Below are 57,296 nucleotides of genomic sequence, written 5' to 3'. Positions count from 1 at the left end.
AGTCGTAACGCTGCCGCGGCGCGATGCGACGACCGAGGATGAGGATCGCTTCGCCGCCATCGATGCTTTTGCGGCGCCTGGAACGCCGCTCAACGAATCGCTGCGTGCGCTGAACAAGGCCGATCCCGCTTTCAGCCCGAAGGAGTTTCTGAACGGCGCCCGCATGGCTTACGAGATGATCGTCATGGCCTATGCCGATGGCGACCGGAAAACACTCAAGAACTTGCTGTCCCGTGAAGTCTATGACGGTTTCGATGCGGCAATCGGCGAACGCGAAGCCCGCGGTGAGAAGGTGAAGTCCACCTTCGTCGGCATCGACAAGGCCGAAATCACCCATGCGGAGACGAAGGGCAGCGAAGCGCAGATCACCGTGCGCATCATCAGCCAGCTCATTTCGGCCACCTACGACAAGGCGGATGTGCTGATCGAAGGCGACGCCGAAAACGTCGCCGAGGTCAACGACCTCTGGACCTTTGCCCGCGACACCCGCTCGCGCGACCCGAACTGGAAACTCGTGGCGACCGAATCGGAACATGAGTGACCACGCAGCGGACTTCGTCCTGCAGGCCATAAGCTTCGACACTCTGGAAGGCTGGAAGGATGATGATCCTTCCGGCCTTTTTGAAGTCATGCGACGCTGCCGGCGGCAAATCAGCGATGTCAAACCGTACCGCACCGGATCGCTTGGCCTGAGTTCGGAAGACCTGCTCCCGCTTCTGGTCGCCGCCGAAGATGTCAGTCCGTCATCTCCGGCATCGGCGCGCGCCTTTTTCGAGACGCACTGTCGACCCTTTCTGATCCGCCGCAAGGACGGCAATTCCGGCTTCGTCACCGCCTTCTACGAGCCTGACATCGAGGTGTCGGAGCGGCCGGACGAAATATTCCGTTTCCCTTTCTACAGGCGCCCGGATGATCTGATCGATCTCGACGACGCCAATCGCCCCGCCGAGCTCGACAGCGCCTATGCTTTCGGCCGTCTGCATGACGGCCGCATCGGTGCCTATCCGGACCGCCGCGCCATCGATCAGGGTTTTCTCGAAGGCCGAGGCCTCGAAATCGCCTGGGCGAAGTCGAAGGTCGATGTCTTCTTCGTGCATGTGCAGGGCGCTGCCCGCCTGCGTTATCGGGATGGCCATATCGGCCGCATCACCTATGCCGCGAAGGCCGGCCATGCTTTTTCGGCGATCGGCAAGTTGCTGATCGAGAGGGGCGAGATCGATCGGGCGGAGATTTCGATGCAGGCGATCCGCGCCTGGCTGGCGCGCAATCCCGAGCGCGTCGACGAGGTGCTGTGGCATAACCACTCTTATATTTTCTTCCGGGAAGCGCCCTCGCAGGCTTTCAGCCTGCGAACCGCCGATCCTGGGGCCGGTCCGATCGCCGCCGCCAAGGTGCCGCTTCTCGCCGGGCGCTCGCTTGCGGTCGACCGGATGATCCATACGTTCGGTTTTCCCTTTTTCATTCGCGCCGAAAGCCTCACCCATCTCGATCACGGTCGACCGTTCCGCCGGCTGATGCTGGCGCTCGACACCGGCTCGGCGATCGTCGGGCCGGCGCGCGGTGACATCTTCACCGGCTCGGGGGATATGGCTGGGGAAAGTGCCGGCACGGTCCGCAACGATGCCGATTTTGCCATCCTCATCCCCAATGCCGCCGCCGGAAGATTCGACTGATGGCCAGGGATCGCAAGCTCAGCGCAGATGAGAGGATCCTCTGGGGCAAGGTCGCCCGCAGCACGCGGCCGATGCCCGGCAAGGCGGGCGCGCTGACCGAACTCGACGCCTTTCTTGCCGAAGCCGAAGCGGCGGCCGAACGGGAACAGGAAAAACAGACACCCGCCGCGCCCATGCCGCTGCAGCCGACGCTACCATCGGCGGCGAAACCGTCGGCGGGGGTGCATCATCCGCTGGAAAAGCCGGTCAAACGCAAGATCGCCAAGGGCCGGCTGGCGCTCGAAGCGCGGATCGACCTGCATGGGCTGGTGCAGAGCGAGGCCCATTCCATCCTTCTCGACTTCCTGATCCGGGCGCATGAGCGCGGCATGCGCCATGTGCTTGTCATCACCGGCAAGGGCAGCTCGATGGGCAGCGAAGGCGCGCTGAAGCGGGCCGTGCCGCTCTGGTTCTCCAAGCCCGAATTCCGCTACCTGATCTCGTCATATGAACCTGCCGCGCAGCATCATGGCGGCGAGGGCGCGCTCTATATTCGCCTGTCGCGGCGGCATGGGGAAAGACCATGACACCCTTCGGAGAGGCGGTTCGCCGGCTGAGAGCGCGCAAGGGCGTCTCGCAGAAGGAGATGGCGCAAGCGCTGAACGTCTCTCCCGCCTATCTCTCGGCGCTCGAACATGGAAAGCGTGGCCTGCCGACATTCGACCTGCTGCAGCGCATCGCCGGCTATTTCAACATCATCTGGGATGAGGCCGAGGAACTGTTCCTGCTCGCCCGCTCATCCGACCCGCGTGTCGTCATCGACACGTCAGGCCTGCCTCCCGAATATACCGAATTTGCCAACCGGCTGGCGCGGCGGATTCGCAGCCTTGACAGTGCGGAGATAGGCCGGCTATCGGCTCTTCTCGAAAATGGCGGCAAAGGCGACGGAAAAGCGTCATAATCCCCTGTTTTATGCCCTGTTTTAGGGGCGTGCCATGGGAACTGGGTTCAAAAAACCTATATACAAGAGGGAAGAAAGCCGGTGATTCGCAAGGCGCGCCGCAGCTTTACGACAACAGGGAAAATCTCAACAGAATGAGCGATACATCCGCGACGGAAAACGGCGTAAGCACCGAATATGGCGCAGATTCCATCAAGGTTCTGAAGGGCCTCGATGCCGTGCGCAAGCGCCCCGGCATGTATATCGGCGATACCGACGATGGCTCCGGCCTTCATCACATGGTCTATGAAGTCGTCGACAACGCAATCGACGAAGCGCTTGCCGGTCATGCCGACATCGTCACCGTCACGCTCAATCCGGATGGCTCGGTGACGGTCACCGATAACGGCCGCGGCATCCCGACGGATATCCATACCGGCGAAGGCGTCTCGGCCGCCGAAGTCATCATGACGCAGCTCCATGCCGGCGGTAAGTTCGACCAGAATTCCTACAAGGTCTCCGGCGGCCTGCACGGCGTCGGCGTCTCCGTCGTCAATGCGCTTTCCGTCTGGCTGAAACTGAAGATCCGCCGCCAGGGCAAGATCCATGAAATGAGCTTCAGCCATGGCGTGGCCGATGCGCCGCTGAAGGTCACGGGCGAAGCACCGAATGAGACCGGCACCGAAGTGAGCTTCATGCCGAGCACCGACACCTTCACGATGACGGAGTTCGATTACGGCACGCTAGAGCATCGCCTTCGCGAACTCGCCTTCCTGAACTCAGGCGTGCGCATCCTGCTGACCGACAAGCGCCATTCCGATATCAAGCAGGAAGAACTGCGTTACGATGGCGGCCTCGAGGCCTTCGTCGCCTATCTCGACCGTGCCAAGAAGTCGCTCGTCGACAAGCCGGTTGCCATCCGCGGCGAAAAGGACGGCATCACCGTCGAAGTGGCGATGTGGTGGAACGACAGCTATCACGAGAACGTGCTCTGCTTCACCAACAACATTCCCCAGCGCGATGGCGGCACGCATATGGCCGGTTTCCGCGCCGCGCTGACGCGCCAGGTGGTTTCCTATGCCGACAGTTCCGGCATCACCAAAAAGGAAAAGGTAACGCTGCAGGGCGAAGACTGCCGCGAAGGCCTGACGGCGGTTCTGTCGGTCAAGGTGCCCGATCCGAAATTCTCCTCGCAGACCAAGGATAAGCTCGTTTCCTCGGAAGTCCGTCCTGTTGTCGAAAGTCTGGTCAACGAGGCGCTGAGCACCTGGTTCGAAGAACATCCAAGCGAAGCCAAGATCCTCGTTGGCAAGGTCGTCGAGGCCGCCGCCGCCCGCGAAGCGGCCCGCAAGGCGCGCGAGTTGACCCGCCGCAAGGGCGCACTCGATATCGCTTCGCTACCGGGCAAGCTCGCCGACTGCTCCGAGCGCGATCCGACAAAATCCGAAGTCTTCCTCGTCGAGGGCGATTCTGCCGGCGGTTCGGCCAAGCAGGGCCGTTCGCGCGAAAACCAGGCAATCCTGCCGCTGCGCGGCAAGATCCTGAATGTTGAACGTGCTCGTTTCGACAAGATGCTGTCGAGCCAGGAAATCGGCACGTTGATCACAGCACTTGGCACCGGCATCGGCAAGGACGAGTTCAATGTCGAAAAGCTGCGCTACCACAAGATCATCATCATGACGGATGCCGATGTCGACGGCGCCCATATCCGCACCCTGCTGCTGACCTTCTTCTTCCGCCAGATGCCGGAACTGATCGAACGCGGCCATCTCTACATCGCCCAGCCACCGCTCTATAAGGTCGCGCGCGGCAAATCGGTGCAGTATCTGAAGGATGAGAAGGCGCTCGAAGAATATTTGATCGGCCAGGGTCTGGAAGATGCCGCACTGCGGCTCGGCAGCGGCGAGGTCCGCACCGGTCAAGACCTGCGCGAGGTCATCCTGGATGCGCTGCGCATGCGCGCTTTGCTCGACAATCTCCACTCGCGCTACAATCGTTCCGTCGTCGAACAGGCTGCCATCGCCGGCGCGCTCAACGCCGACCTCGTCAGCGACCAGGCAAGGGCGCTGGCGCTGGCAAACGAAGTGGCAGGCCGCCTCGATATCATTGCCGAGGAAACCGAGCGCGGCTGGCAGGGCGATCTGACCAGCGATGGCGGCCTGCGCCTCGAACGCATGGTCCGCGGCGTCAAGGAAATCGTCGTGCTCGACATGGCGTTGATCGGCTCTTCGGATGCCCGTCACATCGACCAGCTGACCGCACGTCTCAAGGAAATCTATCAGACGCCGCCGTCGTTGCATCGGCGCGAAGGCGATGTCGAGATCTCAGGCCCGCGTGCCTTGCTCGACGCGGTCTTCGCCAGCGGCCGCAAGGGCCTGACCATGCAGCGCTACAAGGGCCTCGGCGAGATGAATGCCGAGCAGCTCTGGGAAACGACTCTCGATCCGAATGTCCGCTCGTTGCTGCAGGTCAAGGTCAACGACGCCACCGATGCCGACGGCCTCTTCGCCCGTCTGATGGGCGACGAAGTCGAGCCGCGGCGCGAATTCATCCAGGACAATGCGCTGAGCGTCGCTAACCTCGATATCTGATTGATATTTCAGGAATTAGAAGCCCCGCTATCCCTGGATGGCGGGGCTTTCGTTTATCCGGATATCTGCTTGGTCCCTGGCTTCGCCTCAGTTCGCAGCGAAGCGGCCGTTGAAGGCGACGTCGGAGAGCGGCTTGCGCTGGCTGGGGAATTCGCGCGCCTGATTGCGTTCGGAAAGAACGCTCTTGTCGGCGAGCTTGCCGACGGCGACGCCTGCCTCGACCCGGTACCCCTCGGGAATGGCGAAAGCCTGCCTGATCTCCTCGTGTTTGATGCCGCCCATGCCATGGGCGTAGAAACCGGAGAGCCGCGCCTGGATCGCCAGATGCCCCCAGGCCGCACCGGCATCGAAGGAATGGGTGTAGCTCGGCTTCTCCTCGCCGGAGCCGGCAACGCCGGTGAAGGCGCGCGACACGACGAAGATCAAGGCCGACGCATTCCTCGCCCATTCCTGGTTGGCGTCGACGAGCAATGCGACGAATTTCTCCCAATGCTCCGAACCTTTGAGCGCATAGATGAAGCGCCAGGGCTGATGGTTGGCTGAGGACGGAGCCCAATGGGCGGCTTCGAGCAGGCTGAGCAGCTGCGCTTCCTCGATGATTTCGCCGGTGAAGGCGCGGGGCGACCAGCGATCGAGAAACATCGGATCGATCGGATATTCGGATTCGCGGTGATTGCTCTTCGTCATGCTTGTTCCAGGGTTCGGGGCCGAAAATTTGGATCGGGGGCCGGGCTCAGTTGGTCCAAACGATGTCGAGCTCCTCGCGGAAGGCGAAGCGCTTCAGGTGATCGTCGATGACATCATGCATTCTTTGCTGTTGCGCGGGATCGGCGACGGAAAGTGTCATGGTCAGCGCCGCATCGTCGGCAGAAAACGTCACCTCGGCCGTATCGCTGAACGGCACCCGGCCCTTCACGGGATCGAAATCGACGCTGAACTTGTGGCTCCAGTGTTTGCAAAGCTGCTGCAGGTAGCGGCTCGCATGTTCGGTCCGCACGACGGCCTTGGAGAGATGCATGTCGAACTCCACTTCATCTTGTATCGCGGAGTCATATTTCCTGCGTCCTCGGCTTGGCAAGCGCAGCATCGTCGCAGTTTGGGTGTACAGACTGTCTCCAGAAAAGCGCCCTCACGCCGGCGTCGAAGCAGGATAATGAACGGTCTCGTCAATCGATTGGAGAGTTGCGCATGCTGGTGAACGGAAAATGGACGGAAGACTGGCACCCCGTCCAGGCCAAGGACGAGAAGGGCGGTTTCATCAGGCAGACCTCGAGTTTCCGCAATTGGGTGACCCCGGATGGCACCGCCGGGCCGACGGGCGAAGGCGGCTTTGAAGCCAGCGCCGGCCGTTATCATCTCTATGTCGCCTATATCTGCCCCTGGGCCTCGCGCACCTTGATCGGCCGCAAACTCAAGGGCCTGGAAGACGTCATCCCCGTTTCCGTCGTCGAACCGCTGCTGAGCAAGCAGGGCTGGCGTTTCGGTGATTATCCCGGTGCGACGCAGGATCACGTCAATGGCGTAACCTATATGCATGAAATCTATACCAGGGCAGCACCCGATTTCACCGGCCGGGCCACCGTGCCGGTTCTCTGGGACAAGCGGAAAAAGACCATCGTCAACAATGAATCCGCCGATATCCTGCGCATGCTGAACGGCGGCTTCGGCAACTTGGCAAAAAATCCGATCGATCTTTACCCGGCGGAGAGGCGCGCCGAGATCGATGCTTTCAACGATCGCATCTATCCGACCCTCAACAACGGCGTCTACCGCGCCGGCTTCGCCACCACCCAGATCGCCTACGAAGAAGCCTTCGCCGATGTGTTTTCCTGCCTCGACTGGGTCGATCCGCAATTCGAAGGCCGGCCTTTTCTTTTCGCTGAGCATCCGACGGAAAGCGATATTCGGCTTTTCGTGACGCTGGTGCGCTTCGACGTCGCCTATCACGGCATCTTCAAATGCAATCTGCGCCGTCTTTCCGACTATCCGAACCTGCGCGCCTTCTGCCGTCGCATGCTGGATTGGCCGGGCATCGCAGAAACGGTGAATCTCGATCACATCAAGCGCGGCTACTATTCGGTCGAAAGCCTCAATCCGACGAAAATCGTCCCTGCCGGCCCTGATCTGGCGGAAATTTTTTAAAGCGTCATGCCGAAAGAATGGGGCAATTTCGGCAGAAATCATCCGAATCGCAGGAAAGCCGTACCGCTTCCTGGCAAAGCCGTAATGACACCGATGAATAATTCGTTCATAGGTGGTTGCAAATCCGTTTTCGATGAGGAGGAATTTCCATGAAGCTGATGCGTGTTGGCGAAGCAGGCAGTGAAAAACCCGCGCTTCTCGATGCCGATGGCAAGATCCGCGATCTCTCCGGTCATGTCGCCGATATCGGCGGCGAGGCGATCACGCCCTCAGGCCTTGCCAGGATTGCGGCGATCGATCCAAAGAGCCTTCCGGAAATCGCACCGGGCCGCATCGGCGCCTGCGTCGCCGGCACTGGCAAGTTCATCTGCATCGGCTTGAATTATTCGGATCACGCTGCCGAAACCGGTGCGACCGTGCCGCCCGAGCCGATCATCTTCATGAAAGCAACATCGGCGATCGTCGGGCCGAACGACGATGTCATCATCCCCCGCGGTTCGGAAAAGACCGATTGGGAAGTCGAGCTCGGCGTTGTCATCGGCAAAACTGCCAAATATGTAACGGAAGCCGAAGCGCTGGATTATGTCGCCGGCTATTGCGTCTCCAATGACGTTTCCGAGCGCGCTTTCCAGACCGAGCGGTCCGGTCAATGGACCAAGGGCAAATCCTGCGACACCTTTGGCCCGATCGGCCCCTGGCTCGTCACCAAGGATGAAATTCCGCAACCGCAGAACCTCGGCATGTGGCTGACGGTCAACGGCCAGAAGATGCAGAACGGCTCGTCGAAGACGATGGTTTACGGCGTTGCTTTCCTCGTCTCCTACCTCAGCCAGTTCATGTCGCTGCATCCCGGTGACGTGATCTCGACCGGTACGCCTCCGGGCGTCGGTATGGGCCTCAAGCCGCCGCGTTATCTCAAGGCCGGCGACGTGGTCGAACTCGGCATCGAAGGTCTCGGCACGCAGAAGCAGACCTTCGTAGCGGATCGTTAACAACGCTTCGTGCTGAGAAACTTAAGTTTTCAGGCTGATGATGATGCCGGAGATCAATTCTGCGGCATTTCTTGTGTGGGTCTGGCTCGTCCATGTTGCTGTGCAACAAAAAACTGTTAGTCTGCGTTACGTGCCCGCATGGCGAAAAGACTCGATGCCTTTCAATCGGCGTCATCTTTTCGATAGAGAAAGGTGGCGCCTTCCATGTTTTATCAGCTTTATGAATTGAACCATGCCGCCATGGCGCCGTTTCGCGCCGCGGCCGATATCATGCGGTTTGCTTATGCCAATCCGCTGAACCCGTTCGCCCACACGCCGTTCGGCCGGACGATGGCGGCAAGCCTCGAAATGTTCGAACGCACGACGCGGCGCTACGGCAAACCGGAATTCGGACTGAAGCAGACCACGATCGGTGATCAGACAGTGTCCGTCCGCGAAGAGATCATCTGGTCGCGACCTTTCTGCAATCTCCTGCATTTCGCCCGCAATGTTCCGCCGGCCCGCGGCAATGACCCGCGCATCCTGATCGTCGCGCCGATGTCCGGCCACTATGCCACGCTGCTGCGCGGTACGGTCGAGGCGCTGCTGCCGAGTGCGGATGTCTACATCACCGACTGGATCGACGCCCGCATGGTGCCGATGACGGAAGGCACGTTCGATTTCGACGATTACGTCGATTATGTCATCGAGATGCTGCATTTCCTCGGCCATGACACGCATGTCATCGCCGTCTGTCAGCCTTCCGTCCCTGTGCTGGCAGCCGCAGCCGTGATGGAGGAAGCCAATGATCCGCTGTCGCCCTCATCGATGACGCTGATGGGCGGCCCGATCGACACGCGCATCAACCCGACGGCGGTCAACAAGCTCGCGCAGGAGCGGTCGCTGCAGTGGTTCTCCGACAATGTCATCATGAACGTGCCCTGGCCGCAGCCGGGTTTCATGCGCCCGGTCTATCCAGGATTCCTGCAGCTTTCGGGCTTCATGTCGATGAACCTCGATCGCCATCTCGTCGCGCACAAGGAATTCTTCATGCATCTCGTGAAGAACGACGGCGAACCGGAAAAACATCGCGATTTCTACGACGAATATCTCGCCGTCATGGATCTGACCGCCGAATTCTATCTGCAGACGGTGGAGGAGGTCTTCATCAAGCATTCACTGCCGAAGGGCGAGTTGATGCATCGCGGCAAACGCGTCGATCCGGCGGCAATTCGCAAGGTGGCGCTTCTGACCGTCGAAGGTGAGAATGACGATATCTCGGGGGTCGGCCAGACAAAGGCGGCGCAGACCATCTGCGTGAACATTCCCGAAGATATGCGTATGCATTATCTCCAGCCGGATGTCGGCCATTATGGCGTTTTCAACGGTTCGCGTTTCCGCCGCGAGATTGCGCCGCGCATCATCAATTTCGTCCGCCAGCATTCCCGTTCGGCCGTTAAGCCTCCGGTCCCGCGTGTCATCAAGGGCGGTCGGACGGGCTGATTCAGGGACAGCTGAATTAGCAAAACGGATTCAAGGCCTTGTCCGATTTCGCGGGCAATCGTCTTGAAGGCACCTATTGCGGTAACCACATCGATTTCAGCGTTCGGTATCCTGCCGGGCGCGGAAAGCGAGGATACCCGCACGATGAACCAGTCAGCATTGCTTCGACCGGATTGGACTCCGGCTACCATTGCCCTGATGATTCTCGGCTTCATGGTTTTCTGGCCTCTGGGTCTCGCCATGCTTGCCTACATCATCTTCGGCGACCGTCTGCGCGGCTTCAAGCGTGACGTCAACCAGGCGACCGATGGCTTCTTTGCATCCTGCCGCCGCCCGCATGGACGGCACCGCCCGCACTTCTCGACCGGCAACGTCGCCTTCGACGACTGGCGCAAGGCCGAGATTGACCGGATCGAGGAAGAGCGCCGCAAGCTCGACGAAATGCGCGAGGAATTTGACGCTTACATGCGTGAACTCCGCCGCGCCAAGGATCAGGAAGAGTTTGACCGCTTCATGCGCGACCGCAAGAACGCCAAGCGCGATGACAACGGCCCGGTCGCTGAATATCAGACGCCGTGAACGCCTGAACCATCAATTGATGACCGGCATCTTCCGATGCCGGTTTTTCCATGTCTGCCTGCCTGTTAAATCGTTTAGATTCCGCGGCGAATCGGATAGAAAACAGCCATGTTTCCGCTTCTGAAGACAAGGCCGAAAGCGCGAAAGCCGGTTGCGCCCGAAACGCGGACGCTCGACGTCGCCGGCCGGCTGATGCCGTTGACCATCAAGCAGCATGACCGGGCGACGCGCATCACGCTGCGTATCGAACCGGGTGGCCGGGCCTTGAAGATGACGGTGCCGAGGGGCCTCGCGACGCGTGAGGTCAATGCCTTCCTCGATCGCCACCAGGGCTGGTTGCTCACCAAGCTTGCCAAGTTTTCGACCGATACCGGCCTGCGCGACGGCGGCCAAATTCTGTTTCGCGGCGTTTCCCATCACATCCAGCATACCGGCGGCTTGCGCGGGCTGACGGAGGCGGTCTTGAAAGACGGCAGGCCGGTGCTGCGCGTCAGCGGCATGCCGGAACATGTCGGACGGCGCATCGCGACCTTTCTCAAGAAGGAAGCGCGCGCCGATCTCGCCAGACTGGCCACCATGCATGCCGGAGCGATCCGGGCACCGATCCGCTCGATCTCGATGAAAGATACCCGCAGCCGCTGGGGCTCGTGCTCGTCGGAGGGAAATCTGAGCTTTTCCTGGCGCATCGTCATGGCGCCGCCCGCGGTGATCGATTATCTCGCCGCCCATGAGGTCGCCCATCTCAAGGAAATGAATCATGGGCCGCGGTTCTGGGCGCTTTGCAAGAAGCTTTGCCCGGATATGGAAGAAGCGAAATCCTGGCTGAAGCGGCACGGCAGCCAGTTGCACGCCATCGATTTCGATTAGCCCAAAGCCGCGCTAAATACAGCTTTCCATGCAAATTGGCTCGACTCTTGCCGCATTTCGTGTCACTTCGCTGCCATGAAACCGGATATCAAGATCTGTGGCTTGAAGACGCCCGACGCTGTCGATCGCGCACTGAAACGCGGCGCGACCCATATCGGTTTTATCTTCTTCGAAAAAAGCCCGCGCTATATCGAGCCGGACCTGGCGGCAAAACTTGCCGAACCTGCACGTGGCAAGGCGAAAATCGTCGCCGTCGTCGTTGATCCCACCAATGACGAACTGGATGAGATCGTATCGCTGTTGAAGCCGGACATGCTGCAGCTGCACGGCAACGAGAGCCCCGAACATGTGCTGACCATAAAGGCGGTCTATGGTCTGCCTGTGATGAAGGCACTTCCGGTGCGCACGGCCGACGATCTGAAGCGCGTCGAGGCCTATATCGGCATCGCCGATCGTTTCCTCTTCGATGCCAAGCCGCCGAAGGGTTCCGAATTGCCAGGCGGCAATGGTGTTTCCTTTGATTGGAGCCTTCTCGCTTGGCTTGACGGCAGCGTCGACTACATGCTTTCCGGCGGGCTGAACAAGGACAATGTCGCGGATGCGCTATTCATCACCAAAGCACCGGGCATTGACGCTTCCTCAGGCGTCGAAACTGCGCCTGGCGTGAAGAGCGTCGCGAAGATCGATGAATTTTTTGACGCGGTCGAGAAGGCGAATGCGCCTGTCATGGCCTCAGGGAGTTGAGAGTGAACGAGACGCCTAAACCGAATTCCTTCCGTTCCGGCCCCGATGAAGACGGCCGTTTTGGTATTTATGGCGGTCGTTTCGTTGCCGAAACGTTGATGCCTTTGATCCTCGATCTGCAGGACGAGTGGAACAAGGCGAAGAACGATCCGGCATTCCAGGCCGAATTGAAGCATCTCGGCGCACATTATATCGGTCGCCCGAGCCCGCTCTATTTCGCGGAGCGGCTGACGGCCGAACTCGGGGGCGCAAAGATCTATTTCAAGCGCGAGGAGCTGAACCACACCGGCTCGCACAAGATCAACAACTGCATCGGCCAGATCCTGCTTGCCAAGCGCATGGGCAAGACCCGTATCATCGCCGAAACCGGTGCCGGCCAGCATGGCGTCGCCTCTGCGACCGTTGCCGCCCGCTTTGGCCTTCCCTGCGTCGTCTACATGGGCGCCACCGACGTCGAGCGTCAGGCGCCGAACGTATTCCGCATGAAGCTGCTCGGCGCGGAAGTCAAACCGGTGACGGCAGGCAGCGGGACGCTGAAGGACGCCATGAACGAGGCGCTCCGCGACTGGGTCACCAATGTCGAGGATACTTATTACCTGATCGGAACGGCAGCCGGTCCGCATCCCTATCCGGAGATGGTCCGCGATTTCCAGTCGGTGATCGGCACCGAAGCGAAAGAGCAGATCCTGGCGGCCGAAGGCCGTCTTCCGGATCTGGTCGTCGCTGCCGTCGGCGGCGGTTCGAATGCCATCGGCATCTTCCATCCCTTCCTCGACGATCCCTCTGTTAAGATCGTCGGCGTCGAAGCCGGCGGCAGGGGCCTGCAGGGCGACGAACATTGCGCCTCGATCACCGCCGGTTCACCGGGCGTGCTGCACGGCAACCGCACCTATCTGCTGCAGGATGGCGACGGCCAGATCAAGGAAGGCCACTCGATTTCGGCCGGTCTCGATTATCCCGGCATCGGCCCCGAACATTCCTGGCTGAACGACACCGGCCGCGTCGACTATGTGCCGATCATGGATCACGAAGCGCTCGAGGCTTTCCAGACGCTGACCCGCCTCGAAGGCATCATCCCGGCGCTCGAGCCCTCGCATGCGATTGCCGAGGTCATCAAGCGCGCACCGACGATGGGCAAGGACGAGATCATCCTGATGAACCTCTCCGGCCGTGGCGACAAGGACATCTTCACCGTCGGCAAGATTCTGGGAATGGGACTGTAAGACATGACCGCACGCATGGATAAACGCTTTGCCGAGCTGAAGGCCGAGGGCCGTCCGGCGCTTGTCACCTATTTCATGGGCGGCGATCCCGATTATGACACCTCGCTCGGCATCATGAAGGCGCTGCCGGAGGCCGGCTCCGACATCATCGAGCTCGGCATGCCCTTTTCCGATCCGATGGCTGACGGCCCGGCGATCCAGCTGGCCGGCCAGCGCGCCCTGAAAGGCGGCCAGACGCTGAAGAAGACGCTGCAGTTGGCGGCCGATTTCCGCAAAACCAACGATGCGACGCCGATCGTGATGATGGGTTACTACAACCCGATCTATATTTACGGCGTCGAGAAATTCCTCGACGACGCGCTCGCCGCCGGCATCGATGGCCTGATCGTCGTCGACCTGCCGCCCGAGATGGATGACGAGCTCTGCATTCCGGCGATCCGCAAGGGCATCAATTTCATTCGCCTGGCGACGCCGACGACGGATGAGAAGCGCCTACCGAAGGTGCTGAAGAATACCTCCGGCTTCGTCTATTACGTCTCGATGAACGGCATCACCGGTTCGGCGCTGCCCGATCCGTCGCTGGTTTCGGGCGCTGTCGAGCGCATCAAGCAGCACACCAAGCTGCCCGTCTGCGTCGGCTTCGGCGTCAAGACGGCGGAACATGCAAAGGTTATCGGCGGTTCGGCCGACGGCGTTGTTGTCGGCACCGCGATCGTCAATCAGGTCGCGACCAGCTTGACGAATGACGGAAAGGCAACGGCGGACACGGTTCAGGCCGTTGCCACGCTGGTGCGCGGCCTTTCCACGGGAACACGTTCGGCGCGCCTTGTTGCTGCCGAATAGTTTGCCCACATTGGCACTCAGGCATGTCGCGCAAAACTGTGCAGCGGTTTTCCGTCCGGAATTGCGTACAAAAGGATAGAGCGGTTCGCCGCTTCCGTTAAAAGCTGAACCGCTCTGGTCAATCAGGAGTATTCGAGTTGAACTGGATCACCAACTACGTTCGCCCGCGGATCAATTCCATGCTGGGCCGTCGCGAAGTGCCGGAGAATCTCTGGATCAAGTGCCCGGAAACGGGCGAGATGGTCTTCCACAAGGATCTGGAAGGCAACAAATGGGTCATTCCGGCGTCCGGTTATCACATGAAGATGCCGGCCAAGGCCCGTCTGATTGATCTTTTCGACAATGGTGAGTTCGAATCGCTGCCGCAGCCGAAGGTCGTGCAAGACCCGCTGAAGTTCCGCGATTCGAAGAAATACAGCGATCGCTTGCGCGATAGCCGCCTCAAGACCGAGCAGGAAGATACGATCCTCGCCGGTGTCGGGAAGGTGCGGGGATTGAAGCTCGTGGCTGTCGTGCACGAATTCAATTTTATCGGCGGTTCGCTCGGCATTGCCGCCGGCGAGGCGATCGTCAAGGCTTTCGAGCGTGCGACGGCTGAAAAATGCCCACTGGTCATGTTCCCCGCTTCCGGCGGCGCGCGCATGCAGGAAGGCATCCTGTCGCTGATGCAGCTGCCGCGCACGACGGTTGCCGTCGACATGCTCAAGGAATCCGGCCAGCCCTATATCGTTGTGCTGACCAATCCGACCACAGGCGGCGTTACCGCCTCCTATGCCATGCTTGGCGATATTCATCTGGCCGAACCCGGCGCTGAAATCGGCTTTGCCGGCAAGCGCGTGATCGAGCAGACCCTGCGTGAAAAACTACCCGAAGGCTTCCAGACCTCCGAATACCTGTTGGAGCATGGTATGGTCGATATGGTCGTCAAACGTCACGATATTCCGGAAACGCTGGCGCGTCTCCTGAAGATCCTGACGAAGAAGCCGGTTTCGGCGGCGAACAACATGAATAGCGGCGCAATCGCTCTGGCGGCGAGCGCCTGATAACCGATAAGCAGGCGGGGTGCCGAATTGATACCCAGAGGCCAAACCGCGGTGAGTGAGGCAGCACAGGAGATCGACAAACTCATGGGATTGCATCCCAAGGGGTTCGATCTGTCTCTCGATCGCATCACCCGTCTTCTCGATGTGCTCGGCAATCCCCACAGGAAACTGCCGCCGGTGATCCATGTCGCCGGCACCAACGGCAAGGGGTCGGTTACCGCCTTCTCCCGCGCCCTGCTCGAAGCCGGCGGCTACAGCGCCCATGTCCACACCTCGCCGCATCTCGTCAATTGGCACGAGCGTTATCGCATCGGCGTCAAAGGCGGACGCGGACAGCTCGTGGATGATGCCGTCTTCGCCGAGGCCGTGCGTCGTGTGGCCGATGCCAATGCAGGACAGCACATCACCGTCTTCGAGATCCTGACGGCGGTCACCTTCATCCTGTTTTCCGAACATCCGGCCGATGCCGCGATCATCGAAGTCGGTCTCGGCGGCCGGTTCGACGCGACGAATGTCATTTCCGATCCGGCCGTCTCGGTGATCATGCCGATCTCGCTGGATCACCAGCCCTATCTTGGCGACAGAGTGGAGCTGATCGCGGTCGAAAAGGCCGGCATCATGAAGCCGGGATTTCCCGTTGTCATCGGTCATCAGGAATATGACGCAGCGCTCGACGTCCTGATGTCGACGGCCGAACGGCTGCATTGCCCGAGCGCCGTCTTCGGGCAGGATTTCATGGCGCATGAGGAATATGGCCGGCTCGTCTACCAGGACGAGTTCGGTCTTGCCGACCTGCCGCTGCCGCGCCTTCCCGGTCGCCACCAATATGCCAATGCCGCCGCCGCCATTCGTGCCGTCAAGGCGGCCGGTTTCACCGTCACCGAGACGATGATGGAAAAGGCGATGAGTTCGGTCGAATGGCCGGGCCGGCTCCAGCGTTTGAGCGAGGGCCGGCTGCTCTCGCATGCGCCTGCCGGCGCCGAAATCTGGATCGATGGCGGGCACAATCCCGGTGCCGGTGAAGTGATCGCCGAAGCCATGGCCAATTTCGAGGAGCGCCAGCCTCGGCCGCTTTTCCTGATCATCGGCATGATCAACACCAAGGATCCGGTCGGTTATTTCAGGGCCTTTGCCGGCTTGGTCGAGAAGGTTTTCTGCGTGCCGATCCGCGGCAGCGAAGCGATGATCGATCCGGTGATATTGTCGAATGCCGCCTATGATGCGGGCTTGGTTGCCGAACCGATGTCGACGGTCGGCGATGCGCTGGAAACCATCAAAGCCGTGCTTGATCCGGAAGCCTTGCCGCCGCGCATTCTGGTCGGCGGCTCGCTCTATCTCGTTGGCGATGTGCTTTCCGACAACGGCACGCCGCCGAAGTGAACCCTGCAAATTGAAAAAGCCCGGTCGGAACCGGGCTTTTCGTCAATGCGATATCATCAGGGCGATATCAATCAGGCAGCGTTCGAAATCCAGTTCGAAAGGGCGGTCTTCGGCTTGGCGCCGACAGAGATATCGGCAACTTCGCCGCCCTTGAAGATCGCAAGGGTCGGAATGGAGCGCACGCCGAACTGTGCGGCGAGTTCCGGGTTCTCATCGATATTGAGCTTGGCGACCTTGACCTTGCCTTCCAGCTCGACGGCGATTTCTTCGAGGCTCGGTGCAATCATCTTGCACGGGCCGCACCATTCAGCCCAGAAATCGACGACGACGGGTTCTGCGGATTCCAGAACTTCCGACTGGAAGTTATTGATATCGACTTTCACGGTAGCCATGGGCTGCTCCTTTACCGAATTGGATGTTGAACCACATGTGATGGTGCGGCGCCGAATTTTCAATGTCCGGTATTTCACTTTGTCTTGACTCCTGCAAGCGCCAAACCGAGCGCCTTTTCGCTCAGCGTGTAGAGCGAGGCGTTCTCGGTATAGACAAGCATGCAGTCGATCCGCTTATCAGGATAGAGCGGCGCCAGGATCTCGCGATAGATCGCGAGCTGCGCCTTGTGCGCGAAGGGGATGGCCTCTTCCGTTGCCGGCGGCACCCGGTTGGTCTTGTAGTCGAGAATGACGACGCGATCGGTAAGGACGGCAAGCCGGTCGATGCGGCCGGAGACGGCATAGCGCCGGCCTTCGAGCGTCAGCGTTCCCATGATCGAGACCTCGGGCTGGGCCTGCGCACCGAGGACGTCCTGCAGGCCCTGCTCGTCCAATAGTTTCAGAACCGAATCGACAAGCTTGCGCCGTTCGCCTTCCGGCCAGAAACGAGCCGCCCGTTCGGCATAACGGCTCGCCGCATCGGGCTGTTCGGCAGGTGGAATGTCGGGAAGCGCCTGCAGCATGCGATGGATCAGTCTGCCCTTCTCCAGTGAACGATCGCTGCGCGGCTTCTCGGTAAACAGCGGCGAAACGACCAGCAACCCGCCCTCGTCTTCATCGATGATCGTGCCGGCGCCGGAGGGGCTGAGCGGCCGGGGCAGCGCAGCCTGCGGTGGCAAGGGCCGCAACAGGCCGTCCGGCAAACTCTCCTCGTTGTCACGCTCCTCGCTGCGGTTGACACGCTCGAAGCTTCGTTCCACCCGCGGCACACGCCATTTGATGCCCGGCCATTCCCCATCGGGACCGGAGAATGTGGTCGCCTTCACAAGTGGATGATCGTCGCTCAGTGCCGTCGAGATCATCATATGCCAGGTGTCGTTGTTTACGCGCACGCCGCGATAGCCGCAGACGACCAGCCGGTCGGCGGCACGCGTCATGGCGACATAAAGCAACCGGCGATATTCTTCTTCCGCCAGCATCTGGATCCGCGCCGCATCGTCCTGCGTCAGCGAATTGGAAAGATCGGAGACAGGAACCCAGACCGGCATCGGCGGCTCGTCGGCGTCCGTCTCGATCAGGCGAAGCTTGGGCAGATGAGTATGGGTGAAGGCCTTCGAACCTCCGTCGACCAGGAAAACGATCGGTGCTTCAAGACCCTTGGAAGCATGCACCGTCATGATCCGCACTTCGTTGCGCCCCTTGTCCTGCTCACGCTTCATCACGGGTGCTTCGAGTTCAAGCGTCGAGATGAAGGATTGCAGACCGGGAAGGCCGGAGCTCTCGTGGTCGAGCGTGAAGGTCAGGAATTCGTCGAGAATATCGCTGACCTCGGTGCCGAGACGGGCAAGGAATTGTCGTCGCCCGCCATGGCTGCCCAGCACACGGGCATAGAAATCATGAACCGACAGGCTTCTGGACTGCCGGAGGAACAATTCCAGCCTTTCGACGGCAACGCGGAAGCGGTCGGTGCCGTCGGCGGCGAAGCTTTTGAGATGGCTCCAGGCGCTCTCATTATCGCCGCGCAGGCCGGCAATCGCAAAGATGTCGTCCTCGGAAAGATCGAAAAGTGGGCTCTTGAGCACCGCGGCGAGCGAAAGATCGTCTTCCGGCAGAAGCAGGAAACGGCCGAGCGCCAGCAGATCCTGCACGGCGATATGGCTGGTCAGCACCAGTCTGTCGGCGCCGGCGACGGGAATGTCGCCGCGGCGCTTCAAGGCGCGCGTCAATGCATTGACGAAGGCGTCGCGCTTGCGCACCAGCACCAGGATGTCGCCGGCTTCAATCAGGCGCTCTTTGCCTTTGTCGACGATCGTCTCGCGGCCTACGAGCGTGCCGATCGAGTGGGCGATCCGCCGCGCGAGGATTGCGGCCGGCGCGCTTTCCGGCGTCGCGTCGAAGGGCGCCGTCCAGTCTTCCTCCTTCACCACCGTTTCCGGCGCGACCATCTCCCAGAGGTCGACGGCGCCAGGATGTCCGATGCGGCTGGAGCGGTGCACGACCGGCTCGCCGAGCGCGCTGAGGCCGCGCGCGTTCTCGGGTGTCTTGAAAATATGGTCGACGGCCTCGAGCACGTCGGCGGTCGAGCGGAACGACAGCGGCAATCGGACGGAGGAAAAGCTCTGTCCGCTATCGGACACGCGCCGCCGCGTTCGGTCGCTTTCCTCGGAAAAACGCTCGGGCCGCGCCCCCTGGAAGGAATAGATCGACTGCTTTTCGTCGCCGACGGCAAACAGCGTGCGCACGATCGGCCGGGCGCTTTCGCCGGAGAAGAAATCTTCGGCGAGCGACTGGATGACGCTCCACTGGATCGGGCTGGTATCCTGCGCCTCGTCGACGAGGATATGATCGATACCCCGATCGAGCTTGTAGTGGACCCAGGGACCGACGCCGCTTTTCGTCAGCAGGTCGGCGGTGCGGGTGATCAGGTCCTCGAAATCAAGCTGGCTGCGCTGCTTCTTCAGCTCCTCGTAGTCGTGATTCAGCCGGGCGGCGAGCACGAGTGCTGCATGCGTGGCGCCGTACATCCGCATCAGTTTCAGCCGATCGCGGCTTGCGGCGACATGCGCGCGGGCAATGGCGATGGCGCCCGCCAGCTGGGGTGCCTCGGCAAGCATCGCCTTGACCGAGAATTGCGAGTCCGCCTTCGGCTCGCCCTTGGCTGTTAGAAAAATTTTCTCAAGAAATTCAGCGCGCCTTGCGTCGTCGCGTTCCCGCCCGGCGAGCCTGAGGCCGTAGGCAACCTCCTGCGCCTTCGCGCCGCCCTTCTGGTCGGCCAGCGACAGATAAAGCTCCAGCATGCCGCCCGAAAGCTCCGGCAAAGGCCAATATTGCGCCGCGATCCGGCTTTCCGTGTCGCCTTCGGCAAGGCCGAGCTTTTGGCGCAGGACCATCTCCATACCGCCCTGCTGTTCGGCCGTCGCGGTGAAACGACGAATGGCGTTGCGGTTGGCGACGATATCGCCGAGCAGGTTCTCCAGCCCGGATTCGTCGCCGAGATTGAGCACGTAGGCGAATGCCTCGGCAAGGGCGCTGTCTTTCTCCGGCGCCGTTGCCGTCAGCAGCGCCCGACGCGCATCGGAAAGCAGGGATGCCGCCGCGCGATCGTCGAGGACCGAGAAATGCCCGGCAACGTTGGCCTCCAGCGGGAATTGATGCAGCAGCGCCTCGCAAAAGGCATGGATCGTCTGGATCTTCAGCCCGCCGGGCGTCTCCAGCGCCTTTGCAAACAGCCGGCGCGCCTCGGCAAGCTTCAATCCGTCGGGAGCCGTACCCTCGATCTGCATGATCCGCCGGCTAAGGTCGTCATCATCGAGCACCACCCAATCCGCCAGCCGTTCGAAGACCCGGTTCGACATTTCGGAGGCTGCAGCCTTGGTATAGGTGAGACATAAGATGGCCGAAGGCCGCGCACCGGCCAGCAGCAGCCGGATGACGCGCTGTGTCAGCACATGCGTCTTGCCGGAGCCGGCATTGGCCGAAACCCACGCCGAACGCAGCGGATCGGAGGCAATCGCCTGCTGGATGGTCGTCCAGCCGATCCAGGCGCCGGGATCGTCGTCGGTGGGAAGCGCGGTCACATCACTCATCGCCGCCGCCCTCTTCGGTTTCGGCCGTCGACCACTCGGAGACGCGGGCCAGATGATCGTAGTCGCCGCCGAAATCGAATTGCTGGGCCGGGATCAGCCGCGCGGTAAAACCTCTTTCGCTGGATTGCAGCAAACCCACGAATTTGACCAGTTGATCGATCGATTCGGCGGCGAGATCCATCGCGGATTTCGCCTTGTCGCTGCGGGCAGAGTTTTCGTTGTTGACCGTATCGACCTGGAAGCGGCTCCCGGGTCGCAGACGCACATAGAGCAGGTCTTGCGGCACGCGGCTGCCGGCATCGCGGAAGGCGCCGGCGCTCAAGGCCGCCGCTTCAAGCGCAAGCTGCGGATCGAGAAGCACGCGCGCCTGCGCCGGCGAGGGATTGTAGCCGGTCTTGTAGTCGATGATGTCGGCCGAGTGTGGTCCTGTTATGTCGATCCGGTCCGCGACGCCAGTGAGCCGGATATTGATCGGCTCCAGCTCCATACCGCCCCGCACCTCCGTCAACGTTTTCAGGATGCCATGCCGCCGTCCGGCCTCCCATTCGAGGAAGGCGCGGGCCACCTCGCGAAAGCGCGGCCGCCAGACGGCATCGATATGCGGCGGTAGCCGCTCCATGTCGAAAAGTTCGGAAAGGATGCGCTCCATGGCCGCTGCCGCATCCGGTGTCCCGGCAATATGAACCTCGCGGATGAACCGGTCGACGATCTTGTGGTAGAGCGTTCCGCGTTCGGCCGCACCCGGATCGCGGTTGAACGCGTCGACGGGGTCGAGACGCAGGATGCGGCGGGCATAGATGGCGTAGGGGTCGCGGCGCAGCCGGCCGACTTCGCTGAAGGAATAGGATTTCGGCTGCAATGCCAGCGGCGGTTTCGGCGAGGGTCGTTGCGCCGGCGTCTGGCTATCTCCCCGATCGATGAGGCCGGCCCATTGCAGGAACCGGTTGCCGCGCCCTTTCAATTCCGCTTCGAACGCCTCTCCGCCGAGCGCCAGCAGCCGCTGCAGCCAGCGCGAGGCGACGGTCGGCGTCGAGCCCTGGCGCAGCGCGCGCGAATAGATCAGATGGCGCGTGCCGTTTGCCATCTCGAAATCATGCGCCAGCTGGCCGATGCGTCGTTCCGGCGGTTCGAGGCCGATCTCCGTCTTCATCATCCGTGGAATGAAGGGGTTATTGGCGGTCTGCCCCGGCCAGGTGCCCTCGTTCAGGCCGCCGAGGATCAGCGTATCGACGCTCTGCAGGCGGGCTTCCAGCGTGCCGAAGATGAAGAGGCGGGGATGGCTGAGCGCCCGCGGCTTCACGGCATGACCGGCGGCAAGGGCGGCCATGATGTCGATCCATTGCGGTCCGTCGGCCTCCATCTGGCCGTCCGTGTCGATCACCTCGCTGAGCAGGGCGGCGAGTGCATCTCCCGCTTCACCAGACCAGAGATCGGCGAGATTGCCTTGCGGATCGACCGCGACCGCTTCGAGCGAACGGCCGGTGCGCTCCGCCCATTCGGACAATGTGAAGCTCAGAGTTCTCCCGCGATCTTCCGGCCGGTGTCGCATCAGTGCCGACGCCAGTGGCTCGGTCGCCTGCGTGACCCGCCGGGCAAGGTCGTTTGCGGCGTCGGCTGCATCAGGCGAAAGCGCTTTGCGCCATTGCGGCGCGTGCCTGTCCAGCGCCTGTTCGGCAAGTTGGTGGGTGAGCAGCGGCTCGAGCGTGCTGATATCCACCTCGGCCACGCCGCCGCGCAGCGCCAGCAGCTCGAGCGCCTCGGTAGCGGAAATCAATGCGTCACGTTCCAGGCCGAAGCGGGCAAGCGGATGTTTGAGCAAAGAGACGATCGCCACCGGATCGCCCGGTCGCAGCGCTGCCTCGAGCAGCAATTGCAGCAAGGTGCCCTGCGGCATGGCCGCAAGCGGTGTACCCGCCGAATCGTCGGCGAGGATGCCGAAGCGGGAAAGCTCGGCCATGACCCGCCGCGCGAGATTGCGGTCCGGCGTGATGAGTGCTGCCCGGCTCTCGCCGTCCTGTCCCGGCCTCTCCAGTGCAAGCCGGAGCGCGATGGCAATCGCGGTTGCTTCTTCGCGTTCGTTGGCGGCTTCGATCAGCGAAACATCGGCGAAGGCTGAAGGCAGGGTGCCCTCGGGCAGGCCGCTCTTCCATGCCCCCCAATCACTGGTCGCCTCCGATGGGGCGAGGGCTCGAGACAGGATTTCGGCGCGCCGGTCAAGATCGCCCTCCGGTCCGTCGAGGGGCGTTACGTCGGCACGCGTCAGCTTCAGCCGCTTGAGCAGCGACGACAGGCCATATTGCGGATGGCTGCGACTTGCCGGATTGGCATGTTGGCCGGGCGCCGGTTCCGGCGCGACCATCTGCCAGTGGTTCTCGGGCATGACGAGATCGAGGCCCGGCAGCACGATGACGCCTTCGGGCAGATTGGCGACGGCGGCGATGAGATCGGCGGTGGCGGGAACGGAACCCGTCGAACCGGCGATGATGATCGGCCCAGCGGGTTTCGTCGCCGAAAGCCGGCTTGCTTCGGCCCGGAGAATGGCGTTTCTGTGCCGCGCCGGCGAGGATTTGCCGAGTTCCGAAAGCCGCTCCGGCCAGAAAGCACTGGCGATCTGCAGGAATTCTGCCGTCAGCTGCCACCAGGCGGCATAGTCGCCGGTGTCGAGTTTCGACAGCTCCGACCAGTCGAGATCCTCGGTTTCGATTGAATCGATCAGTTCCGCCAGGTTGCGGGCGAGCCAGATCGCATCCGCCGGGCTTGCGGGTGCGACGAGCGGCGAGTCCGAATGAATGTGGCGGACGATCTCAGGCAGCTTGTTTCGCCAGGCGAGGATCAGGCGCGCCAGTTCCAGAAGACGGGCGGTATTCGACAGTGGTTGGGCGAGATCGATCGTAGCCGGCAGTGCCTCGTCGAAATAACCGCTGTCGTCATCGGTTTCGCCGAGCGGACGGATGACCGGCAGAATCGCCGAGCGGCCGCCGAGCAGATCGACGAATTCAGAGCGCAGAACGCGCACGGCGCGCCGTGTCGGCAGGTAGATTGTTACCTTGGCCAGCGATAGCGGATCATCGGCCTCGTGCCGGAAGAGTGGCGTCAGCCGGCCGTCGCAAAGCGTCGTCGCCAGCGTTTTCAGGAAGGAGAGACCCGCCGGGATTGTCAGGATGCGTGGCTGGTGCCGCTCCGCCATGGCTTAAGCGAACGCCCGCAATCGTCGGATCGTTTCCTCCGCCTCGCCGATCGCCTCCGGCGTTCCCACAGTCAGCCAATGGCCTTCGAGCACCATGCCGAAAAGTCGTCCGCGCGCAATCGCCTTGTCGAAATAGATATTGAGGTTGAAGGCATCCTTCGGCGCATCGTCGAACAGCGATGGGTTCATGGCGATGGCGCCGGCATAGACGACGGGATTGGATGGATCGTCGCGATAACGCGCCAGCCGGCCATCGGCCGCCAGACTGAAGTCGTTCTTGCCGTTGTGACCCGTCGTATCTTCAATCCCAACGCAAAGCAGCGCCATATCCATGCGGTCGGCATCGAAGAATCCGGCTAAGCGTTGCAGGTTCGTCGGCCGCCCCGGCTGTTCGCCGATCCAGAAGAGATCGGCATTCATGACGAAAATATTGTCGCGGGTAAGCAGGTTGAGCCCCTTCGCCAGCCCGCCGCCGGAATTCATCAGCGCGTCACGCTCGTCGGAAATGACGATGTCGAGGCCGCGATAATTCCCGAGATGATCGAGCATCTGTTCGGCGTGGTGGTGAACATTGACGACGGCGCGTTCGACGCCGGCCGCCACCAGCGAATCCAGCGCGTAGTCGATCATCGGCTTGCCGTCGATCTTCACCAGCGGCTTCGGGATCGTGTCGGTGATCGGGCGCATGCGGGTTCCGAGACCCGCGGCCAGTACCATGGCTTGTCTGATGGTCATCCTGATCCGGAACTTATGATTCGCTCTGGCCTATTCCAGCCCTTGCGCACCAATCGCGCAAGGGGGCAAGCGTTTCATGCTCGAGCGCGACATTCAGATAGGCGAGCGTGCGCGGCATGTGTTTCAGATAACCCGGCTTGCCGTCGCGCTGCAACAGCCGCACCCAGAGACCGGCAAGCTTGCAATTGCGTTGCGCCGACATGATCGCCCAGGCCTTCATGAAACCGGTTTCGTCGAAACCGCCCTGTGCGTGGCGAAGCGTCAGATAATCAGCCATCAATTGCCGGAAGAGATCCGGCTCGATCGTCACACGCGCATCCTGGACGATCGAGGCGAGATCATAGGCCGTGGGGCCGATCATGGCGTCCTGGAAATCGATGAGGCCGATCCGTTGGATGCCCTTCGCCTGCGGTCGCCAGATGATATTCGGCGAGTGGAAGTCGCGCAGCAGCAGATTGTTCTCGGCCGATGCAAGCTCATCAATGAGCCTATCCCAGATCGCCAGATAATCCGCCCGCTCTTCTTCCGTTGCCGGTGCTCCCTGACGCTTCCAGGGCAGGTGCCAGTCAAGCACCAGCCGCACCTCCATCTTCATCGCCGTGCGGTCGAAATCAGGAATATGATGGACATGCGCCTTTCCAACAGGAATGTCCTGCGGAAATTTCAGGGCGTGCAGTTTGGCAAGGCAGGCAACGCTTTCGCGATAGCGTTCGACAATAGGCTGGCCCCGGGCATCCAGAACGCCGTCGCTGCCGAGATCTTCGATCAGCAGGATACCCTTGTTATAATCCACCTTGTAGATCTCGGGCGCCGCAAAGCCGTCCTTGCGCAGCACATCGGCGATCGCCACGAAGGGATAGGCGTTTTCGGCGAGATGCGCGACTTTGGGATAGGGCTTGCCGTCGAGAACCGGCGGTCCTTCGGCAAGCGGCGGCCAGTCCATCAGGATGACGCGCTGGTTTTCGGCCTTCGGATAGATCGCCTCATAGGCACGTAGCGAGGCATCGCCGGTCAGGAAGCGACGCCTCGCTTCGGGATGACCAGCATCGTCAAGGAAATCGCGAATCGACAGGACACGACGGATGCGTGAATTTTGCGCACCGGTAGCTCTGATTGTCGCCCGGCGGCCATTACCTTCATGTTCCAGCGTCAGCGCGATGCGCTCCGCAGGCAGTTCGCTCTCGGCCATCTCAGGCCATTCGACGAGACAGATGCCGTTTTGCAGAGCCTCGTCGAAGCCCAGTTCCATCAGTTCGGCCGGATCGCCAAGCCGGTAGAGATCGAAATGAGAAACGGGGATGCGCAGGTCGTAGGATTGCACCAGCGTGAAGGTCGGGCTCGGGACTTCGAGCTCCTCGTCATCGGCGATGGCGCGCAGGATCGCGCGGGCGAGCGAGGATTTCCCCGCGCCGAGATCGCCGGAAAGAGCAAGGCAGTCACCGGCTTTCAGGGCCAGCGCCAAATCTTCGCCGAGGCGGAGGGTGGCCGCCTCGTCTTCCAGAAAAAGCGAGATTGCATCGCCGGTCGTCATTCGGCGGCGGCGGAATGCGGTACATCGACCGAGGGAATACGGCAGACGACGGTCGTGCCATTGCCGGGTTCGCTGTCGATCGTCACGTCGCCATGATGCAGGCTGACGAAGCTGTCAACGATCGAAAGGCCGAGGCCGGCGCCGCCGCGTTTGCCGCTTTTCGCTCCCGTCGCGAAACGGTCGAAGACGGTGGCGATCATGTCAGGCGAGATGCCCGGACCGCGATCGCTGACGGAGAAGACGAAATCCGTGCCGTCGCGATGGCATTCCAGCGAGATCGAGCTGCCTTCGGGCGAGAAATTCGCCGCATTGGAAAGCAGCTTCAGCAGGATCTGTTTCAGCCGCTGCGGATCGGCAACGATCGAGCCGAGATAGGCGGGTGCGGTGATTTCGAGTGCGACGCCGCTTTCCTGGAGACGATCGGCGATCTGCATCGACACGTCGTCGAGCAGATCGTTGAGATCAATATCCGCATAGTTGAGGCGCATGATGCCGGCATCGACGGTCGCAAGGTCGAGAATATCGTTGACCAGCGTCAAGAGAACGGAGGACGAGGTCGAGATGTGGTCGATATATTCGGCCTGCCGTTCGGTCAGCGGGCCGACGCCCGGCGTGCGCAGGAGATCGGTGAAGCCGATGATGTTGGTCAGCGGCGAACGCAGCTCGTAGGACACGTGCTGGACGAAGTCGTTCTTCAGCTCGTCGGCCTTGCGCAATGCTTCGTTCTTCTCGGTCAGCGCGCGCTCGGCCCGCACGCTGTCGGTCATGTTGACGAAGGTCAGCATGGTCTGGGCGTTCGGCAGCGGGATAACGGCGTAGTCGAGCACGAGGCCGGAGAAGAGTTCCAGCGTCCCCTGGCCCGAGCGGCGTTCGTCGTCGAAGCTGGTGATCAGTTCGGCGAAGGCCTTCCAGCCGTCCGGCCGGTCATAAGACGGCGCGCAGGCCTCGCCCAGCGCACGAATATGGGTGCCGGGCTTGGCTTCGGTTTCCGTGATCCCCCAGAGCGCGCGGAAGGCCGGGTTCGAAAGGCGGATGCGTCCGTCAGCGCCAAACACCGCCACACCTTCGGAAAGATGGTCGATCGTTTCGCCCTGCACCTTGACCAGCGTGTTGTAGCGCGTTTCGAGATCGACCTGCTCGGTCAGGTTTTCGAACACCCAGGTGGCGCCGCCCTGGGGATGGGCAGTCGCGAAGACGCGCAGCGTCTGACCGTTCGGCAGGTGCCAGAGATCGGATTGCGTGTCGAGCGCGCGATAGACGGAGAGCGCGGTTTCCTTCCAGCTTTTCCAGTTGAGCTGGTCCGGCAGTTTCTTGGCTGCCCGCAGCCGCTCGAGCAGCTCGCTATTGTCAGGCCGGCCTTCGAGGAAGGCGATATCGAGCTGCCAGAGCGCCACGAAGGCCTGGTTGTAGAATTGCAGGCGGCGGTCGCCGTCGAAAATGGCAACGGGAGTGGCAAGATGATCGAGCGTCTCGGCATGGCTCTTCAGCGTCCGCTCCAATTCGGCGCGCACGGCCTCTACGTCGGACACATCGATCGCGATGCCGGCCGAGCCGCCGGGAACCCTGACGTCGACGACGTCGAAGAATGTGCGGTTGCCGCGCACGACCGTCGAGATCGTGTCGTGGAAGGGCGATTCCGGCGTCGTCGTCGCGCGAATGCGCTCGCGCGCCACGGTCGTCAGCATCTCGCGGCCTTCATTGATCGCCTGCTGCGGCGAGCGCGCTTCGACCGCCTCGCCATAAGCCTGGTTGACCCAGGTGAGGCGCCCCACCGGGTCGCGCTGCCAGGCCGGCATGTCGATCGCGTCGAGCATGGTCTGGAAGGCCGAGATCGAGGTCATCAGCCGGTCGCGCTCGATCCTGAGCTCTGCGAGTTCGGCGCGCAGATTGTTGAGCGCCACGAAACGGACGAAGGCACGCCCGCCGGAAACCCGGCCCTGCGCCTCGAGGATTTCGTCGCGGATGGTTTCGACCACCATGTCGAAGCTCTGTGCCTCGTCGCGCAGCCGATCGATCGCCTTTTCCAGTTCGGAGGCCGAACGTGACTTCAGCCACAGGCCGAAGGCCAGGAATTCGCCGTCCTGCGGCGCGCCGGTCTCGGGCGGAAGCTGGCCGAGCAGTTCAGGGCGGGCATTGCCGTCCCAGATGACGATCCGCCGATTCTTGTCGGCGATCAGAGCCTGGTATTGGGAAATGCGCTGCTGGGCGTCAGAGAGTGCCGAGCGGATTTCCCGGCTCTCGTTTTCCAGATTGCCGCGCTGGCGCACGAGCCACAGCGTCGAAAGCAGTGCCGCCGATATGACGCCGATGACGACGGAAACGCCGACGACTTGCGAGGATGTGAAGAGGTGGGCCGAGGCCGCCGCCTGCTGCTCCGTCTGTGCCAGAACCGGCCGCGCCAACGCGGCAAGCGCGGTACCGGCCGCGCAGGTTTTCAGGAAGCGCGCCAATGGTCCATGCTCTTGCTTTGCGGCCTCGTGTGCCGTTGCAGACTTATATCCTTGGCCTGCCATGAGCGGGCGGCGACCGGCGCAAGCGCCATCATCCGCCTGACCGGGCAGGCTGCTTTTCATTTCCGACATCCGCGGTATGTCTCCGTCCTTCAATGTGCCGCATTACGACAAGACATCCCATTTTCGCAGCGGTCGGACGGGGTCCGGCGCCACGAATCAAGTCTTAAAACAATACTTCGGAAGGGAATCGGCGGGAAGGGAGCGTCCAAAAAATAAGCCGCGGCATTTGTCAATGCCGCGGCTTCTACATCTTGTGGATATTAACGGTCGGATCAATATCTGTAGTGGTCGGACTTGAACGGGCCCTTCGGCGAGACGCCGATATAGGCAGCCTGTTCCTCGGAAAGCTCGGTCAGCTTCACGCCGAGCTTGTCGAGATGCAGGCGCGCGACCTTTTCATCGAGATGCTTCGGCAGGATATAGACCTTGTTGGAATACTGGTCGGGCTTGGTGAAGAGCTCGATCTGCGCCAGTGTCTGGTTGGTGAAGGAAGCCGACATCACGAAGGACGGATGGCCGGTGGCGTTGCCGAGATTGAGCAGGCGGCCTTCGGAAAGAAGGATGATCCGGTTGCCCTTGGGGAATTCGATCAGGTCGACCTGCGGCTTGACGTTGGTCCACTTGAGATTGCGCAACGCAGCGACTTCGATTTCGTTGTCGAAGTGACCGATGTTGCCGACGATCGCCATATCCTTCATCTGACGCATATGGTCGATGCGGATGACATCCTTGTTGCCCGTGGTGGTGATGAAGATATCGGCCGAGGAAACGACGTCCTCGAGCAGGACGACTTCATAACCATCCATGGCGGCCTGCAGGGCGCAGATCGGATCGGCTTCGGTCACCTTGACGCGGGCGCCGGCGCCGGAAAGCGATGCGGCAGAACCCTTGCCGACGTCGCCGTAACCGCAGACGACGGCAACCTTGCCGGCCATCATCACGTCGGTGCCGCGGCGGATACCATCGACCAGCGATTCCTTGCAGCCATACTTGTTGTCGAATTTCGACTTGGTGACGGAGTCGTTGACGTTGATGGCCGGGAAGGGCAGCAGGCCCTTCTGGCTGAGCTGGTAAAGGCGATTGACGCCCGTCGTGGTTTCTTCGGTAACGCCCTTGATGGCATCACGCTGCTTGGTGAACCAGCCCGGCGAAGCGGCAAGACGCTTCTTGATCTGCGCGAAGAGGATTTCCTCTTCTTCGGAATGCGGATGGGACAGCACGTCCTCGCCGGCTTCGGCGCGGGCGCCGAGCAGGATATACATGGTGGCGTCGCCGCCGTCATCGAGGATCATGTTGGAAAGGCCGCCATCGGCCCACTGGAAGATCTTGTCGGTATAGACCCAGTAGTCTTCCAGCGACTCGCCCTTGATGGCGAAGACCGGAACGCCGGCAGCGGCGATCGCGGCTGCGGCATGATCCTGCGTCGAGAAGATGTTGCACGAGGCCCAGCGGACTTCGGCGCCGAGCGCAACCAGCGTTTCGATGAGCACGGCCGTCTGGATGGTCATATGCAGCGAGCCGGTGATGCGCGCGCCCTTCAGCGGCTTTGCCTGGCCGAATTCGGTGCGGCAGGACATCAGCCCCGGCATTTCGGTTTCGGCGATCGTAATTTCCTTGCGGCCGAAATCCGCAAGCCCGATATCGGCGACGACATAATCTTTTTCAGTGCTCATAGAGGTCTCCAGGCTGAAAAACGTCTCAAAATTGGCGCAGGCGCGAAGATGACCGCGCGACGGATGGGCCGCGTGCTCATGCATGTCGCCTGGAAGTGCAGCGGTTCCGGGACAACGACAGGCATAACGACGAAGAGCTAAAATGCGTTGCATGAACCAAGTTCGATGCGAACGCGCGTTAGCGCACGGCATGTCGCCGTTTAGCAGGCTTCGTCTGAGATGGCAATAAGGATATAAAGAAGTCTTTATATGTTTATATGAGCTCGGCCGGAGCTCACATTTCTTCGCCGAACCTGTTCTGGATCAGCTGATCCAGCGCCTCCAGGGCTTCCTCGGCCTGACTGCCGCTCGCCGAGACGACGACGCTAGAGCCGGGGCTGGCCGCAAGCATCATCAGGCCCATGATGGAAGTGCCGCCAACCGTCATTCCATCTTTGGAAACGGTGATGGCTGCATCGAAGGTTTCGACCATCTGCACGAATTTGGCGGAGGCGCGCGCGTGAAGACCGCGCTTGTTGATGATCAGGAGTTCCCGGGAGAGCGATGTCATGAAGGCCCGTTATTTTCCGCTGAGCACACGGCTCGCGACATTGATATATTTCCGCCCGGCTTCGGAAGCCTCCACCAGCGCCTTCTCCATGTTGTTCTCGCCGCGTACGCCGGCAAGCTTGATCAGCATCGGCAGGTTGACGCCGGCAATGACTTCGGTATGGCCGCTGCTCATCACTGATATGGCGAGATTGGACGGCGTGCCGCCGAACATGTCAGTCAGGATGACGACGCCATGGCCGTCATCGGCACCGGAAACGGCTTCCAGAATGTCCTGCCGTCTCTGGTCCATGTCGTCTTCGGGGCCAATGCAGACCGTCTCGATGAATTTCTGAGGACCGACGACGTGCTCGACAGCATGACGAAACTCTTCAGCCAGCTTGCCATGAGTGACAAGCACAAGTCCGATCATGATATTACTGCTCCCATATACGCAATCGGTGGCCCCAATATCGCAATGCAGCAATTACGTCCACCGGTGGGGGCACATCTTGGCTATGAAAAGCCGAAGTGCAAGATAAAAATGCGAATATATAAGGCAGATTGACCAATCCGGAAGGCTTCAATGCCCGATATCGGGTGCTTTCGCCATCAGGATCGCAAGCGGTGCGGAAACACCTGTGAGCAACCGCAATGCGGGAAGCGAAAATCCGGCCGCAAGGCTGACGGTTTCGCCTTCGGGGGGCAGGCGGTTTTCACCGGAAGCGCTGCCCGGAAGCACGGCATAATGCATGGCTGCGCTCGGAATATGATCCTGCTGGACGATGCCGGTGCCGCGAAGCTCGATCAGCCCGGCGATCGACGGTGGACATGTGGCGATGACCGTGCCGGCCTCTCCCGACAAAAGCACCTGGTCGTCGGCGACCAGTGCCGTGAAAAGCCCGAGCCGGCGCGCCTCGGTCATGCAGGTGAAGGCCAGCATCGATTTGCCCCAGCCGGAGGGGCCGCTGAACAAGAGCCCCGTTCTGCCGACGACGATCGCCGTCGCATGAATGTTCAGAGCGTCGGTCATGCGGCGGCGTCGACGGGCAAAGAGAGGATGAAGCGCGCGCCGAGCACATGTCCGCCTTCGGAATCGGTAATGTTTTCGGCTCTCAGCGAACCGCCATGGGCTTCGGCGATCTGGCGGCTGATCGAAAGGCCGAGGCCCGAATTCTGGCCGAAGCCTTCCGATTCCGGACGGTCCGTATAGAAACGCTCGAAGATACGGTCGATATTTTCCGCCTGGATGCCGGGACCATTGTCTTCGATCGTCGTGACGCAGCGCGAACGTGTCCGCACCAGCCGCACGATAATCTTGCCGCCCTTTTCCGGAACGAAAGAGCGGGCGTTCTCGATCAGGTTGGCGATGATCTGGCCGATGCGCAGATCGTGGCCGTTGACCACGAAGCGGGTCTTGACGTTCGGCTTGCGTTCGATCGCATATTCGATCTCCACCTGCTTCTTGCTGCTCCGGACCTGGCGCGAAACCTCGATCAGGTCGCGCAGCAGCACCTCCATGTCGACGGAGCCGGCATCGACGCGGGCGAGTTCGGCATCGAGGCGGGAGGCGTCGGAGATATCGCTGATCAGCCGGTCGAGACGGCGGACGTCGTGCTGGATGACATCCATCAGCCGCTTCTTGGAATCGTCGGAGCGGGCGAGCGGCAGCGTTTCGACAGCGCTGCGCAGCGATGTCAGCGGATTCTTGAGCTCGTGGCTGACATCGGCCGCGAAACTCTCGATCGCATCGATGCGGTCGTAGAGCGCCGTCGTCATTTCGCGCAAGGCGATGGAAAGATTGCCGATTTCATCCTGGCGGGCGGAGAAGTCGGGGATCTCCTCACGCGCCTTGGCGCCGCGGCGCACACGGATGGCGGCGGCCGAAAGGCGGCGCAGCGGATTGGCGATCGTCGAGGACAACACCAGCGAAAGCAGCACGTTGACGAGCGTCGCGACGCCGAAGACGCGCATGATGGCAAGCCGCTCGGCATGAACGATATTGTCGATGTCGCCCGCCTGTGTCGACAGCAGCAGCACGCCGAGCACGGCGCGGAAGCGCTGGATCGGCACGGCGACGGAAACGATGAGCTCGCCTTTTTCGGTCGTGCGCACGACCGCCCCGCGCACGCCGGTCAGCGCGTTCATCACCTCGGGATAGATCGAGCCGTCGCCACCCGGCGCCTCTTTGTAGACCGGCAGATTGCCGGGCTGCAACGCCTTGTTGAACAGGGTCGCGAACCACTCGCTCCAGGTCTGTTTCTCCTCTTCGACCGGCGGCAGATCGAAGCGCAGCACCTGCCCGCGCGAATAGAGATGGCGCGAATCGAGCAGCAGATTGGCGTCGGCATCGAAGATGCGGGCGCGCGTGCGCGTCGGAGAGATCAGCCGGCGCAGCACCGGGGCAACCTTCTCGGGGTCGATTGGGAATTCCAGGTCCTCGTCGTTCGGCACCGGGGTGATGCTCTGACCGGCCTGCAGCTCGAGCAGCTTCTGCGGATCGATGGTGATCGAGTTGGTATCGACCGACGCGGAAGCCGAAACGGCGCCGGCGATGATCTCGCCCTGCGTCAACAGGCTCTCGACGCGGGCGTCGATCAATCCCTCGCGAAACTGGTTGAGGTAGAGAATGCCGCCGACGAGAACCAGCAGCGCGGCCAGATTGAAGAACAGGATACGCCGCGTCAGGCTCGAAAACACCGCATTGCCGAAGATGCGGCGGATCAGCGTGAAGGGGTGCGACCAACGGCGGCCTCGGACGCGACGGGTGCTCACGCCCTCCGCATCGTCCAGATCCCTTTCCTGCACCAACTGTGCCAATGACAGGCCCTTTCGAAGGGCGGGGCCGGATGGAACCGGCCCGCTGCCCTCAACAATTCCCACAGCGCCGCGCGTCTTTTCAGACGCGCAAAAGGCGCTGCAACAGTTTGAACCGCTGCATATTTTATTCTTGGATCGGCTCCAAGGAATTATGCAGTCGCGCCGCGCCGTTTAGGCTCAGGCTGCTTCGCGGAAGCGGTATCCCACTCCGTAGAGTGTTTCAATCATATCAAAGTCGGTGTCGACCATCTTGAATTTCTTGCGCAGCCGCTTGATGTGGCTGTCGATGGTCCGGTCGTCGACATAGACCTGTTCGTCATAGGCCGCGTCCATCAGCGCGTCGCGGCTTTTGACGACGCCGGGGCGCTGCGCCAGCGAATGCAGAATCAGGAATTCGGTCACCGTCAGCGTCACGGCCTCACCCTTCCAGGTGCAGGTATGGCGTTCCTGGTCCATGACCAGCTGCCCGCGCTCCAGTGAGCGGGCCTGCTGCACCGCGCCGGCCTTCGGCGCGCCGGCGGGGCTGGTGCCGGCGGCAGCGGCTTCACGGCTGGAGGCGCGGCGCAGGACGGCGCGCACGCGCTCGACCAGCAGGCGCTGCGAAAATGGCTTGGTGATGAAATCGTCGGCGCCCATCTTCAGGCCGAACAGCTCATCGATCTCCTCATCCTTGGAAGTGAGGAAGATGACGGGAATATCCGACTTCTGCCGCAGGCGGCGCAGCAGCTCCATGCCGTCCATGCGCGGCATCTTGATGTCGAAGATCGCCAGCTGTGGCGGTCGCGCCAAAAGGCCGTCGAGCGCCGAGGCACCGTCCGTATAGGTCTCGACCTTGTATCCTTCGGCCTCCAGTGCGATCGACACAGAGGTAAGGATGTTGCGGTCGTCATCAACGAGCGCGATTGTCGGCATGGTGTTGGTCTCCGTCATCAGTGCGCAATCTCCCGGATTTTGCTCTCCCCAGGCGGTCTCAATGACCGGATGCGCTTATGGAGGATAAAGGTGGAACAAATTGTGGCAAAGATAAAGGGGAAGATTGTCGTAAAATTCGCCGGCAATCTTAAGTGGTGCGGCAAAATGTTTAAACGCGGCTCCTTAAAACGATTTAAAATGTAGGCCATAAATTTAAATCGATTAAATATTTGATATTACTGCACTTTCTCAATTTCTACATCTTGTGTTTTAAAATTTCTGCCCGTATTTTCGCGCTTAGTTTTAACGGCAACGAGCCTGAGCGAAGGGAACTAGCCATGGAAATGTTCGGAGTTCATAACCCGGCAACAGAGCTGGCAACGGTTGGATTGGGCGGCGCAGCCAGCGCTCGCTACAACTTTTCCGCCGCCGCGCTCTATGAAGAAGCGATCCGCCGGGGCGAAGCCGAACTGACCGCTCAAGGTGCACTGCGGGCTATCACCGGCCAGCACACCGGCCGTTCGCCGCGCGACAAGTTCGTTGTTCGCGATGCCAATACCGATGGCGAGATCTGGTGGGACAACAACAAGCCGCTCTCGCCGGAACATTTCGCCCTGTTGCGCGACGATATGCTGGCGCATGCCGCGGGCAAGGAACTCTTCGTCCAGGACCTCGTCGGCGGTGCCGAGGAAGGCCACGCCCTGCCGACCCGCGTCGTCACCGAATTCGCCTGGCATTCGCTGTTCATCCGCAATCTGCTGATCCGCCCCGACGCTGCAGCGCTCCCCACCTTCGTGCCGAAGCTGACGATCATCGATCTGCCGAGCTTCAAGGCCGATCCGGCCCGCCACGGCTGCCGTTCGGAAACGGTGATCGCCTGCGATCTCACCAACGGTCTCGTCCTCATCGGCGGCACGTCCTATGCCGGCGAAATGAAGAAATCGGTCTTCACCGTGCTCAACTACCTGCTGCCGGCCAAGGGCGTGATGCCGATGCACTGCTCGGCCAATGTCGGCCCGGACGGTGACGCGGCGGTCTTCTTCGGCCTTTCCGGCACGGGCAAGACGACGCTTTCGGCCGATCCGGCCCGGACGCTGATCGGCGACGACGAACACGGCTGGAGCGAGAATGGTATCTTCAACTTCGAAGGCGGCTGCTACGCCAAGACCATCCGCCTCTCGGCCGAGGCCGAGCCGGAAATCTATGCGACGACGCAGCGTTTCGGCACTGTACTGGAAAACGTCGTGCTCAACGAAAGCCGCGAGCCGAATTTCGACGACGGGTCGCTGACCGAGAATACCCGTTGCGCCTATCCGATGGATTTCATCCCGAACGCCTCGGAAACGGGCCGCGCCGGGCACCCGAAGACGATCATCATGCTGACCGCCGATGCCTTCGGCGTGATGCCGCCGATCGCCCGATTGACGCCCGACCAGGCGATGTATCACTTCCTCTCCGGCTACACCGCCAAGGTGGCCGGCACCGAAAAGGGTGTCGTCGAGCCGGAAGCGACCTTCTCGACCTGTTTCGGCGCCCCGTTCATGCCGCGGCATCCGGCCGAATACGGCAATCTGCTCAAGGAGCTGATCAGCCGTCATGGTGTGCAATGCTGGCTGGTCAATACCGGCTGGACTGGCGGCGCCTATGGCACCGGCAAGCGCATGCCGATCAAGGCGACACGTGCGCTTCTCGCTGCCGCTTTGGCCGGTGAACTCGGCAATGTCGAATTCCGTGCGGATCCGAATTTTGGCTTCGCCGTGCCGGTCTCGGTCAACGGCGTCGATGGCAGCATTCTCGATCCACGCTCGACCTGGGCCGACAAGGCAGCCTATGACGCGCAGGCCGAAAAGCTGGTCTCGATGTTCATTGCCAACTTCGCCAAGTTCGAAAACCACGTCGACGGCGGCGTCCGCGATGCAGCCCCCGGCGTGAAGGTCGCCGCCGAATAAGGCGCGCAAGCAATTCCAGCAAAAGTGTGCAGCCGCTTTGCGTCCGGAATTGCGCTAAACAGACTCCCTGACTCACGTGAAACCCGGCATCGCAGGATTGCCGGGTTTTCCTTGATGCCGGCCGATATTTTCAATTCATCGTCGATGTGAGATAGAACGCCGCATGGCCAGCGACGCGCTCTATATCGATGACAGGATCACCATCGCGGGATGGGAGCTGACGGAACAATTCGTTCTGGCGGGTGGTCCCGGCGGGCAGAATGTCAACAAGGTCTCGACGGCGGTCCAGCTGTTCTTCAACATTCCGAATTCGCCGTCCCTCAATGATCGCGTGAAAACCAACGCGATCAAGCTTTCCGGCCGGCGTCTGTCGAAGGACGGCGTGCTGATGATCGAGGCGAGCCGCTTTCGCAGCCAGGACCGCAACCGCGAGGACGCGCGCGACCGGTTGAAGGAACTGATATTGGAGGCCGCCAAGCCGCCGCCGCCGCCGCGCAAGAAGACCAAACCGACCAAGGGTTCGGTCGAACGCCGCCTGAAGGAAAAATCCGGCCGCTCGGAAGTCAAGAAGATGCGCGGCCGCCCCGGCGGTAGTGAATGACATGCCGGTACTCCTGACCGGCATCCGCCATCTCCCCGGCTATCTCGACCGCGCGCGTCAGGAGGCATTGGTCGAGGTAATCCGCGCTGTCGTCGCCGAAGCGCCGCTTTACGTGCCCGCCATGCCCGGCACCGGCAAACCGATGTCGGTGCGCATGACCAATTGCGGGCCGCTCGGCTGGGTGACGGACAAGGAGCGCGGCTATCGTTACCAGCCGATGCATCCGGCGACCGGCAGGCCCTGGCCTGATATGCCGCAGCAACTGCTCGATATCTGGAATGACGTTGCCGGTTACGACAAACCGCCCGAAGCCTGCCTCGTCAATTTCTATTCCGACGACGCGCGCATGGGCCTGCATCAGGATAAGGACGAACAGGATCTCAAGGCCCCGGTTGTCTCGCTTTCGCTCGGCAACAGCTGCCTCTTTCGCGTCGGCGGTCTCAGCCGCAATGACCGCACCCTATCTTTCAAGCTTTCGAGCGGTGATCTGGTCGTGCTCGGCGGCGAGGGGAGACTGTGTTTCCATGGCGTCGACCGCATTCACCCGGCGACGTCGACGCTCCTGAAAAATGGCGGCCGCATCAATCTGACGCTGCGCCGCGTCAATCCCTGAAGCTGATATTCGGAATAGAATCGTCTGCTATAGTTTTCGCAGCGCGACCTGTTCGATCAGATGATCCTTGCCCTTTTTCAGGATGAGATCGGCGCGCGGACGCGTCGGCAGAATGTTCTGGCGCAGGTTCTTCAGGTTGATATTCGCCCAGAGATCCTCGGCGATATTAAGCGCTTCCGCGTCGCTGATCGAGGCGTAGCGATGGAAATAGGAATTCGGATCGCGGAAGGCCGTCTCGCGCAGCCGCATGAAGCGCGTCACATACCAATTGTGGATCTGATCTTCCGCGGCATCAATATAGATCGAGAAGTCGAAGAAGTCGGAGACCATCGGTACGATCTTGCCGCCGGCAGGCAGATCGCGCGATTGCAGCACGTTGATGCCCTCGAAGATCAGGATGTCGGGCCGGTCGACGATCTTGTATTCGTCCGGCAGCACGTCGTAGACGAGGTGCGAATAGCTGGGCGCCTTCACATCCGGCTGCCCCGCCTTGATTGCCGAGAGGAAGCGCAGGATCGCCGCTGTGTCGTAGCTTTCCGGAAAGCCCTTGCGCTGCATCAGCTTTTCCCGCTGCAGCACGGCGTTCGGATGGAGGAAGCCGTCGGTGGTGACGAGATCGACCTTCGGGCTGGAAGGCCAGCGCCCCAGAAGCTCCTTGAGGATACGGGCCGTGGTTGATTTGCCCACCGCGACCGAGCCGGCGATGCCGATGACGAAGGGCGTCTTCGTCACATCGGACAGGCTGAGGAAGCGGTTGCGCTGTTCAAATAGCATCTGCGAGGATTCGACATGCGCCGAAAGCAACCGCGACAGTGACAGATAGATGCGCCGGACCTCGTCGAGATCGATCGGATCGCCCATCGAACGCAGCCGTTTGACCTCGTCGCCAGTCAGCGTCAACGGCGTGTCGGCGCGGAATTTCGCCCATTGTTCGGAAGAGAAGAAGTGGTAGGGCGAATAGGATTCCGACTGGAAGTGATCCAACGTTTCCGGCACCCCGATAATCTCAGTCGCGATACTCATGAACTCTGCCGGCTGGCCTTTTCCTTGAGGCCGGACTGCGCGGTTCTGCGCTCGAGTTCGGCCATGACATTCTCTAACGGTATTTCAGCAATCTTCAATACGACCAATAGGTGATAGAGCACATCGGCGGCCTCATAGGTCAGATTGTCGCGGTCGCCGGTCACCGCCGCCATCACGGCTTCGATCGCTTCTTCGCCGAGCTTCTTTGCCGCTTTCGGCTGGCCGGCGGCCACGAGCTTGGCTGTCCAGGATTGCTCCGGCGAGGCTTTCGACCGCTCTGCGACAATGCTTTCGAGATCGGAAAGGGAAAATCCGCTCATAGGTCCGCTTTCAAGGTTCAGTCGAGACGCATGTCGATGCCGCACTTCGACATATAGTGCTTCGCCTCGCTGACGGAATAGGTGCCGAAATGGAAGATCGACGCGGCGAGCACGGCATTGGCATGGCCCTCCTTCACCCCGGCGACCAGATCGTCGAGATCGCCGACTCCGCCCGACGCGATCACCGGCACACGCACCGCATCGGCGATCGCCCGCGTCAGTTCCAGATCGTAGCCGACCTTGGTGCCGTCGCGATCCATCGAGGTGACCAGCAACTCGCCGGCGCCGCGCGCCACCATCTTCTGGGCGAATTCGACGGCATCGATGCCGGTCGCGTTGCGGCCGCCATGCGTATAGATTTCCCAGGCGCTGAGATTGTCGCCGCCGACCGCCTGCGTGCGCCGGCGCTTGGCGTCGATCGAAACGACGATGCACTGGTCGCCGAACTTGTCGGCGGCTTCAGCGACGAAGTCGGGATTGCTGACGGCTGCCGAATTGATCGACACCTTGTCGGCGCCGCACAGCAAAAGCTTGCGGATATCGGCGATAGCACGCACGCCGCCACCGACCGTCAGCGGCATGAAGCATTGGTCGGCCGTGCGCGACACGACATCGAAGATCGTCTCGCGATTGTCCGAGGAGGCGGTGATGTCGAGGAAGCAGAGTTCGTCGGCGCCGGCCGCATCATAGGCCTTCGCCGCTTCGACGGGATCGCCGGCATCGACGAGGTTGAGGAAGTTGACACCCTTGACGACGCGGCCGTCCTTGACGTCGAGGCAGGGGATGACACGGGCCTTGAGGGTCATTTACGCGGTCTCCTTCGCCCGGGCCGCTTTGATCAGCGCCAGCGCTTCCTTGGGATCGATACGGCCGTCATAAAGGGCACGGCCCGAGATCGCCCCTTCCAGCTTGCGTGCATCGGGTTCCAGCATGCGTCTGACATCGTCGAGCGAGGCAAGGCCGCCCGAGGCGATGACGGGAATGGAGACGGCATCGGCAAGCTCCAGCGTCGAGCTCCAGTTGATACCGGTCAGGATGCCGTCGCGGTCGATATCGGTATAGATGATCGCGCTAACGCCGGCGCCCTCGAATTTCCTGGCGAGCTCGACGATGCCGAGTTCGGAGGCCTCCGCCCAACCCTCGACGGCCACTTTGCCGCCCTTGGCGTCGATGCCGACGGCGACATGACCAGGAAATTTCCGGCAGGCTTCGATGACCAAAGCCGGATTTCTGACCGCGGCGGTGCCAAGAATGACGCGCCGCAGCCCGCGCGACAGCCAGGCCTCGATATGATCGAGTGTGCGGATGCCGCCGCCGAGCTGCACCGGATTGTCAGTTGCCTTCAGGATCGCCTCGACGGCATCGCCATTAGCCGAATGTCCCGCGAAAGCGCCGTCGAGATCGACCACATGCAGCCATTCGAAACCCTGGTCTTCGAAGGATCTCGCCTGGGCGGCCGGATCGGTGTTGTAGACCGTCGCCTGTTGCATGTCGCCGAGCTTCAGGCGGACGCATTGGCCGCCCTTCAGGTCGATCGCGGGAAAAAGGATCATGTCGTCTTACGTCCGTAGAGTGGTCGGTACCATCAGCGCATTCCACGCATCTACGATATCCGAGCGGAAAAAGACAGCGGCAATGGTGGCCGCGCCGAAAAGCAAAAGAAGGAGCAGGATGACGGCAAAGCCGGCCCGGACCTGGCGCCAGAAGCCGAGGCGCCTCTTCATCGATTTCTCGATTTCGCGCACCCGGTGCAGTGCTTCGCTGTTGACTGCGGTGAGCCGGATTTCAGCCTCCATCGCCTCGACATAGGTCTCGGCATAACTCGACAGGATCTGCGAGGCGCGATCGCGCAGCGTGTTGCGCAGGTCGGTGGAGAGATAGTTGCTGCTGACGGCGGCAAGCTCGGCCTCGTTGGGCGAACGGCCGGCGTTGCGCTTGCGATGGCTGAGGACGAAATCGCGCTTCTGCCGCTCATAGAGTGCATAGGCAAGCAGGCCGATCAGGTCATCCTCGCCCTCGATATAGAATTCCAGCACCGCTTCAGTGACGTCGCCGGCGTTGACGCCGTTGGCGCGCAGCAGCGAATTCTCGTTGCCGGCAAGAAATTCATGGATCATCGGTCCAGCCTTTCTTTCAACACCTTGGCCGCATTGGAGAGCGCTTTCTTATGGATGGTTTCGTCGACACGACGAATGATCGTTCCGTCGGGAAGCCGAATATCCGAGAAGGGCGGCAGGCCTTCCCTGGAGGGTCTCAGCGTGTAGAACACCTTGCCTGATTTCCGCGAAGTCGGCATCGAGCGCACTCCTGTTCCGCCGTTTCCATAAAGGGGAAATAAGGCGGCGGTATTACGGGTTCCAGCGCAGGAAATTGGCGATCAGCGCCAGGCCGAGCTTCTGGCTCTTTTCCGGGTGAAACTGCGCCCCGACCATGTTGTCGCGCCCGACCAAAGCGGTCATCGGGCCGCCATAGTCGACGGTCGCGATGACATCCTCAGCGTTTTCGGCGGCAAGATGGTAGGAATGCACGAAATAGGCGTGCAGCCCCTGCGAGCCGGTGGGAATGCCGTCGAAGAGCGGATGTTCGCGTTTCAGGTCGAGCGTGTTCCAGCCGATCTGCGGGATCTTGAGCGTAGGATCGTCAGGAGTCATTTCGATGACGTCACCGGGAATCCAGTTAAAACCATGCGTCACGGTCTTCTCGAGGCCGCGCGAGGACATGAGCTGCATGCCGACGCAAATGCCGAGGAACGGCCGTGCCTTCTTCTCGACAGCCTCGATCAGCACCTCGGCCATCCCAGGCACGGCATCGAGGCCGCGCCGGCAATCGGCATAGGCGCCGACGCCGGGAAGCACGATGCGATCGGCCTCGGCAACATCCTCCGCCTTGTCGGTGAGATTGATATGCGCATCGATACCCGCCTCACAGGCCGCTCGCTCGAAAGCCTTGGTCGCCGAGCGCAGATTGCCGGAGCCGTAGTCGATAATCGCGACGCGCATCGTCAGCGTCCTCCATCAAAACCAAAGAGACCAAGCGATGTGGCTTGGCCGTGCGGGCTGTTCGAACGGGCCTTGTTGTCCCAGTCCGGTGCCGCGGTGTCGTCACTCGCCGCGACGCCCGTCCTGTCTGCGAAATAGACCTGCTCGGCAATGCCGATCGTATCGGCTGCAATGAGCGCGTCTTCGTTCCAGCCCTTGGCGGCAAGGCTGCGAATACGGAAGTTCTGGCCCTCGAGACCGACCAGCATATTCACGCCAAGCATGATTGCCGCTCCCGCCGGCCCGAGGCCCGGTTCGTCCATCAGCGCCCCGCCAATCCCCTGCAGCAGAAAGGCTGCGGCCGCATGCAGCCACAGCCGATGCGCCAGCAGCCAAGCCCATGGAAACAGGAAGCCGAGCAGCGTGAAGCCGTCACGGATGGTTCGCGTCTCGTTGACCGTGGCGCTCGAGCCGCCAGGCGGTGTCAGGAAAATATAGCTGGATGTCATTGTCGCCGCTCCCTTGAGGGGCTCAGACGAGCGTGCCCTTGGTCGAAGGGACGCGGCCCGCCTGTCTCGGATCGATCTCTGTCGCCGTGCGCAATGCGCGGGCAACGGCCTTGAAGCATGTCTCGGCAATATGGTGGTTGTTGGCGCCATAATGGTTGAGAATATGCAAGGTGATGCCGGCATTTTGGGCGAGCGCCTGGAAGAATTCGCGAACGAGCTCGGTGTCGAACGTGCCGATTTTCGGCGCGCTGAAGGCGACGTTCCAGACGAGGAACGGCCGGCCGGACAGATCGACCGCGGCCTTGGTCATCGTCTCGTCCATGGCGAGATCGATCGAAGCGTAACGGGTGATGCCGCGCCGGTCGCCGAGCGCCTTTGAGATCGCCTGGCCGATGGCGATGCCCGTATCCTCGACCGTGTGGTGGTCGTCGATATGCAGGTCGCCCTTGGCTTCGATCTCCATGTCGATGAGGGAGTGTCGCGAAAGCTGGTCGAGCATATGGTCGAAGAAGCCGACGCCTGTCGAAATCGACGATTTGCCGGTGCCGTCGAGATTGACGGAAACGGAAATCGAGGTTTCGTTGGTCTTGCGGGAAACGCTGCCCGTGCGGCTTGTTACGGTCTCGGCCATATGGCCCTCCATCGGGAATAAGGCCGTTCCTTATCAGGCGCATCGGGAAATATCCAGAAGCCGGGGACGAGAAAAGCCGGCCCATTTGCAATCGGCTCCGGCCCACTTACATAGGGCTCAACACGGCTGGTAACGGCCTGGCCCGGATGACTTTAGGCCTGACTGACCTAAAGTCGGAATCCGGATCGAAATCAACGAATGGCGTAACGCCCGTGTCATGGGCAGACAGGTGTTTTATGACAACAATCATTACAGTTCGAAAAGGCGGCAAGGTGGTGATGGCAGGCGACGGCCAGGTGAGCCTCGGCCAGACCGTCATGAAGGGCAATGCCCGGAAGGTGCGCCGCATCGGCAAAGGCGAGGTGATTGCCGGTTTCGCCGGCGCCACAGCCGATGCCTTCACCCTGCTCGAAAGGCTTGAAAAGAAGCTCGAGCAATATCCCGGCCAGCTGATGCGTGCTGCCGTCGAACTCGCCAAGGACTGGCGCACCGACAAATACCTGCGTAATCTTGAAGCCATGATGCTCGTCGCCGACAAGTCGATCACGCTGGCGATCACCGGCAACGGTGATGTCCTGGAGCCTGAGCATGGCACGACGGCGATCGGTTCCGGCGGCAATTTTGCTTTCGCGGCTGCCCGCGCTCTCATGGATACTGACAAATCGGCTGAAGAGATCGCTCGCCGCGCCCTCGATATCGCTGCCGACATCTGCGTCTATACAAACCACAACATCGTGGTGGAATCCTTGGATGTCGAAGGCTGAACCGCATGCCTTCTAGGCGCTTGGCCTAGACCAGACAGGCCTTCGAGGACTTGGCGAAACAACGACGAATTACGGCCGGGTGCTGCTGAAGGCCCCGGACCGCCAGGAGAATGACACCCAATGACGACTTTTTCCCCCCGCGAGATCGTTTCCGAACTCGACCGTTACATCATCGGCCAGCATGACGCCAAACGCGCCGTCGCGATTGCGCTGCGCAACCGCTGGCGCCGCCAGCAGCTCGACCCGAGCCTGCGCGACGAAGTCATGCCGAAGAACATCCTGATGATCGGCCCGACCGGTGTCGGCAAGACCGAGATCTCGCGCCGCCTGGCAAAACTCGCCGGCGCACCCTTCATCAAGGTGGAAGCCACCAAATTCACCGAAGTCGGCTATGTCGGCCGCGATGTCGAGCAGATCATCCGCGATCTGGTCGAGGTCGGCATCGGTCTGGTGCGCGAGAAGAAGCGGGCCGAGGTGCAGGCCAAGGCGCATGTGAGCGCCGAGGAGCGTGTTCTCGATGCGCTGGTCGGCACGACAGCGTCGCCCGCCACCCGCGAAAACTTCCGCAAGAAGCTCAGGGACGGCGAGCTCGACGACAAGGAAATCGATATCGAGGTGGCCGATGCCGGTTCCGGCATGGGCGGCTTCGAAATTCCCGGCATGCCGGGCGCCAATATCGGCGTTTTGAACCTGTCGGAAATGTTCGGCAAGGCGATGGGCGGCCGCACCAAGAAAGTCCGCACGACGGTCAAGGCCTCCTACAGCGATCTGATCCGCGACGAATCCGACAAGCTGATCGACAACGAGGTGATCCAGCGCGAGGCCGTTCGCTCCACCGAGAATGACGGTATCGTCTTCCTCGACGAAATCGACAAGATCGCCGCCCGCGACGGCGGCATGGGCGCCGGCGTTTCGCGCGAAGGCGTCCAGCGCGACCTCCTGCCGCTCGTCGAAGGCACGACCGTCTCGACCAAATACGGGCCCGTCAAGACCGACCATATCCTCTTCATTGCCTCTGGCGCCTTCCATGTCTCCAAGCCCTCGGATCTCCTGCCGGAATTACAGGGCCGCCTGCCGATCCGTGTCGAATTGCGTCCGCTGAACAAGGATGATTTCCGCCGGATCCTGACAGAGACCGAAGCGAGCCTCATCCGCCAGTACCGCGCGCTGATGGAAACGGAAAGCCTGAGCCTCGAATTCACCGACGACGCGATCGACGCGCTTGCCGATGTCGCCGTGCACTTGAACTCCTCCGTCGAGAATATCGGTGCCCGCCGCCTGCAGACGGTAATGGAGCGGGTCCTGGACGATATTTCCTACAACGCGCCGGATCGGGGCGGGACGGCCGTGACGATCGATGCCGCCTACGTCCGCGAACATGTCGGTGATCTCGCGCAGAATACCGATCTCTCGCGCTTCATTCTGTGATATCGGCGCACCGGTTCATGTCTTTACCGATGTGAATACCGGATTGTGACGAACTCGACCCTCGACAGCGGGCCCTTTACTTTTTAGTGAAGGCCCGTTTTGTTTTCCGCTCCGGCTTTATTCGGCCAAGATTCTGGTCCAGTCAGCCGCATCGCAAACAGGACGATGAACGGACGGGATAGCGGATCGTGCGACGCCTTTTGACAAGCCTTTTGATTGCCGTTGCCCTAGTGAATTCGGCGCCCGCCTTCGCCATGCAGACGGTGCCGGCCGGCAATCGGCACGCCGAGCAGCCCGATATTCCCGGCGCCTCGGTCAGGCGCACCAAGGGCACCAAGAGCAGCTTCGACCTGAAATATGAAAAGGTCCATGAGCTGCTGGCGACCGATCGCGAGCTGATGGGCAAGATTCGCAAGGTCTCCAGCGCTTACGGCATCAATCCCATCCATGTCGTCGGCGCGATCGTCGGCGAGCACACCTACAATGTCGACGCCTACGACCGGCTGCAGGCCTATTATGTCAAGGCCGCCTCCTATGCCGGGGAAAGCTTCCGCTTCGCCTATGACGGCGAAAGCGTCGATGAATTCGTGGCGCGGCCGCAATTTGCCGAATGCAATGGCAAGAGTGATTCCTATACGCTTTGGTCCTGCCGCGAAGATGTCTGGGAAAGCGATTTCCGCGGCAAGTCGGTGGGCGGCAAGAGCTTCCCCAACAACCGCTTCAGCGCGGTGTTTTTCCAGCCCTTCTATGCCGGTCAGACCTTCGGCCTCGGCCAGGTCAATCCGCTGACGGCGCTGATGCTCTCCGATCTCGTCTCCCGCGTGTCGGGTTATCCGAAGCTGAACGAGAAGAATGCCGGCGCCGTCTACAAGGCCATCATGGATCCAGATATCTCGCTCGCCTTCGTCGCGGCCTCGATCCGCAGGTCGATCGACGATTACAAGGAGATTGCCGGCATGGATATTTCGGGCAATCCCGGCCTGACCGCCACGCTTTATAATGTCGGCAATTCGCGCCAGCGCGCCGCAGCCCTTGCTGCGAAAAACCGTGGCGCCGGCACGACCGCCTGGCCGGAGGAGAATTATTACGGCTGGCTGATCAACGACAAGCTGGACGAACTCAAGGGCCTGCTCTAGCTTCAAGCCTGACGGGAAGCGTAGATCTTCCCCGAAAGGCTTTTCCGATGGACATGCGTCCTGACCCCTTCGTTCCGCCAGCACCCTTGCCGCGTACCGTGCCGCCGAGCCGGCTGGAAATCATCCGCATTATCCTGCGCAATCCGCTCGAACTCTGGGGCGAACCGTCCTACACGCTGCCCTGGATCCGCACCAATTTCTTCGGCCAGAGGACGCTGATCGTCAACGATCCCGGCCTCATCAAACATGTGCTGGTCGACAATGCCAATAATTACCGCATGTCGGATGTGCGCCAGCTCGTCCTGCGTCCGATCCTCCGCGACGGACTTCTGACCGCCGAAGGTCCCGTCTGGAAAAGATCGCGCAAGGCGGTTGCGCCTGTTTTCACCCCCCGCCATGCCCAAGGCTTCGCCGGGCAGATGTTAAGCCAATCCGAAGACTATGCCTGCAAATATGAAAGCGCAGGCGAGGCAGGCACAATTTTCGATATCAGCACCGACATGACCGAGCTGACCTTCGCGATTCTCGCTGATACATTGTTCTCCGGTGAAATCGTCACCTCGAGCGGCCATTTCGCCGATGACGTCAACGAACTCCTGCATCGCATGGGCCGCGTCGATCCGATGGATCTGATGCGCGCTCCGTCCTGGGTTCCACGTGTGACACGCATCGGCGGCCAGAAAGTGCTGGAGAAATTCCGCGCTATCGTGCGCAACACGATGGATATGCGGCTCGCAAAGATGAAGGCTGACCGCAGCGCTGTGCCCGAAGATTTTCTGACCCTGCTCTTGGAGCAGACCGGCCCCGAGGGGCTGACGAAGGAGGAGATCGAAGACAATATTCTGACTTTCATCGGCGCCGGCCATGAGACGACAGCCCGGGCTTTGGCGTGGACGCTGTATTGCGTATCGAACAGCCCGCATATCCGCGAGGCGATGGAAGCAGAAATCGACGCGGTGCTCGCCACCGGGGCCGAACCTGTGGAATGGCTGGATCTAATGCCGCAGACGCGCGCCGCCTTCGAGGAAACTTTGCGCCTCTATCCGCCGGCGCCATCCATCAATCGTGCCGCCATATCGGATGATTCCTGGACAAGCGCCAAGGGCGAGCGGATAGAGATCGAGGCCGGTGTCACGGTGCTCATCATGCCCTGGACGTTGCATCGCCACGAACGTCATTGGGATAGGCCGCGCGCCTATATGCCCGAACGCTTCCTGCCGGAAAATCGCGGCTCCATCGGTCGCTTCCAGTTCCTGCCTTTCGGCGCCGGTCCACGTGTCTGCATCGGCGCAACCTTTGCGCTTCAGGAGGCGGTGATCGCCCTTGCCGTTCTGATGCATCGCTATCGTTTCGATTCCACCGATCAGACCAACCCTTGGCCGGTGCAAAAGCTGACGACGCAGCCGCAGAATGGATTGCCGATGCGCGTAACCCCGCGCATAATTTCCGCGAAAGCATAAATCTTTCGAATTATTGCGGAATTGACTGTGAATGAAAGCCGGGCAAAGTGGCAGCATTCAAAGTCGTTGCCAGGGAGAATGCCGCATGAGCCGCGTTGATAAGAACGGTCTTGCCGTCGAAACCGTCCTTCATGATTTCCTCGTCAGCGAGGTGCTGCCGGGCTTGGCGGTCGATGCGGACAAGTTCTTTGCCGATTTTTCGGCGATCGTTCACGATCTCGCTCCGAAGAATCGTGCGCTGTTGGCAAAACGCGACGAGCTACAGGTCAAGATCGATGACTGGTATCGCCGGCATGGCGCGCCGACGGATATGGACGACTACCAGTCCTTCCTCCGCGAAATCGGCTATCTCCTGCCTGAGGGATCGGACTTCCAGGTTTCGACCCAAAATGTCGATCCGGAGATCGCCTCGATTGCCGGACCGCAGCTCGTCGTTCCCGTCATGAATGCCCGCTATGCCCTGAACGCTGCCAATGCTCGCTGGGGCTCGCTCTATGATGCGCTCTACGGCACGGACGCCATTGCCGAGAACGACGGCGCCGAAAAAGGCAAGGGTTACAATCCGAAGCGCGGCGAGAAGGTCATCGCCTGGGTGCGCGATTTCCTCGATACGTCAGCGCCGCTGCAGGATTTGCGCTGGAAGGATGTCGGGAGTTTCGCCATCAAGGATGGAGTGCTCGCTGTCAGATCGATCGATGGCGAGCAGGCCACGCTGACGGACGCCCGCCATTTTGCCGGCTATCGCGGCGACGCCGCCGCTCCGACGCATATTCTCCTGAAGAACAACGGCATTCACATCGAGATCGTCATCGATGCGGCGACGACGATCGGAAAAGTCGATCCGGCGCATATTTCCGATGTCTGGCTGGAATCGGCAATCACGACGATCATGGACTGCGAGGATTCGATTGCGGCTGTCGATGCCGAGGACAAGGTCACCGTCTATCGCAACTGGCTCGGCCTGATGAAGGGCGATCTGCAGGAAGAGGTGGCAAAGGGCGGAACCAGCTTCATCCGCAAGCTCAATCCGGATCTGCAATATGCCGGTCCGGACGGAACCTCCTTCGAGCTGCATCGCCGCTCGCTGATGCTGGTGCGCAATGTCGGCCACCTCATGACCAACCCGGCGATCCTCGACCGCGACGGCAATGAAGTGCCCGAGGGCATCATGGATGCCGTCATCACCGGCTTGATCGCGCTTTACGATATCGGCCCGGCCGGCCGGAAGAAGAATTCCCGCGCCGGCTCCATGTATGTGGTCAAGCCGAAGATGCATGGACCTGAAGAGGTGGCCTTCGCCGTCGAGATCTTCTCGAGGGTCGAAGATGCGCTTGGTTTGGCGCGCAACACCATCAAGATGGGCATTATGGATGAGGAGCGCCGCACGACCGTCAATCTCAAGGAATGCATCCGTGCCGCCCGCGAGCGCGTCGTCTTCATCAATACCGGCTTCCTCGATCGGACCGGCGACGAGATCCACACCTCGATGGAAGCCGGCCCGATGATTCGCAAGGGCGACATGCGCCAGGCGGCCTGGATTTCCGCCTACGAGAACTGGAATGTCGACATCGGGCTCGAATGCGGCCTTGCCGGCCACGCCCAGATCGGTAAGGGGATGTGGGCGATGCCGGATCTGATGGCGGCGATGCTCGAACAGAAGATCGCCCATCCGAAGGCCGGCGCCAACACCGCCTGGGTACCGTCGCCGACGGCTGCAACCCTGCATGCCACCCATTATCACCGGGTCAATGTCGCCCGCATTCAGCAAGGACTGAAGGATCGCGCCCGCGCCAAGCTCTCCGACATTCTCTCCGTGCCGGTTGCGGTGCGGCCGAACTGGACCCCGGAGGAAATCCAGCGCGAGCTCGACAACAATGCCCAGGGCATCCTCGGCTACGTCGTGCGCTGGGTCGATCAGGGTGTCGGTTGCTCGAAGGTGCCCGACATCAACAATGTCGGCCTGATGGAGGATCGCGCCACATTGCGCATCTCGGCTCAGCACATGGCGAACTGGCTGCATCACAAGGTCGTCACGGAAGCGCAGATCGTCGAGACGATGAAGCGCATGGCCGCTGTTGTCGACCGGCAGAACGAATCGGATCCGGCCTATCAGCCGATGGCCGGCAATTTCGACGATTCGATCGCCTTCCAGGCCGCCCTCGATCTCGTCCTGAAGGGCAGGGAGCAGCCGAACGGCTACACCGAGCCGGTGCTTCACCGCCGCCGCCTCGAGCTGAAGGCGAAGCAGGCTGCGTGATAGGAAGATACGAAAAGGCCGCCGGAACGACAGTCCCAGCGGCCCTTTTTTTACCGAATTCGATATCTAGCTTACTGAATGACGACGACCTTTGATGTGCCCTTGCCGGGACGAACGCGGCTGTAGAGGTCGATAACATCCTGGTTCATCAGGCGAATGCAGCCCGAGGAAGCGGCGGTGCCGATCGAAGCCCATTCCGGCGTGCCGTGCAGGCGGAAGAGCGTGTCCTTGCCGTCCTCGTTGAAGAGATACATGGCGCGTGCGCCGAGCGGATTGCTGAGACCCGGGCCCATGCCGTCTTCGACATATTTGGCGACGTCGGGCCGGCGGACAGCCATTTCCTTCGGCGGGTGCCAGGTCGGCCATTCCTGCTTCCAGGCGACGTAGGCGGTGCCGGCCCATGCGAAGCCCTGCTTGCCGACGCCGATGCCGTAGCGCATCGCCTTGCCGTTGGCCAGGATGTAATAGAGGAAGCGCTCGCGCGTGTTGACGATGATCGTGCCGGGGCGCTCTGTGGTCTCGTAGTTGACGACCTGGCGGCGGAACTGCGGCTTGACCCGGCTGATCGGGATCGCCGGCAGCGAGTATCCGGCATCCTTCGTCACGCCGTAGGCGTCATCGAAGATCTGGGCCGTTTGTACTGTCGGGCCTGCGCCCTTGTCGTCGACGGACGCGCTGTCTGAGCTCGTGGAGCAACCGGCCAGAGCGAGCGTTGTCAGCAGGCCAAATACAGGGAATGCATTGCGGATGCGCATGGATGACTCTTGAAGTTTTGGGGCAAGGAGAACGGTCTCTCGACCATCGTTGATTATGGTTTATTTTCGATTAACTTGCGCTTTGCAAGGCTACTGCAGCGCGACAAATCCGTCTGCGGCGCAAATTAGAAGCGCATGGTTTTTTTGCAACAACACGCCAGCCCCTGCGGTGGTTATCCATGACGATTTTGAGTGTTTACAATAACAATCCGTTAATCGATGGCCGGCAATCGGACAGGGCCATGATGGTGCGGCGGGGAACGCAGATATTGCTGCATGAAATGCGCCATGCCGTGCTGCCCGAACTGCCGCTCGCCAGCGGCCGCCGCGCCGATCTGATCACGCTTTCGGAGAAGGGCGAGGTCTGGATCATCGAAATCAAGACATCGATTGAGGATTTCCGGGTGGATCGCAAATGGCCGGAATACAGGCTGCATTGCGACCGCCTGTTCTTTGCGACTCACCAGGATGTGCCGCTAGACATATTTCCCGAGGAATGCGGTCTGTTCCTGTCGGATGGTTATGGCGCCCATATGATTCGCGAGGCGCCGGAACACCGCATGGCGCCGGCCACGCGCAAATCCGTCACGCTCAATTTCTCGCGTGCCGCCGCCCAAAGGCTGATGATGGCCGAATGGGCGAACGGAAAACCGTTCACCGTGGACGATGTCTGATGCTGCGCCTGCTTATTTTGGCGCGCGCTTGGCAAGGATGCGCTGCAGTGTGCGCCGGTGCATGTTGAGCCGGCGCGCCGTTTCGGAAACATTGCGCTCGCACATTTCATAGACCCGCTGGATGTGCTCCCAGCGCACCCGGTCGGCCGACATCGGATTCTCGGGAAGTTCCGCCTTTTCGCCCGGCCGCTGCGTCAGCGCCGAAAACACGTCGTCGGCATCCGCAGGCTTTGCCAGATAATCGACGGCGCCGAGCTTCACGGCCGTGACCGCCGTTGCGATATTGCCGTAGCCGGTCAGCACGATGATCCTGGTGTCGTCACGCCGCTGGCGGATCGCCTCGATGACGTCGAGCCCATTGCCATCGCCGAGCCGCAGGTCGACCACCGCATATTTTGGCGGCCTGCCTCTCGATTTGGCAACGCCCTCCGCCACTGATTCGGCCGTCTCCACCTGGAAGCCGCGCGTCTCCATCGCCCGTGCCAGGCGGCGCAGGAACGGCCCGTCGTCGTCGACGATCAGCAGGCTGGCGTCGGGACCGATATGATCCTCATCCGACGCGGCGAAATTGTCATGGTTCTGTTCTGTCATCGTTTCGGTCCCGGCGGTTGAACGCCCGATCTGCGTCAGCCGCTCTATCCTGTTTATGCCGACAAAGTCATTTTGTCGAATTTGCGTCGATTAGCATACGTGGCCATTCGATTCGGATACGCGCGCCCGCACTTTCCGGATCGCGGTTCTCGAAAATCAGCGACGCGCCCGAGCGCTCCAGCAGCGTCTTGGCAATGAAAAGCCCGAGCCCCAGGCCGCCGGCCGTATCCTCTTTCTGCCGCTTGGTCACATAGGGCTCGCCGATCCGCGTCAGAATATCGGGCGCATAACCGTTCCCATCGTCTTCAATGACGATCAGCACTTTGTCGTGATCGTGCTCGATGGTGACGGTCACTTTCTCGCGGGCATAATCGACGGCGTTTTCGATCAGGTTGCCGAGCCCGTACATGATGCCGGCATTGCGGTCGGTCACCGGCTCGCCCTTGCGTGGGCTCTTTTCGATGAGTTCCAATCTGATGCCGAATTCCCGGTGCGGCGCGACGATCTCCTCGATCATCGAGGAAAGCGGCAGGCGGCGCATATGCGCTTCGCCCTCGGAGGAAAGTGTGGTCAGCCGCCGCAGGATATCGCGGCAGCGTTCGCTCTGGCTGCGCAGCAGCATCACGTCCTCGCGGAAACGATCGTCGTCCTTGAGTTCCCGCTCCATTTCCTTGGCGACGACGCTGATCGTCGCCAGCGGCGTGCCGAGCTCATGGGCGGCGGCGGCCGCCAGCCCATCGAGTTGCGAAAGGTGCTTTTCTCGCTGCAGCACCAGTTCGGTCGCAGCCAACGCATCGGCAAGCTGGCTCGCTTCCATCGAGACCCGATAGGCATAGAAGGCGGCGAATGCCATTGTCGAGGCGATCGAGCACCAGACGCCGAACTGCATGACATTGTGCACGTTGATCTCGACCCCGTCGAACCAGGGCAGCGGAAAGGGCGAAAAGGCAAGCACCGTGATGCAGACCATCGCAAAGCCGATCAGCGCGGTGCTGTAGCGGATCGGCTGCGAGGCAAAGGAGATGATGACGGGCACGCAGACGAGCGCGGCGAAGGGATTGGCCAGGCCGCCGGTGATGAAGAGCAGCGCGCAGAGCTGCAATAGGTCGAAGCCGAGCAGAGCGAAGGCGGCCGGCGCTTCCAGTCGGTGGGTCGGCGGATAACGGATCGTCAGGTAGAAATTCACCCAGGCAAGGGCAGCGATCAGCGAAGAGCTGGCAATCAGCGGCAAGGGAAATTTCAGCCAGAAGGCAACGATGAACACCGTCAGCGCCTGTCCGCCGACGGCAAGCCAGCGCAGCCGCACCAGCGTCTGCAGGCGCAGCCTGCGGCTATTATGCCGGTCTTCCAGCGTATAGCCTTCCGTCTTGTCGATCATGCCAGGCTTGTCGATCATGCCGCGGGCTCCTTGAATGGGCCTCATGTACCACGCGGTTTTGCCCGTGTCGTCGGCAACGCATCTTCCGGCCGCTCCGGCCAGGGATGACGGGGATAGCGGCCGCGCATATCCGCACGCACATCCTTCCACGAGCCGGCCCAGAAGCCCGGCAGGTCGCGCGTGGTCTGGATCGGCCGGTGCGCCGGCGACGTGAGTTCGAGCAGCAGCGGCAGGCGGCCGCCGGCAATGGCCGGGTGCTGCTTCAGCCCGAACAGCTCCTGCACGCGGATCGTCAGCACCGGCTCCTCGCCCTCATATTGGATCGGATGCCTTTGGCCGGTCGGCGCCTCGAAATGGGTCGGCGCGAGCCGGCTGAGGTCGCGTTGCAATTCATGCGGTACCAGGGACATCAGGCCGTTCGAAAGCCCGGCTGCGGAAATCTCGGAAAGGCCGCGGGCCTCCATTTGGAAGGGTGCGAACCAGTCGTCCAGCCGGGAAAGCAGGGCGTCATCGCTGACATCGGGCCAAGGTTCGCCGATTGTCCTGTGGAGGAAGCCGATCCGCTCGCGAAGCTGAATGGCCTCCTTCGAGAAGGCAAGTTGATCGAGCCCCAGCTCGCGCACCCCATGCACCAGCGCCTGGGTGACGGCTGCACCGGAGGGGCGCGGCAAGGGCGTCTCGTCGAAGATAATCGCGCCGAGCCGGGTTGCTCGCCGCGCCCGTATTTGCCGGCTTTGCCGATCGAAGAATATTTGATCGCCGGATTTGATCTCGCCGGGCAACTCGGCTTCGATGTCGCCGCGTGTCACTTCGGCTGCCGCCAGAACCCGCGCCTGCGCCGCTCGTCCGGTGAGATCGGCAATCACCAGCATCTGGCTGCCCGCCAGCCTCTCGGTTTCCGGCAGCTCCGCTCCGCGCCCGTTCGCCATCACGAATCGGCCGCGTCCGCCGCGCTGAAGTGCGATTCGGTCCGGGAATGCGTGCAACAAAAGCTGGCCCGCAAGCGCCGGCGCCGTTGCCGCACCGCTGTCGAGGCCGCTCGCCAGCCGTCCCGCCAGCCGGCGCGAGGCCTCTGCTCTCTCGCCACGCTCAGCCTTGAAGCGCCGCAGCCGTTCCTCGATATCGACGCTCGTTCCGCCAAGCCCCTGTTCCGTGAGAAGCACGGCGATCATCGCCGCATCCCGGGCATATCCGGCTTCCCCCGCCGAGACGACCATGGCGGCAAGGCGCGGTGGCAGTGCCAGATCGCGCATCACCTTGCCGCGCGCCGTCAGCGCTCCGTCCTTGTCGAGCGCGCCGAGCTGGCCGAGCAGAACCCGCGCTTCCCTCAGCGTCGTTTCCGGCGGCTGATCGACGAAGGCAAGGGATGCCGGATCTTGAACGCCCCAATGCGCGAGGTCGAGCACCAGCCCCGAGAGATCGCTGGAAAGGATCTGCGGCGGTGTGAAGGCCGGCAGTGCCGCCGTCTGTCCCTGGTGCCACAGCCTGACGGCGATACCCGGTTCCGTTCGTCCGGCACGACCCGCCCGCTGATCGGCGGAAGCCCGCGATACGCGCACCGTCTCCAGCCGCGTGATCCCGGTCGACGCCTCGAACACCGGCAGACGCTGCAGCCCGCTGTCGATAACGATCCTGACGCCGTCGATGGTGATCGAGGTTTCGGCGATCGATGTCGCAAGCACGATCTTACGCGTCCCCTGGGATGCCGGTCGAATAGCCGCATCCTGCTCCTTCTGGCTGAGATTGCCGTAAAGCGGCGCAATCAGCGTTTCGGCTCCGAATCGTCCCTGCAGGCGTTCCACCGTCCGCGTGATTTCCGCCTGGCCGGGCAGGAAGGCGAGGATCGATCCGGCCTCGTTGGCATGCGCATCGAGTATCGCCCGAGTGACGGCATCCTCGACGCGTTCGCCGCCCGGCCGATCCTGGTAGCGGATATCGATCGGAAAGCTGCGCCCCAGGCTTTCGATGACGGGCGGATGGTCGAGCAGGGCGGCCACACGTTCGACATCGAGGGTCGCCGACATGACGAGGATGCGCAGATCCTCACGCAGCGCCGATTGGACGTCGAGCGCCAGAGCGAGTCCGAAGTCTGCATCCAGCGAACGCTCATGGAATTCGTCGAAGATCACCGTCGAGACACCGGTCAGTTCCGGGTCGTCGAGGATCATCCGGGCGAAAACCCCTTCGGTCACCACCTCGATCCGTGTCGCTGCCGATATCCTGTTGTCGAGGCGCATGCGGTAGCCGACCGTCCCGCCGACCTGTTCGCCGATCAGCGATGCCATCCGGCTTGCCGCTGCCCGCGCCGCCAGACGTCGCGGCTCCAGCAGGATGATTTTGCCGTCACCGCGCCAGGCCTGGTCGAGCAGGTAAAGCGGCACCAGCGTCGTCTTGCCGGCGCCCGGTGGTGCGGAAAGAACGGCGCGTCTCCGCTCGGCCAAGGCGGTACCGACGGCCGGCAGGACATGTGAAACCGGAAGGTCCGGCAATGATGCACTGATTGTCACTTACGGCCCGTCACGGTCTCATAGGCAAGAATCGCCCCGGCGAGATCTTCCAAAGCTGCGCCGACCGACTTGAACAGCGTGATCTCAGCGTCGTGGCTTCGTCCGCCATGGGCGCCGCTGACGAGTTCCGCAAGCTCGGCCTTGATGTTGCCTTCCTTCAGCACACCGCTTTTCAGCGGCTGGACGATGTCGCCCGCCTCGCTGATGGCGCCGGCGCGGGTATCGACATAGACTGAAGCACGGCGGATGGCCTCGTCGTCGCTTTCGCGCATGTTCGGTTTGAAGGCGCCGACGAGATCGAGATGGGCGCCGGGCTTCAGCCATTCGCCTGATATCAGCGGCTCGCTGGAAAGCGTGGCGCAGGAAATGATATCGGCCGTCCGCGCCGCGGTTTGCGCATCCGCGACCGCCTCGGCATCGAGGCCGAGCGCTCGTGCTTCGGCGGCGATCTTTTCCGCCGCTTGGCCGTTGCGGCCCCAGACCCGATAGCGCTTGATCGGTCGGGTCGTGCCGTGCGCAAACATCAGGTTGAGCGACAGACGGCCGGTTCCGCAGACCAGCATCTCCTCCGCGTCGGGACGGGCGAGATGACGGGCCGCCAGAGCCGATGCCGCCGCCGTCCGCCGCGCGGTCAGTTCGCCGCCGTCGATTGCGGCAAGCATCTCGCCGGTAGCGCCGGAGGAAAGAAGATAGGTTCCGAAGATCGCCGGCAGGCCCCGCCGCACATTGCCTGGGAAGACCGAGACCGTCTTCACCCCGGCATAGCGCCCGGGAACCCAGGCCGGCATGAGGAGCAGCGTCGCGCTCTCCTCATTCGGCACATCCATTTCATGGTGATGGCGCACCGGCATCACGCAATCGCTCTGGAACATCCGGGCGATCGCCTCGATCAGCTCCGGCCAGGGCAGGGCCGCGCGCGTCTGTTCTTCATCGAGGACAAGCATTCTTCACTCCGCCGTATCGTTCTTCATCGCCAAACTAGCGAGTGAGGCGCGTCATAGGCAAGCACCCTGGAATTCCGCGTCGGGCACCCCATATATGGCTTGTCTCCCCCCGCCGAAGCCTTTCTTTCAGGATTCGGCAAAACGAATCTCAAAAACCACCCAATCGGGCGGGAGATTTGCTTGTTTTTGAAGGCTACCCCTAAAAGCCCTTCATTTTCAACCTGTTACAAAAATGTCAAAAAACTTTGGCTAGGTGTGTTGACTTGGAAAAGGGGTTAGTTCTATAAGCCCCCTCACTGAACGAGGGCGGCGGCGCTGCTGGCGACGAAGTCTTTCGTTCTAAAGAACCTCAAGCGGATTGGCGGATTGCTGGTTTGTGTTCT

52 protein-coding genes (1 of these 52 running past the window's edge) are annotated in these 57,296 nt (G+C 61.5%); 24 read left to right on the top strand and 28 right to left on the bottom strand.

All coding sequences use genetic code 11. The annotated features are described in order from the left end of the window. The 5 genes from ACMUVN_RS16085 to gyrB form a co-directional block, all read left to right on the top strand. On the top strand, positions 1 to 541 hold the 3' portion of the coding sequence (locus tag ACMUVN_RS16085) for a Tim44/TimA family putative adaptor protein (RefSeq protein ID WP_047615912.1). Its footprint begins 164 nt before the window's first position; the window shows 541 of its 705 coding nt (coding positions 165–705); its start codon lies beyond the left edge, outside the window; its stop codon occupies positions 539 to 541. Continuing rightward, complete coding sequence (locus ACMUVN_RS16080) at positions 534 to 1,673, top strand: murein transglycosylase A (protein WP_063473887.1); 1,140 nt, start codon at positions 534 to 536, stop codon at positions 1,671 to 1,673. Before ACMUVN_RS16085 ends, ACMUVN_RS16080 begins: the two co-directional genes overlap by 8 nt. Then, a complete protein-coding gene (locus ACMUVN_RS16075) occupies positions 1,673 to 2,239 on the top strand; it encodes a Smr/MutS family protein (protein WP_047615916.1) in 567 nt (188 codons plus the stop codon). The genes ACMUVN_RS16080 and ACMUVN_RS16075 overlap by 1 nt, the downstream gene beginning before the upstream one ends. Continuing rightward, the gene (locus ACMUVN_RS16070) at positions 2,236 to 2,613 is read left to right on the top strand and encodes a helix-turn-helix domain-containing protein (protein ID WP_047615918.1); all 378 of its coding nucleotides are present in this window, start codon (positions 2,236 to 2,238) and stop codon (positions 2,611 to 2,613) included. Before ACMUVN_RS16075 ends, ACMUVN_RS16070 begins: the two co-directional genes overlap by 4 nt. Positions 2,614 to 2,747: 134 nt before the next feature. Then, positions 2,748 to 5,183, top strand: a complete 2,436-nt coding sequence (gyrB, locus tag ACMUVN_RS16065) for a DNA topoisomerase (ATP-hydrolyzing) subunit B (protein WP_047615921.1) — start codon at positions 2,748 to 2,750, stop codon at positions 5,181 to 5,183. An 87-nt stretch (positions 5,184 to 5,270) separates the two neighbouring features. Here gyrB and ACMUVN_RS16060 read toward each other — a convergent pair whose 3' ends face one another. Continuing rightward, positions 5,271 to 5,870: a nitroreductase family protein gene (locus ACMUVN_RS16060; protein WP_047615924.1), complete on the bottom strand. Its 600-nt coding sequence runs from the start codon at positions 5,868 to 5,870 to the stop codon at positions 5,271 to 5,273. 46 nt (positions 5,871 to 5,916) lie between these two features. Then, on the bottom strand, positions 5,917 to 6,201 hold the full coding sequence (locus ACMUVN_RS16055; protein ID WP_047616089.1) for a DUF2218 domain-containing protein: 285 nt from the start codon (positions 6,199 to 6,201) through the stop codon (positions 5,917 to 5,919). 170 nt (positions 6,202 to 6,371) lie between these two features. On the opposite strand from ACMUVN_RS16055, the gene ACMUVN_RS16050 reads away from it, so the two are divergent. The 10 genes from ACMUVN_RS16050 to ACMUVN_RS16005 all read left to right on the top strand — a co-directional run bounded on the left by ACMUVN_RS16050 (position 6,372) and on the right by ACMUVN_RS16005 (position 16,478). Continuing rightward, positions 6,372 to 7,325, top strand: a complete 954-nt coding sequence (locus ACMUVN_RS16050; protein ID WP_082849667.1) for a glutathione S-transferase family protein — start codon at positions 6,372 to 6,374, stop codon at positions 7,323 to 7,325. Positions 7,326 to 7,474: 149 nt separating this feature from the next. Next, positions 7,475 to 8,317: a fumarylacetoacetate hydrolase family protein gene (locus ACMUVN_RS16045; RefSeq protein WP_047615929.1), complete on the top strand. Its 843-nt coding sequence runs from the start codon at positions 7,475 to 7,477 to the stop codon at positions 8,315 to 8,317. 204 nt (positions 8,318 to 8,521) lie between these two features. Next, positions 8,522 to 9,799: a polyhydroxyalkanoate depolymerase gene (locus ACMUVN_RS16040; RefSeq protein WP_047615931.1), complete on the top strand. Its 1,278-nt coding sequence runs from the start codon at positions 8,522 to 8,524 to the stop codon at positions 9,797 to 9,799. Positions 9,800 to 9,943: 144 nt separating this feature from the next. Next, positions 9,944 to 10,378 carry a DUF2852 domain-containing protein gene (locus tag ACMUVN_RS16035; protein WP_063473889.1) on the top strand — a complete coding sequence of 145 codons (435 nt, stop codon included), beginning with the start codon at positions 9,944 to 9,946 and terminating at the stop codon, positions 10,376 to 10,378. Positions 10,379 to 10,486: 108 nt separating this feature from the next. Next, positions 10,487 to 11,245, top strand: a complete 759-nt coding sequence (locus tag ACMUVN_RS16030; RefSeq protein WP_097544608.1) for a M48 family metallopeptidase — start codon at positions 10,487 to 10,489, stop codon at positions 11,243 to 11,245. A gap of 75 nt (positions 11,246 to 11,320) precedes the next feature. Continuing rightward, positions 11,321 to 11,989 (top strand): phosphoribosylanthranilate isomerase, encoded by a 669-nt coding sequence (locus ACMUVN_RS16025; RefSeq protein WP_063473891.1) that lies wholly within the window; start codon positions 11,321 to 11,323, stop codon positions 11,987 to 11,989. 2 nt (positions 11,990 to 11,991) lie between these two features. After that, complete coding sequence (gene trpB, locus ACMUVN_RS16020; protein ID WP_063473892.1) at positions 11,992 to 13,212, top strand: tryptophan synthase subunit beta; 1,221 nt, start codon at positions 11,992 to 11,994, stop codon at positions 13,210 to 13,212. 3 nt (positions 13,213 to 13,215) lie between these two features. Further along, positions 13,216 to 14,055: a tryptophan synthase subunit alpha gene (trpA, locus tag ACMUVN_RS16015; RefSeq protein WP_047615944.1), complete on the top strand. Its 840-nt coding sequence runs from the start codon at positions 13,216 to 13,218 to the stop codon at positions 14,053 to 14,055. A gap of 137 nt (positions 14,056 to 14,192) precedes the next feature. Beyond that, the gene (gene accD / locus ACMUVN_RS16010; RefSeq protein WP_047615946.1) at positions 14,193 to 15,098 is read left to right on the top strand and encodes an acetyl-CoA carboxylase, carboxyltransferase subunit beta; all 906 of its coding nucleotides are present in this window, start codon (positions 14,193 to 14,195) and stop codon (positions 15,096 to 15,098) included. 27 nt (positions 15,099 to 15,125) lie between these two features. Continuing rightward, positions 15,126 to 16,478 (top strand): bifunctional folylpolyglutamate synthase/dihydrofolate synthase, encoded by a 1,353-nt coding sequence (locus ACMUVN_RS16005; RefSeq protein WP_179867870.1) that lies wholly within the window; start codon positions 15,126 to 15,128, stop codon positions 16,476 to 16,478. Positions 16,479 to 16,549: 71 nt separating this feature from the next. On the opposite strand, the gene trxA is transcribed toward ACMUVN_RS16005, so the two are convergent. From trxA to ACMUVN_RS15945, 12 genes are all read right to left on the bottom strand, one after another. Then, positions 16,550 to 16,870 carry a thioredoxin gene (gene trxA, locus ACMUVN_RS16000; protein ID WP_063473894.1) on the bottom strand — a complete coding sequence of 107 codons (321 nt, stop codon included), beginning with the start codon at positions 16,868 to 16,870 and terminating at the stop codon, positions 16,550 to 16,552. Positions 16,871 to 16,944: 74 nt separating this feature from the next. After that, positions 16,945 to 20,496: a double-strand break repair helicase AddA gene (gene addA / locus ACMUVN_RS15995; protein WP_414815279.1), complete on the bottom strand. Its 3,552-nt coding sequence runs from the start codon at positions 20,494 to 20,496 to the stop codon at positions 16,945 to 16,947. Next, positions 20,489 to 23,683: a double-strand break repair protein AddB gene (addB, locus tag ACMUVN_RS15990; RefSeq protein ID WP_414815278.1), complete on the bottom strand. Its 3,195-nt coding sequence runs from the start codon at positions 23,681 to 23,683 to the stop codon at positions 20,489 to 20,491. The genes addA and addB overlap by 8 nt, the downstream gene beginning before the upstream one ends. Before the next feature lie 3 nt (positions 23,684 to 23,686). Continuing rightward, the gene (locus tag ACMUVN_RS15985) at positions 23,687 to 24,418 is read right to left on the bottom strand and encodes a nucleotidyltransferase family protein (RefSeq protein ID WP_097544611.1); all 732 of its coding nucleotides are present in this window, start codon (positions 24,416 to 24,418) and stop codon (positions 23,687 to 23,689) included. Between the two features lie 13 nt (positions 24,419 to 24,431). Then, positions 24,432 to 25,949 (bottom strand): tRNA (adenosine(37)-N6)-threonylcarbamoyltransferase complex ATPase subunit type 1 TsaE, encoded by a 1,518-nt coding sequence (tsaE, locus tag ACMUVN_RS15980; RefSeq protein ID WP_097544612.1) that lies wholly within the window; start codon positions 25,947 to 25,949, stop codon positions 24,432 to 24,434. Continuing rightward, positions 25,946 to 28,531, bottom strand: a complete 2,586-nt coding sequence (locus ACMUVN_RS15975; protein WP_414815277.1) for an ATP-binding protein — start codon at positions 28,529 to 28,531, stop codon at positions 25,946 to 25,948. The genes tsaE and ACMUVN_RS15975 overlap by 4 nt, the downstream gene beginning before the upstream one ends. A 203-nt stretch (positions 28,532 to 28,734) precedes the next feature. After that, complete coding sequence (ahcY, locus tag ACMUVN_RS15970; RefSeq protein WP_047616091.1) at positions 28,735 to 30,135, bottom strand: adenosylhomocysteinase; 1,401 nt, start codon at positions 30,133 to 30,135, stop codon at positions 28,735 to 28,737. Positions 30,136 to 30,409: 274 nt separating this feature from the next. Next, on the bottom strand, positions 30,410 to 30,685 hold the full coding sequence (locus ACMUVN_RS15965; protein ID WP_003544133.1) for an HPr family phosphocarrier protein: 276 nt from the start codon (positions 30,683 to 30,685) through the stop codon (positions 30,410 to 30,412). A 9-nt stretch (positions 30,686 to 30,694) separates the two neighbouring features. Beyond that, positions 30,695 to 31,096: a PTS sugar transporter subunit IIA gene (locus tag ACMUVN_RS15960; protein ID WP_003544139.1), complete on the bottom strand. Its 402-nt coding sequence runs from the start codon at positions 31,094 to 31,096 to the stop codon at positions 30,695 to 30,697. 150 nt (positions 31,097 to 31,246) lie between these two features. Then, positions 31,247 to 31,696 (bottom strand): HPr kinase/phosphorylase, encoded by a 450-nt coding sequence (locus ACMUVN_RS15955; protein ID WP_414815276.1) that lies wholly within the window; start codon positions 31,694 to 31,696, stop codon positions 31,247 to 31,249. Next, positions 31,693 to 33,483, bottom strand: coding sequence for a sensor histidine kinase (locus tag ACMUVN_RS15950; protein WP_048338405.1), 1,791 nt, complete (start codon positions 33,481 to 33,483; stop codon positions 31,693 to 31,695). Before ACMUVN_RS15950 ends, ACMUVN_RS15955 begins: the two co-directional genes overlap by 4 nt. Before the next feature lie 177 nt (positions 33,484 to 33,660). Continuing rightward, entirely contained in the window at positions 33,661 to 34,395 is a 735-nt protein-coding gene (locus ACMUVN_RS15945) for a response regulator transcription factor (protein WP_188947094.1), read from the bottom strand. 338 nt (positions 34,396 to 34,733) lie between these two features. Here ACMUVN_RS15945 and ACMUVN_RS15940 point away from each other — a divergent pair, with 338 nt between their 5' ends. The 3 genes from ACMUVN_RS15940 (at position 34,734) to ACMUVN_RS15930 (ending at position 37,558) form a co-directional block, all read left to right on the top strand. Then, complete coding sequence (locus tag ACMUVN_RS15940) at positions 34,734 to 36,344, top strand: phosphoenolpyruvate carboxykinase (RefSeq protein ID WP_097544617.1); 1,611 nt, start codon at positions 34,734 to 34,736, stop codon at positions 36,342 to 36,344. Positions 36,345 to 36,507: 163 nt separating this feature from the next. Then, complete coding sequence (gene arfB / locus ACMUVN_RS15935) at positions 36,508 to 36,945, top strand: alternative ribosome rescue aminoacyl-tRNA hydrolase ArfB (protein WP_047615978.1); 438 nt, start codon at positions 36,508 to 36,510, stop codon at positions 36,943 to 36,945. Position 36,946: 1 nt separating this feature from the next. Then, positions 36,947 to 37,558, top strand: a complete 612-nt coding sequence (locus tag ACMUVN_RS15930; RefSeq protein WP_097544619.1) for an alpha-ketoglutarate-dependent dioxygenase AlkB family protein — start codon at positions 36,947 to 36,949, stop codon at positions 37,556 to 37,558. 27 nt (positions 37,559 to 37,585) lie between these two features. Here ACMUVN_RS15930 and coaA read toward each other — a convergent pair whose 3' ends face one another. Genes coaA through hisB form a run of 9 tightly spaced genes read right to left on the bottom strand, consistent with a single transcriptional unit; the run spans position 37,586 to position 43,019 of the window. After that, positions 37,586 to 38,581, bottom strand: coding sequence for a type I pantothenate kinase (gene coaA / locus ACMUVN_RS15925; RefSeq protein WP_047615979.1), 996 nt, complete (start codon positions 38,579 to 38,581; stop codon positions 37,586 to 37,588). Next, positions 38,578 to 38,901 carry a phosphoribosyl-ATP diphosphatase gene (locus ACMUVN_RS15920; RefSeq protein ID WP_017962659.1) on the bottom strand — a complete coding sequence of 108 codons (324 nt, stop codon included), beginning with the start codon at positions 38,899 to 38,901 and terminating at the stop codon, positions 38,578 to 38,580. The genes coaA and ACMUVN_RS15920 overlap by 4 nt, the downstream gene beginning before the upstream one ends. Before the next feature lie 17 nt (positions 38,902 to 38,918). After that, positions 38,919 to 39,707 (bottom strand): imidazole glycerol phosphate synthase subunit HisF, encoded by a 789-nt coding sequence (gene hisF, locus ACMUVN_RS15915; RefSeq protein WP_047615982.1) that lies wholly within the window; start codon positions 39,705 to 39,707, stop codon positions 38,919 to 38,921. Then, positions 39,708 to 40,454 (bottom strand): 1-(5-phosphoribosyl)-5-[(5-phosphoribosylamino)methylideneamino]imidazole-4-carboxamide isomerase, encoded by a 747-nt coding sequence (gene hisA / locus ACMUVN_RS15910; protein ID WP_414815275.1) that lies wholly within the window; start codon positions 40,452 to 40,454, stop codon positions 39,708 to 39,710. 6 nt (positions 40,455 to 40,460) lie between these two features. Next, entirely contained in the window at positions 40,461 to 41,018 is a 558-nt protein-coding gene (locus ACMUVN_RS15905; protein ID WP_063473903.1) for a hypothetical protein, read from the bottom strand. Further along, complete coding sequence (locus ACMUVN_RS15900) at positions 41,015 to 41,197, bottom strand: hypothetical protein (protein WP_063473904.1); 183 nt, start codon at positions 41,195 to 41,197, stop codon at positions 41,015 to 41,017. Before ACMUVN_RS15900 ends, ACMUVN_RS15905 begins: the two co-directional genes overlap by 4 nt. Before the next feature lie 52 nt (positions 41,198 to 41,249). Next, on the bottom strand, positions 41,250 to 41,900 hold the full coding sequence (gene hisH, locus ACMUVN_RS15895) for an imidazole glycerol phosphate synthase subunit HisH (protein WP_414815274.1): 651 nt from the start codon (positions 41,898 to 41,900) through the stop codon (positions 41,250 to 41,252). Between the two features lie 2 nt (positions 41,901 to 41,902). Then, positions 41,903 to 42,388, bottom strand: coding sequence for a DUF2628 domain-containing protein (locus ACMUVN_RS15890; protein ID WP_048338401.1), 486 nt, complete (start codon positions 42,386 to 42,388; stop codon positions 41,903 to 41,905). A gap of 22 nt (positions 42,389 to 42,410) precedes the next feature. Then, positions 42,411 to 43,019: an imidazoleglycerol-phosphate dehydratase HisB gene (gene hisB, locus ACMUVN_RS15885; RefSeq protein WP_047616097.1), complete on the bottom strand. Its 609-nt coding sequence runs from the start codon at positions 43,017 to 43,019 to the stop codon at positions 42,411 to 42,413. A gap of 236 nt (positions 43,020 to 43,255) precedes the next feature. Between hisB and hslV the strand changes: the two genes are divergently transcribed. The 5 genes from hslV (at position 43,256) to ACMUVN_RS15860 (ending at position 50,064) form a co-directional block, all read left to right on the top strand. Then, positions 43,256 to 43,783: an ATP-dependent protease subunit HslV gene (gene hslV, locus ACMUVN_RS15880; protein WP_004677140.1), complete on the top strand. Its 528-nt coding sequence runs from the start codon at positions 43,256 to 43,258 to the stop codon at positions 43,781 to 43,783. 120 nt (positions 43,784 to 43,903) lie between these two features. Then, a complete protein-coding gene (hslU, locus tag ACMUVN_RS15875) occupies positions 43,904 to 45,211 on the top strand; it encodes an ATP-dependent protease ATPase subunit HslU (RefSeq protein ID WP_011649875.1) in 1,308 nt (435 codons plus the stop codon). Between the two features lie 188 nt (positions 45,212 to 45,399). Beyond that, entirely contained in the window at positions 45,400 to 46,347 is a 948-nt protein-coding gene (locus tag ACMUVN_RS15870) for a DUF1402 family protein (protein WP_063473906.1), read from the top strand. A gap of 47 nt (positions 46,348 to 46,394) precedes the next feature. Further along, complete coding sequence (locus tag ACMUVN_RS15865) at positions 46,395 to 47,807, top strand: cytochrome P450 (protein ID WP_097544624.1); 1,413 nt, start codon at positions 46,395 to 46,397, stop codon at positions 47,805 to 47,807. 85 nt (positions 47,808 to 47,892) lie between these two features. After that, positions 47,893 to 50,064: a malate synthase G gene (locus tag ACMUVN_RS15860; protein WP_183905879.1), complete on the top strand. Its 2,172-nt coding sequence runs from the start codon at positions 47,893 to 47,895 to the stop codon at positions 50,062 to 50,064. A gap of 71 nt (positions 50,065 to 50,135) precedes the next feature. On the opposite strand, the gene ACMUVN_RS15855 is transcribed toward ACMUVN_RS15860, so the two are convergent. After that, positions 50,136 to 50,819: a L,D-transpeptidase gene (locus ACMUVN_RS15855; RefSeq protein ID WP_029733130.1), complete on the bottom strand. Its 684-nt coding sequence runs from the start codon at positions 50,817 to 50,819 to the stop codon at positions 50,136 to 50,138. Between the two features lie 179 nt (positions 50,820 to 50,998). Between ACMUVN_RS15855 and ACMUVN_RS15850 the strand changes: the two genes are divergently transcribed. Next, a complete protein-coding gene (locus ACMUVN_RS15850; RefSeq protein ID WP_010029986.1) occupies positions 50,999 to 51,493 on the top strand; it encodes an MmcB family DNA repair protein in 495 nt (164 codons plus the stop codon). 12 nt (positions 51,494 to 51,505) lie between these two features. On the opposite strand, the gene ACMUVN_RS15845 is transcribed toward ACMUVN_RS15850, so the two are convergent. From ACMUVN_RS15845 to ACMUVN_RS15830, 4 genes are all read right to left on the bottom strand, one after another. After that, entirely contained in the window at positions 51,506 to 52,084 is a 579-nt protein-coding gene (locus tag ACMUVN_RS15845; protein WP_011649881.1) for an ActR/PrrA/RegA family redox response regulator transcription factor, read from the bottom strand. 67 nt (positions 52,085 to 52,151) lie between these two features. Further along, on the bottom strand, positions 52,152 to 53,480 hold the full coding sequence (locus ACMUVN_RS15840) for an ActS/PrrB/RegB family redox-sensitive histidine kinase (protein ID WP_174824491.1): 1,329 nt from the start codon (positions 53,478 to 53,480) through the stop codon (positions 52,152 to 52,154). Between the two features lie 23 nt (positions 53,481 to 53,503). After that, on the bottom strand, positions 53,504 to 55,969 hold the full coding sequence (hrpB, locus tag ACMUVN_RS15835) for an ATP-dependent helicase HrpB (protein WP_127431164.1): 2,466 nt from the start codon (positions 55,967 to 55,969) through the stop codon (positions 53,504 to 53,506). Further along, positions 55,966 to 56,913, bottom strand: coding sequence for an ornithine cyclodeaminase family protein (locus tag ACMUVN_RS15830; RefSeq protein ID WP_414815273.1), 948 nt, complete (start codon positions 56,911 to 56,913; stop codon positions 55,966 to 55,968). The genes hrpB and ACMUVN_RS15830 overlap by 4 nt, the downstream gene beginning before the upstream one ends. Between the last annotated feature and the right edge of the window lie 383 nt (positions 56,914 to 57,296).

The organism is Rhizobium sp. IY2 (assembly GCF_047532935.1).
Lineage (GTDB): Bacteria > Pseudomonadota > Alphaproteobacteria > Rhizobiales > Rhizobiaceae > Rhizobium > Rhizobium anhuiense.
The sequence above is the reverse complement of the archived record's forward strand: the minus strand, read 5'-3'. Positions and strand labels throughout refer to the sequence as shown.

Bases quoted from the DNA above. Each gene is read 5' to 3' on its own strand.
- ACMUVN_RS16040 (WP_047615931.1), top strand. From the start codon at position 8,522: ATGTTTTATCAGCTTTATGAATTGAACCATGCCGCCATGGCGCCGTTT.
- ACMUVN_RS15945 (WP_188947094.1), bottom strand. From the start codon at position 34,395: ATGCCGACAATCGCGCTCGTTGATGACGACCGCAACATCCTTACCTCT.
- ACMUVN_RS15985 (WP_097544611.1), bottom strand. From the start codon at position 24,418: ATGACCATCAGACAAGCCATGGTACTGGCCGCGGGTCTCGGAACCCGC.
- ACMUVN_RS15845 (WP_011649881.1), bottom strand. From the start codon at position 52,084: ATGACAGAACAGAACCATGACAATTTCGCCGCGTCGGATGAGGATCAT.
- ACMUVN_RS16030 (WP_097544608.1), top strand. From the start codon at position 10,487: ATGTTTCCGCTTCTGAAGACAAGGCCGAAAGCGCGAAAGCCGGTTGCG.
- ACMUVN_RS16080 (WP_063473887.1), top strand. From the start codon at position 534: ATGAGTGACCACGCAGCGGACTTCGTCCTGCAGGCCATAAGCTTCGAC.
- hisB (WP_047616097.1), bottom strand. From the start codon at position 43,019: ATGGCCGAGACCGTAACAAGCCGCACGGGCAGCGTTTCCCGCAAGACC.
- ACMUVN_RS15960 (WP_003544139.1), bottom strand. From the start codon at position 31,096: ATGATCGGACTTGTGCTTGTCACTCATGGCAAGCTGGCTGAAGAGTTT.
- addA (WP_414815279.1), bottom strand. From the start codon at position 20,496: ATGAGTGATGTGACCGCGCTTCCCACCGACGACGATCCCGGCGCCTGG.
- ACMUVN_RS16050 (WP_082849667.1), top strand. From the start codon at position 6,372: ATGCTGGTGAACGGAAAATGGACGGAAGACTGGCACCCCGTCCAGGCC.
- ACMUVN_RS15840 (WP_174824491.1), bottom strand. From the start codon at position 53,480: ATGATCGACAAGCCTGGCATGATCGACAAGACGGAAGGCTATACGCTG.
- tsaE (WP_097544612.1), bottom strand. From the start codon at position 25,949: ATGACGACCGGCGATGCAATCTCGCTTTTTCTGGAAGACGAGGCGGCC.
- ACMUVN_RS15930 (WP_097544619.1), top strand. From the start codon at position 36,947: ATGCCGGTACTCCTGACCGGCATCCGCCATCTCCCCGGCTATCTCGAC.
- ACMUVN_RS15940 (WP_097544617.1), top strand. From the start codon at position 34,734: ATGGAAATGTTCGGAGTTCATAACCCGGCAACAGAGCTGGCAACGGTT.
- hslV (WP_004677140.1), top strand. From the start codon at position 43,256: ATGACAACAATCATTACAGTTCGAAAAGGCGGCAAGGTGGTGATGGCA.
- ACMUVN_RS15890 (WP_048338401.1), bottom strand. From the start codon at position 42,388: ATGACATCCAGCTATATTTTCCTGACACCGCCTGGCGGCTCGAGCGCC.
- ACMUVN_RS16060 (WP_047615924.1), bottom strand. From the start codon at position 5,870: ATGACGAAGAGCAATCACCGCGAATCCGAATATCCGATCGATCCGATG.
- ACMUVN_RS15975 (WP_414815277.1), bottom strand. From the start codon at position 28,531: ATGTCGGAAATGAAAAGCAGCCTGCCCGGTCAGGCGGATGATGGCGCT.
- ACMUVN_RS16045 (WP_047615929.1), top strand. From the start codon at position 7,475: ATGAAGCTGATGCGTGTTGGCGAAGCAGGCAGTGAAAAACCCGCGCTT.
- hslU (WP_011649875.1), top strand. From the start codon at position 43,904: ATGACGACTTTTTCCCCCCGCGAGATCGTTTCCGAACTCGACCGTTAC.
- ACMUVN_RS15965 (WP_003544133.1), bottom strand. From the start codon at position 30,685: ATGACATCGCTCTCCCGGGAACTCCTGATCATCAACAAGCGCGGTCTT.
- ACMUVN_RS16055 (WP_047616089.1), bottom strand. From the start codon at position 6,201: ATGCATCTCTCCAAGGCCGTCGTGCGGACCGAACATGCGAGCCGCTAC.
- ACMUVN_RS16025 (WP_063473891.1), top strand. From the start codon at position 11,321: ATGAAACCGGATATCAAGATCTGTGGCTTGAAGACGCCCGACGCTGTC.
- ACMUVN_RS15900 (WP_063473904.1), bottom strand. From the start codon at position 41,197: ATGCCGACTTCGCGGAAATCAGGCAAGGTGTTCTACACGCTGAGACCC.
- coaA (WP_047615979.1), bottom strand. From the start codon at position 38,581: ATGAGTATCGCGACTGAGATTATCGGGGTGCCGGAAACGTTGGATCAC.
- ACMUVN_RS16070 (WP_047615918.1), top strand. From the start codon at position 2,236: ATGACACCCTTCGGAGAGGCGGTTCGCCGGCTGAGAGCGCGCAAGGGC.
- addB (WP_414815278.1), bottom strand. From the start codon at position 23,683: ATGGCGGAGCGGCACCAGCCACGCATCCTGACAATCCCGGCGGGTCTC.
- trpA (WP_047615944.1), top strand. From the start codon at position 13,216: ATGACCGCACGCATGGATAAACGCTTTGCCGAGCTGAAGGCCGAGGGC.
- ACMUVN_RS15850 (WP_010029986.1), top strand. From the start codon at position 50,999: ATGACGATTTTGAGTGTTTACAATAACAATCCGTTAATCGATGGCCGG.
- ACMUVN_RS15865 (WP_097544624.1), top strand. From the start codon at position 46,395: ATGGACATGCGTCCTGACCCCTTCGTTCCGCCAGCACCCTTGCCGCGT.
- gyrB (WP_047615921.1), top strand. From the start codon at position 2,748: ATGAGCGATACATCCGCGACGGAAAACGGCGTAAGCACCGAATATGGC.
- ACMUVN_RS15920 (WP_017962659.1), bottom strand. From the start codon at position 38,901: ATGAGCGGATTTTCCCTTTCCGATCTCGAAAGCATTGTCGCAGAGCGG.
- arfB (WP_047615978.1), top strand. From the start codon at position 36,508: ATGGCCAGCGACGCGCTCTATATCGATGACAGGATCACCATCGCGGGA.
- trxA (WP_063473894.1), bottom strand. From the start codon at position 16,870: ATGGCTACCGTGAAAGTCGATATCAATAACTTCCAGTCGGAAGTTCTG.
- ACMUVN_RS15855 (WP_029733130.1), bottom strand. From the start codon at position 50,819: ATGCGCATCCGCAATGCATTCCCTGTATTTGGCCTGCTGACAACGCTC.
- ACMUVN_RS15905 (WP_063473903.1), bottom strand. From the start codon at position 41,018: ATGATCCATGAATTTCTTGCCGGCAACGAGAATTCGCTGCTGCGCGCC.
- hisA (WP_414815275.1), bottom strand. From the start codon at position 40,454: ATGATCCTTTTTCCCGCGATCGACCTGAAGGGCGGCCAATGCGTCCGC.
- ahcY (WP_047616091.1), bottom strand. From the start codon at position 30,135: ATGAGCACTGAAAAAGATTATGTCGTCGCCGATATCGGGCTTGCGGAT.
- ACMUVN_RS15860 (WP_183905879.1), top strand. From the start codon at position 47,893: ATGAGCCGCGTTGATAAGAACGGTCTTGCCGTCGAAACCGTCCTTCAT.
- ACMUVN_RS15830 (WP_414815273.1), bottom strand. From the start codon at position 56,913: ATGCTTGTCCTCGATGAAGAACAGACGCGCGCGGCCCTGCCCTGGCCG.
- ACMUVN_RS15955 (WP_414815276.1), bottom strand. From the start codon at position 31,696: ATGACCGACGCTCTGAACATTCATGCGACGGCGATCGTCGTCGGCAGA.
- ACMUVN_RS16075 (WP_047615916.1), top strand. From the start codon at position 1,673: ATGGCCAGGGATCGCAAGCTCAGCGCAGATGAGAGGATCCTCTGGGGC.
- hisF (WP_047615982.1), bottom strand. From the start codon at position 39,707: ATGACCCTCAAGGCCCGTGTCATCCCCTGCCTCGACGTCAAGGACGGC.
- ACMUVN_RS16035 (WP_063473889.1), top strand. From the start codon at position 9,944: ATGAACCAGTCAGCATTGCTTCGACCGGATTGGACTCCGGCTACCATT.
- hisH (WP_414815274.1), bottom strand. From the start codon at position 41,900: ATGCGCGTCGCGATTATCGACTACGGCTCCGGCAATCTGCGCTCGGCG.